A 57671-nucleotide genomic window follows, 5' to 3' on the forward strand; every position below is an offset into this window, starting at 1 on the left:
CTGTTGCGCGCGAGCGGCCACGCCTCCCTGTACGAGTACGAGAAGGCCAGGCTGGGCGGCGCCCCGCTGGCTCCGCTGCCCTCGCTGCTCGTCATCGTCGACGAGTTCTCCGAACTGCTCGCCGGAAAACCTGAGTTCACCGATCTCTTCGTGACCATCGGACGGGTCGGCCGCAGTCTCGGCGTCCACCTCCTGCTCGCATCCCAGCGGCTGGACGAGGGTCGCATCCACCGGGTCGAAGGACACCTCTCGTACCGGATCGCCCTGCGCACCTTCTCCTCCATGGAGTCGCGCAGTGTGATCGGTGTGGCCGGGGCCTACGAGCTCCCGTCCGTGCCGGGCAACGGTTTCCTCCGGGTGGACACCACCAACCTGGTGCGGTTCAAGGCCGCCTACGTCTCCGGCCCGTGCCCCCAGAGCCCCACCGGCGAGGACACCGAACGGCCGGACCCGGCGGCGGCCGGGGAGATCGTGCCCTTCGGACTCGACCAGCGGCCCGCCGCGGCGGGCCTGCCCGAGGAGCAGGAAGAGACCGCCCCGCGGCCCCCCGCCGAGCCCGACCGGCCGGCCGAGAGCGACGAGACACTGCTGGACGTCCTCATCGAACGGCTGGCGGAAGCCGGCCCGTCCGCCCGGCAGGTCTGGCTCCCGCCGCTCGCCGACCCGCCCAGCCTCGACCAGCTGCTGCCCGGCATCGTCCCCGACCCCGCCCGCGGCATGACCGCCGCCGAATCCTCGCTCCTGGGCCGCCTGCGCGTACCGCTCGGCATGGTCGACCGGCCCCACGAGCAGGTACGCGAACTGCTGGTGGCCGACCTCTCCGGCGCCGGCGGACACGTCGGCGTGGCCGGCGCCCCGCAGACCGGCAAGTCCGCGTTGCTGCGCACCCTGATGATGTCACTGGCCCTCACCCACACTCCGGAAGAAGTCCAGTTCTACTGCCTGGACTTCGGTGGCGGCGGCCTCGTCTCCATCGCCGGGCTTCCGCACGCCGGCGCCGTCGCCACCCGGCTGGAGCGCGACAAGGTACTGCGCACCGTCGAGGAGATCACCCAGCTTCTGGAGCGCCGCGAGCAGACCTTCACCACCCGCGGTGTGGAGTCCATGGCCGCCTACCGGCACCTGCGCCGCACCGGCGAGATCGACGACCCCTACGGCGACGTCTTCCTCGTGGTCGACGGGTGGGGGACCCTGCGCCAGGACTACGACGAGATCGACGACCGCATCACGACGCTCGCGGCACGCGGCCTGTCGTTCGGCATCCACCTGGCGGTCTCCGCCGTGCGCTGGTCGGAGATCCGGCCCCGCCTGCGCGACCTGCTCGGCACCCGGCTCGAACTGCGGCTCGGCGACTCGATGGAGTCCGAACTCGGCGCCCGCCAGGCGGCCGGCGTGCCTCAGCACCCCGGCCGCGGACTCACCAGCTCCGGACATCACTTCCTGTCGGCCCTGCCCCGCCTGGACAGCTCCTCCGCCACGGACGACCTCACCGCGGCCACCAAGATCGCCGCGGCCGAGATCGGAACCTTCTGGACCGGCCGCACCGCGCCCGGCGTCCGGCTGCTGCCCAGCAGGCTGCCCGTCGGCCGGCTGCCCGCCGCCGAGGGCGACCTGCGGGTCAGCATCGGCTGGGACGAACAGCGCCTGCAACCGGTGTGGCACGACTTCTCGGCCACCTCCCACCTGATGGTCTTCGGCGACGGCGAGACCGGCAAGACCAACCTGCTGCGGCTGATGGCCCGCGCCATCACTTCCCGGTTCCGGCCGGAGGAGGCGCGCATCCTGCTCGGCGACCCCGACCGGGGGCTCCTGTCGGCGGTCCCCGAGGAGTACCGCGTCGGCTATGCCGTCGACAGCCAGGGGCTGAGGGAACTCGCCGCCAGCACCGTGGTCTCGATGAGCAAACGGCTGCCCGGCAGCGACGTCACCCCGGAACAACTGGCCCGGCGGGACTGGTGGCAGGGGCCGCGGCTCTTCCTCCTCCTCGACGACTACGACATGTTCGTCAGCAGCTCCCTCGACAGCCCGACCGCACCCCTGGTACCCCTGCTCGCCCAGGGCGCCAACATCGGGATGCATCTGGTCCTCGCCAGGTCCACCAGCGGCGCGATGCGCGCCATGATGGACCCGGTTCTGCGCAGGCTGTGGGAGCTGGGCAACCCGGCGCTGCTGCTCTCCTACCCGAAGGAAGAGGGCAAGTTCATCGGCGAGGCCAAGCCCCGCTCCCTTGTCCCCGGCCGCGCCCAACTGGTCACCCGACGCGGTGTCCGGCTCGTCCAGACCGGACTGGTGGACCAGGAGTGAACGGGCTGGCGCCCCCGTCCCCCGCATCCCGGCCGTCCCACACAGGAGCGCCATGAGCACCTCCAGCATCATGTCCGACCCCGAATCCACCACCGTCTGCCGGATCACCGTCGACGGACCCGGGCGCAGCGCCGACCTCGGCGTCCCGTACACCGTCACGGTCGGCGCCCTGCTGCCCGTCCTGGTCGACCGGCTCCGCGCGGACGACGATCCCGACGGCGCGGGATACGTGCTGCAACGGCTGGGCGGCGAGCCGCTCGAACCGACCTCCACGGCCGGGTCGCTCGGTCTGCGCGACGGCGAGACCCTCTGTCTGCGCCGCGCCGACGACGTGCTCCCGCCGATGTTCTTCGACGACCTGGCCGACGGGGTGGCCGCGGTCGTCGGAGCACGGCCCGACCGCTGGCGGCCCGAGCTGACGCGGCGTCTGTTCGTCGGGCTCGGCTCCCTGACCCTGGCCCTGCTCGCCGCCTTCGTGCTCCCTGCCGGGCCGGGCAGGGAGAGCGCTGTCGAGTGCGGCGTGATCGCCGTGCTCCTGCTGGCGGGGTGCGCGGTCGTCAGCCGCTCCGCGGCGGCCGACCCGGCGACCGTCCTGGTCACCGGCGTGGCCGGCTGGATCTTCGCCGCCCTCGCCGGATGCGCGGCCCGAAACGGTACGCAGGTGCTGTCCGTGCCCGGCCGCCACGAACTGCTGCTCGGCGGGGCCTGCGCCGTCGCCGCGTCGCTCGTCCTGTTCTTCGCCGGACGGGTGCCGGTCAAGGTCTTCGGGGCCCTGCTCGTCGCCGCTCTCGGCGCCGAGATCGGCTCCTGCCTCTCGATCAGCCTCGACTGGGACGCCACCACCTCCGCCACGGTGGTCGCGGTCACCATGTTCGTGCTCAGCGCGATCGCCCCGCGCGTCGTGCTCCGCCTGGCCGGACTACGCGTACCGCAACTGCCCCGCAACGCGGAGGAGTTGCAGGACGACGTCGAGCCTCGCTCCCGGCAGGACGTCGAGCGGCGGGTCGCCGCCGCCGACACCTACCTCACCCTTTTCACCGTCGGAGCCTCGGTGGTCTACGCGGTGGACCTGGTCCTGCTGACCCGCCGCGACACCTGGTTCGAGTGGCTGCTCGGCCTCGCCCTGGCCGGCGCCGTGGCCCTGCGGTCCCGGGGCGTCACCGAGACCGGACAGCGGGTGGCGCTCGCCCTGGCCGGCACGCTGGGGCTGACCCTGGCCGTGATCCGGCTCCTCGACGACGGCGGGACCGGCGCGCGGGCGAGCCTCGGCGTCGTCCTGCTGGCCGCCGCGGCCCTGTTGCTCCTCGCCGCCCAACGGCTTCCCTCCGTCCGCCTGTTGCCCATCTGGGGCCACACCGCCGACATCCTGGAGATGGTCACCGCGATCGCCCTGGTGCCCCTGCTGCTCCAACACCTCCACGTCTACTGGTACTTCCGGTCCCTGGCCGGCTGAGAGGAACTCGTGCAAAGCCGCCGCGACCACGTCCACGCGTACCAGTTCGCCACCGGGCGGCTCGCCGCAGCCCTGGTGACCGGAGAACCCGCGACCGGCGAGCCACCGGCCCGGCGCAGCGTCGTCGGTACGGTCATCGGGATGGTCCTCGCCCTGCTCGCCTGCGCCGGGTTCGCCGTCTACGGCCTGATCAAACCGGGCGGGAACACCGCCTGGGCCCAGCCGAACGCCATCGTCGTGGAGAAGGAGACCGGCACCCGCTTCCTCTACCTGGACGGCGTCCTGCACCCGGTGGCCAACTACGCCTCCGCGCTGCTCGGCGCGTCCGGCTCCCGGGCCGGCACCGACGTGCGGACCGTCTCCCGCAACTCCCTGGGCGGGACGCCGCGCGGGAGCGAGGTCGGAATTCCGGGGGCGCCGGACTCCGTACCCGCCGGCCCGGCGCTCCTCACCGGAGCGTGGTCCCGGTGCCTGACCCCCGGCCGGGCCGGCGGCGAGGCACTCGACTTCGCTCCCTCCGACGGCGCCGCCCCCGCCCGCGCCGCGGCCGGGCGCCGCATCCTGCTGACCGACGGCGACGGCGCCTCGTACCTGCTCTGGAACGGCACCCGGTACGCACTCGGCGGCCGTTTCGCACTGGTGGCGATGGAACTCGACGGCCAGGACCCGCTCACCGTCCCCGGCTCCTGGCTGCCGGCCCTGCCGTCGGGCCCCGTCCTCGACGCCGCCTCCGTCCCGGACCGCGGCAAGCCGGGCCCCAGCATCGGCGGGCAGGCCACCACCGTCGGCCAGGTGTTCACCACCGGTGCCGACGGCACCACGCCCGCCCAGTACTACGTCCTGCGCGACGACGGACTGGCGCCGATGAACCGGACCGAATACCAGCTGATGGCCACCGGTTCCGGGCAGGGCTCACCCCGCCGGGTGAGCCGCGCCGATGTCGCCGCGGCCCCCGGCTCCCCGGACCGCACGCTGCTGCACCGGCTGCCCGACTTCCTCTCCGGCCCCCTCGCCCGGCCGGGCGAGGGCACCGTCTGCCTGCGCCAGCTGGCCGCCGACGGTACGGTGCACACCACGGTGACCTGGGAGCGGACACCCCCCGCCGGGGCCGGAGCGGTCACCGTCCCGGTCGGGGCAGGGCTGCTGGTGCAGGACCTCGCCGCCTCGTCCCGGACGGCCACGCCCCCGACCTACCTGGTGACCGACCTGGGCCTGAAGTACCCGATGACGGACCCGGCCACCCTGTCCGCCCTCGGGTACGGCAGCGGCCAGGCACGCCCCGTCCCCGGAGCCGTACTCGACCTGCTGCCCACCGGCCCGACGCTGTCCCGCGCAGCGGCCCTCACCGCCGTGACCACCGCGTCGCCACCCCCGGCACCCGCCCCCTCGAAGGGCCCCTGAGATGGCGCTCGGCCTGAAGAGCCGGCGGACCGCAGAGACACCGGACCTGGACAGCCACCGGACCGGCCACGTCCTGCTGGTCCACGCCCGGGGTGCCCTGGACGAGCAGGCGCTCGCCTTCGCCGGAGGCCTGCCCGAGGACCCCGAGCACCACCTCGTGGTCCTCGACCTGCCCGCCGGCTTCACCGACGCCGGGTGGCCGCGGCTCGCCCGCCTCCTCGGCCGTCGCACCGGCGACTACCGCCTCGTCTTCGGCCGCCGACCGACCGGCGGTGTGCTGCCGCTCGGGCAGTGGCTGGCCGACCGGCTCGACCGCACGGTGCTGGTCGCCGACGGCGCGGTGACCCCGGCCGCCGGAGGCGTTCTCTACGTCCCCGTCGACAGCGGCTCCGGCTGGGTACGGTTCCGCCCGGGCCGGCCCGGGCGGCCGGTGTCCCGCCGCTTCCCCAAACCCGTCTGGGAGTTCTCGGTCGCCGACCAGCCCTGGCACACCAGCGACCACGCGGTCGCCGACCCGCTGCCGAGCGGCGTGTGGCTGCACCCGGTGGAACCGGAGACCCGGATCCCCGCCCACCGCGCCAGGCTGGAAGCCCGGCTGGCGTGCCGGCGCGAACTGCTCACCGTCGTCCTGGGCTGCCCCGGAACACCGGCACTGGAACTCGACGACGTCTGCCGCTTCTGGGCATCGGTACTGCCCGGCGCCCGCCCCCAGGTGCGGTTCTTCCCGTACGGGCCGCTCGCCGCGCCGGGGGAGGGCACGTCCGGCCAGGCACTGGCCGACCGCCTCGACTCCCCGGTGGTGCTCTACAACGGGATGCCGGTCGGCCGCGCCCTCTGGGAGGCACCGCAGGTCCACGCCGTCGACACGGACGGGACACTCGGCTTCGCCGCCTTCGCGAAGGAACTGCGCTACCTCCCGGCACGGATGACCGGGGGACAGCCGGCCGCACCCGCCGTACTCAGCCACCGTCCGGTGGTGGACGGCATCCCGCAGGTCGCTCCCGGCGTCTACCGCTACGCCCCCGACGCGGTCCTGGAAGTGATACCCGGCGGCCTCTGGATGCGTCCCCCCGAGGAGCCGGACGAGGCCCCCGTCGTCCGCTCGGTCCCCGCCGACCCCCGTCACTTCCACCTCGTCCACGGCACCGTGGCACGGGCCGGCGGACGCATGCGGGAACTCGCGGAGAACCTGCTCGACCGGATGGACCCGGTCACCCGGCGGCTCGCCCGACTGGTGCCGGCGACCCGGATGGTCCAGGAGAGCAGCGCGTTCCGCCTGCCGACGGCGCTCACCGCCGCCCCGCCACCGGAGGCCCCGGCGCGGTTGCTCGCGCCGACGGAGCCGCCGGTCGTCCCGGCGCCGCCCGATGTCCCGGAGCCGTCGGTGACGCCCGTGACGTCGGAGTCCTACAGTGCGGTGGAGTTGTACGCGGCCGTCGTGCCGGGCCCCGGGACGCGCGTGGTCGTCCATGCCCCGGCCGCCACGCCGGAGGTGAAACCGCCCGTCTCGTCCGTACCCCTGGGTCCCGCCGCGACAGGCCGGGCCGCCCTTCGGGCCGGGACCGCCGTCGCCCCTGCGGCCGGGACCGCCGTGGCCCACGTACCGGCGCCGCCGGCTGCCACCCCCGGTGCGCTGTGGGAGATGCCCGCAGCCACCTCCGCGGGAGCTCCGGCGCCGGAAGCGTACGCCCCTGACGTCTACCCGCCGCCCGGGGCAGCGGCCGAGCCGGTCGCCCGCAGCGCGGCCCCGGCACCGGACACCACCGACGCACCGGACACCACCGACGCACCGGACGCCCCGGCCACGCCCCCGCCCGGCGGTCGGCCCCCCGCCCCGTTCGTGCCGTCGTTCAGGCTGGTCTCCGCTCCCGGCACCGCGTCGGCCCCCGTACCGACGAGCCCACCCGGACCCGCCGCCGACCGCACCACCGGACCCCCCGCCCCCCGGCCGGCCCCGCCCGCACCGGAGCCCGCGAGCCCCTCGGCGCCCGCCGGTCCCGTACCGGCGGCGGCGGTCGGCCCTCGTCCACAACCGGTGCCGTCCACGGCCGCCTGCGCACTGCCACCGACCAAGGGCATCGCCCGGGAACGTGAGTGGCTGCGCGGAGCCTTCCGACAGCAGTACAACGACATCGGTGGCGCGGTCGCCCGGGTCCTCTCCCAGTCGCCCGGTCTGCGGGGCACCGACCGGACCTCCACCGAGGACGTCCTCACCGACTTGGTGGCGGCCCGGCTCTACCTGCGCGGCGACGGGGCCCTGCTCGACGACGCCGTCCGCGGCGCCACCGTCGGGCCCCACGTACCCCTGGCCCGCTGCGTCACTTCGGGGCTGCGCCGACTGCCTTCCTACCGGGGCGCCACCCTGATGCGCGCCACCCTCGACGAGGCCGAGTGGACTTGGTACGCGGCACGGCGGCTGGTCACCGAGTGGGGCTTCGGCTGGGCCCTGACCTCGGCCGCCCCGGAACTGCCGGGCGACACCGACGTCCTGGTCTGGTCGACGACCGCGCGCCGCACCGCCCTGCTCGACCCGGAGCCCGCGGACCGGGTGCTCTTCCTTCCCGGCACCAGCTTCAAAGTCCTGACCGCCCGGGACGGGGAGCGCCGCACGGTGCTGCTGCGCGAACTCTCCGCCTCCGAGATCGACGCCGACGGCCGGGTCGACACCGGACACACCCCTCTGGACGAGATCGCCCTGTCCGGACTCGACCTGGCCGACCAGGCATGGCGGGCCAGGGCAGCGGACACCGTGCCGACGCTGCCGGACGCGGTCCGCGGCAGGTTCGGCGTCCCCCCGGGGCTCCTCGTCGGCTCCCGCCCCGCCGCACCGAACCCACTTCCGGAAAGAGGATGACGACATGAGCCGGCAGATCCTGCTGGTCTCCCAGGACGGGACCGCCCCCTACCGCACGATCGGCGCCGCCTTGGCCGCGGCCGCCGACGGCGCGCTGATCACCATCTCGGCGGGCACCTACCGGGAGTCCCTCGTCGTGAACCGGGTCGTCACCCTCGCCGCCGGAGCCGCCGGCGTCCGGATCGACGGGGGCGGCGCCGGCGCCGTGGTGATCGACGCGGAGGCGGCCCGGCTGTCCGGCCTCGTCCTGGAAGGCGGCAGCGAGCAGACCCCGGTCGTGGAGGTGCGCCGCGGCGAGGCCGCCCTGGAGGAGTGCACGGTCTCCGGCAACGCGTGGGCGGGAATCCTGGTCTGGCACCAGGGCACCCTCATCGCCCGTTCCTGCCGGGTGTCGGGCCCCGGCGGGGCTGGGATCGTGGTCACCTCGACCGGCGCCAACGTCATCGAGGGCACCATGGTCGGCCAGACGCTCTCGTCCGCGGTCGTGGTCGCCGAACGCGGCCGGCTGACCGTCCGTGACTGCCGGCTCGACCAGGCCGGAGGCAACGGCGTCTGCGTCAACGGGCAGGCCCACGGCATCGTCGAGGGCACCCGTATCACCGGCAGCGGCCAGCCGGCCGTGGTGGCCGAGCAGAACGGCCGTCTGGAACTCACCGGGGTCACCGTCTCCGGCAGCGCCGGTCTCGACGCCTATCTGACGAGCGGCGCCGAAACCACCCTGACCGACTGTTCCTTCACCGGCTCCGGCGGCGAGTCCGTGCTCGTCGCCGGAGGGGCGGCACCCACCTTGCGCGGCTGCTCCCTGTCCGGCGCCGCCCGCGACGGGCTGCGGATCACCGAGAAGTCGAGTCCGCTCCTGGAGGACTGCGAGATCTCCGCGACGCCGGTCGGCGTGCTGGTGGACGCGTCCAGCCGGCCGGTACTGCGCGGCCTGACGGTACGCGGAACCGACCGCGGCCTGCTGGCCGTCGACGGCGCCGTCGTCCAGGGCGAGCGGCTGACGGTGGCCGCGCGCTCCACCGGCGTTCTCGCCAAGGGCCGGGCGGAGCTCCACCTGCGCGAGTCGGAGGTGTCGACGGAAGGCCAGGGCGCCGCCGTCGAGCTGGCCGAAGGCGCCACGGGCCGCTTCCACGAGGTGCGGGTGCGCGCCGCGGGCGGCCCGGGTCTCACGCTCACCGGGGCTTCCGCCGTCGTCGAGTCCTGCGTGGTGGTGGACTCCGGGATGTCCGTAGGCGCCGACGCGCACCTCGAACTGAAGGACACCGAGGCCGGCGGTTCGGACACGGACGGCATCCGGGTGGCCGGCGGAGGCAGCCTCACCGCCGTGGGCTGCCGGGTGCACGGGTCCCGCGGACACGGGGTGCACCTCCAGTCCACCTCCCGCGCGGAGTTGGACCACTGCGTCGTGTTCGACAACGCGGGGGACGGCGTCCGCGTCAACACCGAGGAGCCGGTACGCGTCCAGAGCTGCGAGATCCGGGACAACGGGGGTCAGGCGCTGCACCGGATGAGGTCCGACGCGCGGCTCACCGTCGTCGACGTGACCGGTACGGAGGACTTCTCCGGTCCCGGCCCGGGGGACGCGGACGACACCGGGGCGCGGCCCGCGTGGGAACCGCGGGCGCCGGACGAAGGCGGCACCGGTGCGCAGCCGCGCGCCCGGCACACCGGAACGGGACCACTGGCCGAGATGGACGCGCTGGTCGGACTGGAGAGCGTCAAACAGGAGGTCACCGGACTCATCAACCTGAACAAGATGACCCGGCGCCGCGAGGAGATGGGCCTGCCCATGCCTCCGATGAGCCGCCACCTGGTGTTCGCCGGCCCCCCCGGCACCGGCAAGACGACCGTCGCCCGGCTGTACGGCGCGGTCCTCGCGGAGCTCGGCATCCTCAGCAAGGGCCACATCGTTGAGGTGTCCCGCGCCGACCTGGTCGCGCAGATCATCGGCGGCACGGCCATCAAGACCACCGAAGTCGTCAACCGGGCGCTCGGCGGCGTGCTGTTCATCGACGAGGCGTACACCCTGACCAACCAGTCCAGGGGCACCGGCCCGGACTTCGGGCAGGAGGCCGTCGAAACCCTGATGAAGCTGATGGAGGACCACCGGGACGAGATCGTCGTCATCGTCGCGGGCTACTCCGCGCAGATGGACCAGTTTTTGGCCTCCAACCCCGGCATGGCGTCCCGCTTCTCCCGGACGGTGGAGTTCCCCAACTACACGGTGGACGAACTGGTCACCATCGTCCGCGGGTTGTGCGGCAAGCACTACTACGAGCTGACGGACGACGCACTGGCGGCGGTGGCCGGCTACTTCGAACGCACCCCCAAGGGGCCGACCTTCGGCAACGGGCGGGTCGCCCGCCAGCTCTTCGAGACGATGATCAGCAAACAGGCGTCGCGCCTGGCCATGTCTCCGCCCGGCAGGGACTCCGAGCTGAGCCGGCTCACCGGGGCGGATGTCGAGACGGTGCCCGAAGCGGACCCGCCGGTCCAGGAGGAGGCCGACGCGGTCGCCCTTGAGCAGGGCCCGGCGGGCGGGGCGGCGACAAGCACCGCGCTCACGAGGATCTCCGCATTGATCGGTCTCGACGAGGTACGCCGGGCACTGGAGCCCGGTCTCGCCGCCCTGGCCACCGCGCACCGGGCCGGCACGATGCCGGCCGAGGCGGCCAACCTGGTCCTCGCGGGAGCGGAGGGCAGCGGACGCGACGCCGTCGCGGTGCTCTACGCCAAGGCCCTCGCCGAACTCGGTGTCCTCCCGGCCGGCACCGTGCACCGGGCCCAGCTGTCCGCCATGCCGGCCCGCTGGCCCGGACAGGCCCAGGCGTACGTTTCGGGGCTGTTCGAGGAGGCGGCCGGCGGACTGCTGCTGCTGGAGCTCGACCGGGACTTCTCCGGGCGGCCGGCCGAGGAACGCACCGCCCTCGTCACGGCGCTCGCCGCCACGATTCCGGACCGTGCCGGCACGGCGGTCTCCCTGTCCGCCGATCCGGAACAGCTCGGTGGCCTGCTGTCCGGTCCGGAGGGGCGCCGGCTCGCGGCCTGTTTCGCGGGACGGCTCGATTTCACGCCGTATACGGCCGAGGAGCTGGCGCGGCTGGCGGCACGGCGCCTGACAGCGCTCGGCTTCGACGTGGCGGACGAGGTGGTAGGTGCCCTGGCCGAACGATTCTCCCGAACGCCGCCGACGGGCGGGGCGTTCGGCGCCCACCTGAGCGCCGAACAGGTGGCCGACGCCGCCATGTCCCGGACGATCGGCCCCGCGAGTCTCCCCGGCCCGCCAGGAGGCCTGCCGCCGACCCCGGAGACGGACGGGCTGGACGGGGCGGTCGCGGTGGCTGTGGCGTAACCGGGTGTTCGCCCCCGGGTCACAGGGGCAGGGGGTGTGTCACACCGGGCAGGGCGGGGCGGTTGAGCTGTCACCACCTCAGAGGTGCGGGCAGGATAACCACCACGGAGTGAAAGCTCCATCAATCACACCAAATCGTGCGGAGGTTCCGTAATGGCCACAGGTTCCGGACTTGAGGCTTTTGACAGCGAGGGCATGCAGAAGTCGGGCCAGGTTCACCTGTCGACTCTGGAGAGCCACCGCGCGTCGTCCGACAGGATGCAGGCCCTGACGGCGGAGGCGGAGGCCGGCTGGACGGGAGAGGCCGGCGCCAACTTCGCCAACGCGATGACCGCCTGGCTGGCGAACTACAAGATCGTGGGCAGCGTGCTCGACCAGATGCACGAACGCATCGTGGCGAACCACTCGGCCCTGGCGAGCACGCACGAGACGACCACCCAGGCCACCGCACGCGTCGGCGCGACCATGGCGGAGCCCATCGGGCTCACCGGCTTCTAGGAGATCGCTGAAGAGCTTGCTCCGGTCGACCGGAGCGCGCCGATGTGCCCGCGATGCCGGCGCACGCCGGCTTGATCGCAAGGTCTCCAGGCTTTCCCGGGCGGTGTTCCAAGAGTCCCGCCTGCCCGGCGATGTCTGGCACGCGCGCTCGCCGCGCTGTCGGGACCGCCCCGGTACATCCGGTGTCGGGGCGACCCTCCGCCTTGCGACCGCACGCCCCCGACGCCGTCGGACCCCGTTCGGGACGGACGGCGCTACGTGCGAAACGCGCCCTGCGCGCAGGCCGCACCTCACCACGCACTCACTCGAAAATGGAGGAAAAGCATGTCGACTTACATGATCAACTGGGCTGCCGTCAACGAGGTGCTCGACCAGCTGACGACCGTCCAGACGGAGATCGAAACCCTGAACGAGCAGTTCGCCTCGGGCAACACCGCGGCCCTCGCCGGCTGGGACAGCTCCGTCAAGGAGCTGTTCGACGCGAACAAGGCCCAGTGGAACCAGGCCACCGCGAACATGGGGGCGCTGGCCCAGCAGGCCCAGAGCGCGGCCGCCTCCTGCCGTGACGACTACGTCTCCGCCGTCAACTACGGCACCCAGCTCTGGAGCAAGTAGCCATGCCTCCCGAACCGGCTTCGACGGATCCCCAGGCATGGGACCCCACGAGCGTGCACAGCCCGGCCACCGTCTCCGGGCCGACGACGGGCGGCACGCCGGACCCGCCGCACGTGCCCAAGGGCGGCGGAAACTCGGGCCCTGAGGTCGTGAACACCGCCTCTCTTGACCTGTTCGCGAAGAACATCGAGCTCCTCGTGCCGATGGTCATCGCGGCACGTGACCGCGTCCAGGCGATGGCCACGGTGCAGCCGGGCGCCTTCTTCGACGCCTACCAGCTGCGGACCGCGACCTCGGGGGCCAACGGCGGCGAGGGCCTGCAGGGGCGCTACTACAAGATCCTGTACGACCTGGCCGAGGGACTCGCTGACATCGCCAACGGCGCCAAGCTGATGAGCAAGAAATACACCTCCACCGAGGAACTCAACAAGGTGAAGACGAAAGAGCTCAACGAGCTCTTCTCCGACGCGTCGTCGGACTTCAAGCAGCTGGCGGCCGACAGCGGTCTCACCGTCAACCAGCCCGATACGACGAAGACCCCGACCACCACCACGTAGGACCTGTCGGGCGGTTCTCCGCCGGGCGGGCAGCACCCACCGGCCACCCCTGAACAACAGCGGCATCACCGGAAGTCCGGTCGTGGACCGCACGGACGCCGGCTCCACCGGACACCCCGGCGGAGCCGGCGGTCGTGCGCACTCCGCGGGTCCGGCGTCCGGTACCCCAGCAACCGTCGAAGCGACGTCCCGGCGGTCGAGGCTTCGGACGAGAGCGCAGGCACATGCCCGACGACTACAACACCACCGGATTCCAGCAGGACGACAGCGGGATCTACGGCGACACCAAGAACCAGGGCTCCAGGTCCGACTACGACAGCTGGGACTGGAAGCAGATCATGGCCGCCGTCACAGGCGGCTCGAACATGACCCCGGGCGCCGGCGGGGAAGCCCGGGCGTCCTCGGTGTCCAACCCGCAGACCCTGATGACGGCGGCGAACGAATTCCAGTACGTGCAGGAAGTCATGGAGATGGTCGGCAAGAGCCTCGCCGACCAGGCCAAGGCGCTGGCGGGAGGGAAGGGCGCGCCGTGGCAGGGCGCCGCGGCGGACGCCTTCGCGGACACCATGACGACCTTCTCCAAGGAGGTCCTCTCCAACGCGGCCGCCCTCGCCGGCGGTTCCACCGGCACTCCGGTCGGGCAGAGTCTCGTCGCAGGTTCCAACTCCCTGACCTTCGCCCAGGCCCAGATCCACGCCATCGACACCTGGTACGCCAACGAGGCGATCAGGGTCGGCGTCGTCCCCATGGCCAACGGCCTCATCCCGGTCAGTCAGCGTCCGGACATCGTCGAGATGATGACCAACGACATGCGGTCCGTGCTGAAGTCCCTCGCGAACAACTACTCGACCGTCACCCAGTCCCTGAACAACGTGAAGCCCAAGGCCGTCACACCGCCCACCAGCGACCCCGCGAGCACGGGCGACGGCAAGAACGACGACAAGGACCTCGACCAGCTCAAGGGGGCCGGCGGAGGCCAGAACGGCATCAAATCCCCCGATCTGAACACCGGCACCGGAGGCGGTTCCGGGGGAGGCACCGGCGGCGGCATCAACACTCCCGATCTCTCGACCCTCGGCGGCGGCGGCGGCGGTGGCGGTACGGGCGGCACCGCGAACCCGTACACCGGAGGTACCGCCTCCCCGGACCTGGCCACCGGTTCGGGGAGCGGGATCAGCACCCCGGACCTGGCGACGCTGGGGACGGGCGACGGTTCGGGTATCGGCGGCACCGCGAACCCGTACACGGGCGGCCTGACCTCCCCGGACCTGGCCACCGGCGGGAACGGGATCGGTTCGCCGGACCTGGCGACGCCGGGCACCGGGGACGGTACGGGTATCGGCGGTACCACGAACCCGTTTTCGGGCGGCACCGCGACCCCGTACACGGGGGGCAGCGGACTGCCGGCGCTGGGCGCCGGATCGACCGTCGCCCCCTACACCGGGACGTTGAACCCCGCCCTGGACGACGTACTCAACCCGTCGACCGGCACGGCGGGCACCGGCACCCCGGCCGCCTTCCCCCTCGGCGGACTGGGCGGTATACCGTCGGCGTCCACCGGCACCCTGAACTCCTCCGGCTCCGGCCAGAACCTGAGCGAGCTGCCGGACGCCTGGACGGGTTCTTCCACCACACCCGACCTGCCCGGAGTCACTCCCGCGAGTTTCCCGGGCACCGGCACAGCCGTGGCTGGACTGCCGGAAGGCTTCTCCCCCTCCGCGATGCCCACCTCCGGCCTCGTCTCCGCACCCGGTCTGTCGGGGGATGGTGTGGGTGGTTCGGGTATGCCGATGATGCCGATGTCTCCGGGTGTGGGGGCGGGTGCGGCTGGTGCGGGTTCTGGTGCGGAGCGTCCGGACGCGGCGGGTCTGCTGGGTGGTGCGGGTGTGGTGCCGTGGGCGTCTGCGGGTGGGTTGGACGATGTCGTGCCGGTGGCGGGTGCTGTTGCGGGTGGTGCGGAGTTGGGTGGTGTTCCGGCGGCGTTCGAGGGTGTTCCGGGGGCGGGTGTTCCGGTGGCGGGCGCGTCCGGTCTGTCGGGGGATGGTGTGGGTGGGTCGGGTATGCCGATGATGCCGATGTCTCCGGGTGTGGGGGCGGGTGCGGCTGGTGCGGCTTCTGGTGCGGAGCGTCCGGACGCGGCGGGTCTGCTGGGCGGCGAGGGCGTGGTGCCGTGGGCGGAGCAAGGCGCTCAGGGGACGACGGAAGACCTCCCCGTCGCAGGCGCGCCGTCCGGCGGCGCGGGCCTCACCGGGCCCGGCGTCTCCGCGTCCGCCACGGAGGGCGCGTCCACCGCGGCGGCAACCGGGGTACCCATGATGCCGATGATGCCCGGCGCGAGCTCCGCCGGCGCCGCGACGAGGGGCAACGCGGAAAGCGAACGGCCCGACAGTGCCGGGCTGTTGGGTGGCCCGGCCACCTCGTGGCTGCCCCACCCCTCGGAACGGACCGACGAGGCGGCCTCCGCGGGCGCTGCGGCCGGCGGGGCCGTACTGCACGGGCTGACGGAGCCGGGCACCCGCGTGCCCACCGCCGCGACGGCCGACGACGGCTCCGCGGCCGGGGCGCCCGCTCCGGCACCGGGTGCGCCCACGGGCGCGGCGGACGGCGGGCCCGAGGCGTGGGGACCAGCAGGCGGCATGCCCATGATCGCCGGCGTGCCGCTGGGCGCCCCGGGGATCAACAGCGGCTCCGCCAGTACATCCGCAACGCCGGGTGCGGGACGCGGGGGCCAGGGCCGACCGGCCTCCGCCGGAGCCGCGGCGACCGCGGTAACGGCCACCGGCATCAGCGGCGAAGAGCCCGTGGCGCCCGCCCACCTGCCGGACGACCTCCTGGCACCCGCCCCCTTGCCGGACGACCGGATCGCCGTCGTCACACCCGAGGGGGACACCGACGACGTCTCTGCCTGGGACGTGGCCGCCGCCGGCTTCAGCCCTCTGCTGCTCGCGCTCGCAGGCCGCGGAGCGGCGGCCGACGCCGGTGACGAAGTCGGCGCCTCCCGTTACACCGTCGCCGATCCGGCGATGTGGGACGCCGAGGGAAGCGCCGCACAACTGGCCGAGCACGCTGTCGCACCCGCCCCGGACGCCTCCGCCACCGGGGACGACGGCCCGGAACTCACCACGTGGCGGCCGTCCCAGCGGCCCGCCCCCGCGTCGGGGACCGTCCAGCTCGCGGGGGCGGGAGAACCACCGCGGTCCGGAGACGGCGGCGACCCGGGGGACCGGCCCGCCGAACCCGACAAGGGCCCCGAAGGTTCCGGCGAAGACCCGGAGGAAGAGGAGAACGAGGAGACCGGCGCCGTCCAACTGCTGCGCCAGGACGCCTCCACCTGGGGGAACCGCCCCCAGGTGATCCCGGACTCCCTCGGCTGACGGGAAGGAGCACCGCGGATCAAGCGCCCTTTGCCCGGACTTTCGTGGGGCGGCCGGACCGCCGCGGCCCGCCCGCCACGGGGGTCTCCGGGGCAGGGCCTCTGGTTGGGACCGCGCCGGGTTCGCGTGCCCGGACCCGCCCCGACCCCGACGAAAGACCCTGGGAGGCATCGCGGGGGCAGGGTCCCCGGACGGAGGGGCAGAGATCGGGCGGGAACCGTTTCCGGACGGTGCGGCGGATGTGGAATGGCCACGCACGCGGACGACGGCCGGTGGCGAGAGCCGGTGACCACGAGGTTCGTCTCTCGGGACCACTTCTCCCGGCGCTCACAGGAACGACCGGCCGGTCCGCGGACGCAGCGTTCCCACTTCTCCGATGTACAGGAGCATTAGGTGCCCTCGCTCTTCCTCAGACGTTCCCGCAGCGCTGCCGCCGTTCTCGGGCTGGCCGTCGCGCTGCCCCTGTGCGGTGCCGGGTCCGCGCACGCGCACGACGCGCGCTCCTGCGACCGTATCGGCGTCGAATACACCTCCGACCGTGGACAGCACTGGTTCAACGGCGGTGTCATCGCGGGGGAAGCCCCTGCGACCAGGGTCGACGTGCGGCTCAAGGGCGAGCCGGCGGAGGGATGCCAGTACGTCGTCTCGCTCGCCTCGTACAGCACCGAGGGCCCGGACTGGGCGTCCTCGGGCACCCAGAAGTTCCTCGGCTGGGACAGCGTGGTCCTCACCAAGGACCTGGCGCAGACGGTCCTGGACGTCTCCGCGTTCACCCCCGAGTGCTTCGGGCAGATCGACCTCTACAGCGGCGACCGCAAGTACGACGGCACGGAAGCGCCGGTGCCGCACTACCCGGACTCCCAGATAGGTTCCCACCTCATCGCGCACTGGAACGGAGGCGCCGCCTGCACCCCCGCGCCCCCCGTCACTCCCACACCGGAGGCTCCGACGACGCCGCCCGCCACCACCCCGCCTCCCGGCACACCGACTCCGTCCGCCGGGACGCCGTCGCCGAGCGGGACGCCCACTTCCCCCTCCCCGGTCCCCACGCCGAGCGAGACCCCCGCCGGGAGCACCCCGACGCCTTCCGCCTCCACGACGCCCCCCGCGGCGGCCACCCGGGACGAGCCCCCCACCGACTCGACGGTCCCCGGCACTCTGGCGAGCACCGGCAGCGACAGCACCACCACCCTTGTGACGACCCTCGCGGCGATCGTCCTCGTGGCCGTGGGCGTCGGTCTGTACGTGTTCACCCGTCGCCGTCGCCAGGGGCTCGCCAACTGACCTTCGCCGAGGCGAAGCCGTTCCGACGTGCCGACGGCTGACCACGGGACGGACCGGGGCCCGACGCCACCAGGCGTCGGGCCCCAGTCTCTCCGTGCTGGCCGGTCAGCCGTGCGAGACGTCCAGCGCGTAGAACGCGACCTTGGCACCCTCCGTGCTGCTGTCCGACGCGGACTGGTTGTAGGCCCCCGCCTTGAAGTACTGCTGGTAGGACTTGAAGGAGTCGGCGATGGGGTAGTGGGTGGTGCTCCCGTCGACCGTGAGGTCGATGGTGTCGCCGCCCGACACGCCGATGGTGTAGCTCCACTTCTCGCCGACCGCCACATGCCCCACCGTGTGGGTGGTCTGGCCGCCCGAGGGCGAGTTCTCGGTGCCCAGGACGATGTCGCCGTTGGCGTGGTAGTACAGCTCCAGAAGCGGCTTGGTGGACGAGCCCCCTTCACCCAGGTGGATCTGCCCCACGCACACGTTGGACGACACGGACACCACGCGCAGGGTCGCGCTCATCCGGTGAGTGCCGTCGAGCGACCAGTTCGCACTGCCTCCGCCCGGGTTCATCTCCCGCAACTCCGACCGAGGCGACTTGGAGTTGGGCGTAGTGACGCCCTTCTCCGGTGACCAGAACGTCATGGCGCCGTCGTCGTCGGTGAAGAAGTACGCGTCCCGGTAACCGCTCTGGAGCTGCGACGAGGAGATGGTGGTCGGAGACCCGGGAGAGCCCACCGGTTCCTGGAGCTGCCAGATCGACAGGTCGATGCCGCCGCCGGTGCCGGCCTTCGGAGCCGCGTTGGTACCGCCCTCGTCGAGCCGGCTGCCGTCGTCCGGGAGTTCCGCCGTGGCGGAGGCGGAGGGCGTCGGCGTGCCGCTGCCCGCCACCGCCTGGCCGGTGACCGGCTTCGCGGCAGGCTCCACGCCAGGGCTGGTCGTGGTGACGGTCTCGAAAGTCTTCAAGAACTGGTAGTCGCTCTGCTCGGTGCCACTGCACGAATCGGAGAGCGTCCCGGCCTCCGGACAGGCTTGGTCGCGTCCCACCGCCCAGAACGCCAGCTGCCGGATGCCCTTGTCCACGGCGAAGGCGGCCAGCCGCTCGGCGTCGTCCGTGGTGAACGTCTCGCCAGGAGTGTCGTTCACCCCGATCATCGGCGTGTTGCCCTCCATCGCCCACAGTTCCTCGGACGACTTCGACGTCCAGATGCTGCCGAGCTGGTCGTGCAGTGCGGTGGCGGCGTCGATGGCCGTCTGCCCCATGTCACCCACCGCGGACCCGTAATCCATCGTCATGATGTTCACGAGCGACACCCGCAGGCCCGTACTCTCGGCGTCCTGCAGCATGGCCACACCGTCCGCCTCCAGGCCCTGCAACCCCGAAGGCAGCGTGAACTGCACGTCCAGCGGGTGACCCGCGGCCTCGGACTGCTCCTGCAACGCCGCCAGTGCCTGGTTACGACGGTGGTTCGCGGCGCTGTCGGCCAGCGCGGCGCCCTCGATGTCGAAGTCCAGCCGCGACAGGTCCAGCGCGTCCACGACGGTGCGGTACTGCTCCTGCAGGGCCGTCACGGAGTCGCACCCCTGCCCGAGCTCGGTCCCCGAGGCGCCGCCGAAGGACGCGATCACGTCGCCGCCCGCACCACGCAGCCCCTGCACGGCCGACAACCAGCCCGCGTCCGTGACCGGGGTGTTCCCGTTGAAGGTGGCCTTGCAGCCCCCGCCGTCCAGGACGAAGGCGAGCGTGGCGTGGCGGAGACCCGCCTGCCGCGCCCGGTCCAGGTCGGAGGGCGACCCCCACGTCTCCACGTACGGGGCCGCGTACCGGGAGGGCCAGCCCGCCCCGCCGGACGCCGGCGCGGCACTCGACTCCGGTTCGCCGGACGAGGAGGGGAGCGCGATGGCCTTACCGCCGTCGGTGACGAACTTCCAGGAAACGCCCTTGACGAGGCCCTTCTCCAGCGGGGCGAGCTTCTCGAACGCGGTCTGGCTGAGGTCGAGATGGCCGGCGTCGCACGAGGGACACATGTCTTTGACCGGCACCGTGATCGTCTTGCCGTCGTAGGTCACCTCGACGTCCACGCCGTCGCAGAGCCGGTCCTCGTTGGGGTTGGCGGACGTCCACCACGCGTGGGACACGGCGACGAGGTCCTCGGTGGCCGCGTCGACCTGGCTCCCGCACGCGCCGTATCCGCTGTCGTTGTAGTACGTCATCTGCCCGGAGACGGTCCGGGTACTGATCGGATCGTCGGCCAGTGCCAACGACACGCTTCCCAAGGTGACCGTCACCAGGGCGACAGCACCGCCCGCGATGATCCGATTCCGGATGGACACGCAATCTCCTGGTCACTCTGTTGGGGTGCGGATCGGCCTTCGGCTGAGCGCGCGACCGCCCCGGTACACCTGGTCCGGGCAGCACCGAGCCCGAACGGCCCGGGAAGGCTGCCGCGTCGACCGATCATCGGAGATGCGTGCGGGTATCACAGCGGTCCGCCGGGCCGTCTGCCCGGCGGGCCACTCACTCCGCCTCTTCGGCCACTCGGGGCGGCGGCGGGCCGGCCCCCAGCGGTCCGGCTTCGGCCCCGTCGAAGTAGGTCGCCGAGTCGCAGCGCAGGCGGGCGGAGGCACGTCCACAGTGGCGTGGGGCGACGTGGTTTCCCGGAGGCGGCGCGGTGAACCCGGCTTCGGCACGTGGAGAGTCATCGGGTGGCCAGTGACCGGGTGTCTGCGGCTGGAGGCCGGCACCGCCGCAGTCGTCGGCCGATGCCGAACTGACCAGAGAGCGCCGCGCTCTGCACGCTGCCGGACGGAGAAGCCGGCCTGACACAGGCCGGACGGAACGAGTCGAGCGCCTCCCGCGCTTGTCCCGCCCGCGGCAGAGTGTCGGCGGCAGAATGTTGGCGGCTGCCCATCGCACCGGCCCCAGACCAGGTTGGTGTCCCGGGAGCCTGCGCGCGCCGAGTGTCCTCGTCGGGGAGGAGGCCGCGCAAGTGATCAGGGCCGGCCGGTGACCGGACCGGTCGGGGGTTGCGGGCGGCCGCCACCGGAAGACCGGCGGCGGCCGCCCGGACCGAGGGTGCTCAGTAGATGTTGGCCTCGACCTGCGAGCCTTCATCGCGCCCGGCGTTGATCTGCGCGCGCAGTGAGATCTCGTCGTAGACACGGACCTCCTTGACGATGCGGCCCTCCTGGATCAGGAACTGCGAGACGCCGAGCACCGTGACCGGCTTGCCGGTGATCGGGCCGAAGGACGGGTTGCCGCGGTAGGTGCCGTGCATGGTCCACAGGACTGCCACGCGCAGGCCCGCGTAGCGCGGGGAGAAGTTGGTCTGGATGTCCCGGACCGCGAATCGTGCGTCGGGGAACGGGCCGACCATGGCAAGCAGATCGGCCTGGTAGCGCTCGGGCCGGATGACCGTCCGGTCGCCGATCGTATGGAGGAACAGGTCACGGTCCATGTAGTCGTGGACCTTGTTCAGCTGACGCTGCGTCCACACCTCGTCGATGAACCGGAGCACCATCTCGCACTCGGGACGGAACTCGTCCGGACGCTCACCGCTGACCCCGTTGACCAGCACGTCCTGTGGCGGCTCGTCGAGCATTGAGCCGCTGTACCCCTGGAAGGTCAGCTCGCGGGCCGCCTCGGCCGGGTCCTGGCCGCGCTGCAGACAGTCGGCGAGGTCGTCGCGCACGACCCACTCCTCCACCATCCGGCCACGCCGGTAGAGGCAGTTGGCCACGGTGCGCTTGCGGATGCGGATGTTGTGGCCGTCCACGAGGTGTTCGTCAGCGGAGAAGACCAGGTGCGAGCTGAGGAATGCGTCGTCGCCGCGCGCCTCCCACACCACGTCCTCGGCCTGGCCGATGTGGCCCGGCGTGCTGCCCATACGGATCGTGCTGCCCTCGATGACGCCGTCACGTCCGACGACGGTGCCGAGGCTGGCGTGCACGATCGAGTCGGGCTCGTAATTGTCGACGATGTGGGCGATGTCGCGGTCGACCCAGATGCGGTCGGTCACCTCGCGGATGAAGTCGTCCGGGTCCTTGTAGGGGAGGTACGCGACGGGGTCCAGGGTCATGGTGCTTTCCGTTCAGTGGTGTGCGTGAGCTGTGTGAATGCGTATGTATGCGGCTGGTCACGAGGGTAGCCGGGGACCATGCGGCCCGTTGGGGACCTGGGCCCACCAAGGTCACCGGTATGGGGCCTAGCGGGCGAACTTGTCCGCGCCGAGCTGACTCCGGTACGTCTCGGTCATGAAGGCGCTCACGACGGCCAGCGCCAGGAGCGCGCCCACCGCCAGATAGGCCCAGACGGCGAAAATGGTGCCGAAGGTGCTGACCAGCAGGGTCGCGACGAACGGCGTGGTGCCCATGAAGATGGAGAACGAGCTGTTGTACGCGATGGCGCTGGCGCTGAACCGGGTGCGGGTGGTGAACAGTTCGGCCGCGCAGACGGTCACGATGCCCGTGAGGAAGAACTCCGGCACGAGGTAGATGAGCTGGCTGGCCACGGCCGTTTTGAAGGTGCCGTGCTCGCCGACCATGAAGGCGATCGGGACCAGCACGATGCACGCGACGGCGCCGGTGATCAGCATCGGTTTGCGCCCGATGCGGTCCGACAGCATGCCGGCCAGCGGCAGCATCGGGATGAGGACGGCGATGGAGATGGCGTTCGAGGTGAGGGCCATCCACCGCGGCAGGCCGAGGGTGTCGGTCAGGTACTGGGGATAGAACGTGACCCAGGTGTAGGACAGGATCGCGAGCATGATCGAGATCCCGCAGAAGACCAGGATCGGCCGCCACTGCGAGCGCAGCGCCTCACGGATGGGGGCCTTGACGACATCCGTCCCCTCGTTGGTCGCGCGGACGAACTCCGGGGTCTCCTCGATATGCCGGCGCAGCCACACGCCGACCAGGCTGAGCGGGATCGCCAGCAGGAAGGGGAGCCGCCAGCCGTACGAGTCGAGGGCCTCGCCCTCGAACACCCAGCTGGTGAGGGCCGCCGTACCGGCGCCGGCGAGGGTGCCGACGAAGCAGCTGTTGGAGGCGTACGACGTGTAGTAGGCCCGCCGGTTCGGCTCCGCCCACTCCACGATGAACGCGACGGCTCCGACGTACTCGCCGCCGGAGACGGAGCCCTGGACGACGCGCAGCAGCAGGAGCAGCGCCGGGGCGCCGATGCCGATCTGCTGGTACGTCGGCAGTGCCGCGATCAGGGCGGTGGCCACGCCCATGGCGACGATGGTCCACAGCAGGGTCTTCTTACGGCCCACCCGGTCGCCCCAGCGGCCCACGAGGGTGCCGCCGAGCGGGCGGAACAGACAGGCGACGGCGATGATCGCGTATGTGCTGAGGACCGCCACGGTCCTGTCGCTCTCGGGGAAGAACGCCGGGGCCATGATCGGCGCCATGTAGCCGTACAGGCCGTAGTCGAACTGTTCGACGAAATTGCCTATGCTTCCCGCGCCGATCGCTCGGCGCACCGCCTTCCGCTTCTGCGGGTCGGCTCGGGGGGAGCTGACGGCTGGGGCGGGTGGCGCTGTGGCGGACATGGCTGCTCCGATCACGCGGGGACGAGGTGTGCATACGTATGGATTGAGGGGGCTGGTCGAGAACACTATGGACCCGGCTCCGGGGCGTCAAGGGTGGGCTGGGAGTGGTCCGGCGGGCCCCTGAGTGCGGCAGCCGGGAGCCCGGCGGGGCGGCGCGTGCGGGGGGACGCGCCGCCCCGCCGCGGGTTCCCGCAGGCGCGGTCCTCGGCCGTCCCGAAGCGCTCAGGCAGGGGGGACGGCCGCGTCCGTCGTGCCCGGCCCGGCCAACGCGCGCATGGTGTCCATGAGGACATGGGCCATGTTGTAGAGGACGAGCTGCGCCCCCTGGCGCTCGGCGGTCCGGCCGGCGTCGGCACTCGGCACGATCGTCATCACCGCGCGCTTGTGTGCCCGCGCCGCGCCGTGTGCCCGCGCGGTCAGCCCGTCGACGACGCCCGGCTCCGGGAAGCCGCAGTCCACGGCCAGGTCCGCGGGACCCACCAGGACCGCGTCCACCCCCTCGGTGCCGAGGATCGTCCCGGCGTCCTCGCAGGCGCGCCGGGTCTCGATCATCACCACGACCAGGGTCTGGCGGGACGAGGCCACATGATCGGCCGCCGTGACCGTGCCGAACCGGCCCGCTCTGCTGTAGGTGGCGAAGCCTCGCTCACCCCACGGGGGGTAGTGGCTGGCCGCCACCGCCCGCGCCGCGTCCTCGCGGCTGTCCACGTGCGGGAAGACCAGCCCGGCCGCACCCAGGTCGAGGCAGCGCAGCGCGAGCGTCGGCTCGGCCGAGCCGACGCGGACCAGGACGTCGATTCCCTGCGCCGCGGCTGCCGTCAGGTGCTGCTGGAGCAGCGCCGTGTCGGCAGGGCCGTGCTCGCAGTCGATGACGACGTAGTCGAATCCCGCGACCCCGGCCATCTCCACCAGTGTCTCCGCGGGGAGCCGCAGCAGGGCGCCCCGCAACTGCTCGCCGTCCGTCAGCCTCTGCTTGAGACTGCGGCGCGGAGTGCTGTGCGCGGTCACCTGGCCACCATCCCCGCGGAGAGGTCGATGTCGGCCCCGCACAGTCCGCGCATGCTCAGCATCGCGACGACGGCCTCGCCCACCTCGTCCTCCGTGACCATCCGTCCCAGGGCGGAGCGTCCGACGAACTCCTGCTCGGCGCGCGCACGGGTGCTCCCGGTGCGCTCCGCCTCCAGACGGAAGTTGCGTTCCATACGAGGACCCGAGACAGGCCCGGGGGACAGCGAGTTGACCGTGACACCGAGCGGTCCGACCTCACCGGCCAGCGTGGTCGTGAGGCCGATGACCGCCATCTTCGACGCGCAGTACGGGGTACGCCGCAGCAGGGGGCGCTTGCCCGACACCGAGGCGATGTTGACGACGTCACCCGTGCCCCGCCCGGTCATGGCGGGCAGGAAGGCCCGGCACATCAGGAACACCCCGCGCACGTTCACGTCGAAGACCTCGTCCCACTCCTGCGGGGTGACCTCGGTCAGCGGGGCGACCGGGCCGGCGATCCCGGCGTTGTTGACCAGGATCGATATCTCCTCACCGGCCAGCCCCCGGGCGAGCTCCTCGACGTCGTCGGGGCGGGAGACGTCGCAGACGCGGTAGGAGACCTGCGGGCCGAAGTGTGCCGCGGTCTCCTTGAGCGCGGCCTCGTTGCGGCCCGTGATCACCACCCGGGCGCCATCGGCGTGCAGCGACCGGGTGACGGCCCGGCCGAGCCCGCTGCCGCCCCCGGTGACCAGCGCGACGCGGCCGGCCAACGCTGCGGCGCGCCCGCTCATGCGGCGCCCTCCTCGTTCCACGGCAGGGTGCCCTTGCCGTACTTGGCGGCGCGGACGTCTCCGGAGCGGGCGTGGCCCTCGAAGAGCTCGACGCGCGAGGCCCGGCCGCACACCTCGCCGAGCAGCGCGGAGGACGCGGTGTCGGTGACCTCCTGGTACGTCACCGTCTTGAGGTACTTGCCGACCCACAGGCCCCCCGTGTAGCGGGCGGCGCCACGGGTGGGCAGGACGTGGTTGGTGCCGATGACCTTGTCGCCGTAGGAGACGCAGGTACCTTCGCCGAGGAAGAGCGCACCGTAGTCGCGCATCTTTTCCAGCGCCTGACGAGGGTTCACGGTCAGGACCTCGACGTGCTCGCTGGCGTAGGAGTCGGCGATCCGGAAGGCCTCGTCGAGGGTGTCGGCCACCACGATCTCGCCGTGGTCGCGCCAGGCGGGTCCGGCGAAGTCCTTGGTGGGCATGCCCGGCAGCAGGCGCTCGATGTGCCGCTCGACCTCGCGGCCCAGCTGTTCGGACGTCGTGACCAGCACGGCGGGGGAGTCCGGGCCGTGCTCCGCCTGCGACAGCAGGTCGACGGCCACGACGAACGGGTCCGCGTTCTCGTCGGCGATCACCAGGATCTCGGTCGGTCCGGCGAACAGGTCGATGCCGACCTCGCCGAACAGCTGCCTCTTGGCCTCCGCCACGTACGCGTTGCCCGGTCCCGCGAGCATCGGGACGCGGCCGATGGTCTCGGTGCCCACGGCCAGCGCCGCGACGGCCTGGACGCCGCCCAGCAGGTAGATCTCGTCGGCGCCCGCGAGGTGCATCGCCGCGACCGTCGCGGCGGGGATCTCGCCCCGGATGGGCGGTGTGCAGGCGGCGACGCGGGGAACGCCGGCCACCTTGGCGGTCACGATCGTCATGTGGGCCGACGCCGTCAGGGGGTAGCGGCCGCCGGGCACGTACGCCCCGGCGGCGGCCACGGGGACGTGCCGGTGCCCGAGGCGGACGCCGGGCAGCGTCTCGATCTCGACGTCGGCCAGCGAGTCACGCTGGGCCTGCGCGAACGTACGGACCTGCTGCTGTACGAAGCGGATGTCGTCCAAGACCGTGCCGGGCACCCGCGACACGATCCGGCGGACCTCGTCGGCGCTGAGGCGGAACGAGTCGGGGCTCCACTTGTCGAACTTCTCGGAGTAATCGCGGACCGCGTCGTCACCGCGCCGGCGGATGTCGCCGAGGATGGCGTGGACGCGCTCGGCGACATCGGCCCGGGCCGCGCTCACCTGCGCGGCGGGGAGGGGGGACTTGAGGTGTCGGGGCATGACGGCTCTCTTCCGGTGAGGTTGAAAGGGGCGGGGGTGGTGCGTTCATGGAGCGGCGGGCGCCGGTCTCGTACCGCCGGTGGCCGCGACGAGTTCGCGCAGTGCGGCCGAGACCGCCTCCGGCCGCTGCCACGGCAGCAGGTGTCCTGCGTCGGGCAGCAGGGTCAGGGCGGCTCCGGGGACCAGGTCCGCGATAGCCCGGTGGTAGGAGGGCGGGCACAGGGTGTCCCGCTCCCCGGCCAGTACGACGGTGGGGCAGCGGGCCATCCGCAGCGCGGGGGCCGCGTCGGTGCGGGTCGCCTGCGCGGCGAGCTGGGCGCGGGCGGCGGTGGCGCCCACCGCGTGCGCCATGGCCCGGTAGCGCCCAGCGGCCTCGGGCGTGGGGCTGCGGTCGGGGAACATGTCCGGCAGTGTCTGCTCGACGACGTGCGAGAACCGGCCGGCCGTGATCAGCTCGTCCATCGCCCGCCAGGCCGCGTACTGCCCGGGATGCGGCGGGCCCCCGTTGGTCGCCATCACGCACAGTCCCGCGATGCGCCCGGGCGCCCGGCGCAGTGCTTCAAAGCCGACGATGGCTCCCAAACTGAGCCCGACGAGCACGAACGGTCCCGCCACCGCGGCGAGCACGTCCTCGGCGAGCGCCCCGATGTCCCCCCGTCGCAGGGCGACGTGGTGGACGTCGTGGCCCTCGGGGAAGTCCACGTCGCGCCACAGGTTCGCGTCGCAGAACATCCCGGGCACGACGACGAGCGGCAGCGGACGGCCCGTGTCCCCGTGATCCACGTCGGTCACCGCAAGCGCGCGGAGCGGGGCAGCAGGGCGTACGGGGCGACGTAGCCGTTGTGGTCGATGCCGAGGCCCGCGTCCGCCGCACTCCTGCGCACCTCCTCGTCCCACTCCAGACGGACGCGTCCGTCACCGGAGTTGACCACGAGGAGGTCGCCCTGTTCGTCGCCGACATTGCGTACGGTGCGCCAGGCATCCTGCGGGACGGAGAGCATGTCGCGGGGGCCGAGACGGACGGGGAGGGGGTCGGTGCGGTTGAGGGTGACCTCCCACAGGCCGTCCTTCACGATCAGTGTCTGGGTCTCGTGCTGGCGGTGCGCCGAGACACCCTGCCCGGGGTCGGCGCGGAGCCAGGCGACGTTGTGCCCGTGCGGATTGAACACGCGGGGCTCCTGATGCGGGTCCTCCGTCATGCCGTACCCGATGACGCAGCTCAGCCGGGCACCGCCGCCGGGCAGGGTGCTGTCGAGGAAGGGGTGCTCGGAGAAGACCAGCTCGTCCGCGGCGGCGATCCGGCGCTTCATCTCGTCGGCGGTGTAGTGGCGCAGCCGGTCGATGTGATCCTGCGTCATCGGGCTGACCAGCTCGGACTCCGGCGGGAGGGCGTCGCCGGCGACGGTGTCGACCAGCTGGTTGTCCGCGGTGAGGTACAGGCCGTGCTTCCCTGCCTCCCGCAGGACCGATGGGCCCCAGATGATGCCGCCGGTGTGGTCCATTCCCAGCACGGTGAACATCCAGCCGTCGTCCGGACCGGTGTTGGTGAAGCCGCGGAAGATCCAGGTGGGGATGGAGGCGATGTCGCCGGCCCTGAGGGTGAGTTCACCCTCGGTGCCGTCGGCGCCCCAGCGCAGCAGGTACTCGCCCTCGGTGCAGACGAACACCTCGGCGGTGTAGTGCAGATGGAGGTTGTTGGTGATGCCGTTCGGCATCGCGGCGGCACCGATGTTGTAGCCGTGCGGCAGCCGGAGGTTGACGTGCTGACCGGCGGCCTGCGAGACGCCCGGCCCGATCATCGCGTAGTTCTCCTTGCGATCCGACCCGGGCGTACGGCAGTCGATGAAAGCCTGGTTGCAGGAGACGAAGTCGCTGCGCCGGACCGTGCGGCGGGCCAGCTCGCTGGGTGATACGACGACATCAGGCATGACTGCTCCTTGCGTGTGAATACGTATGTATCTCATGACAGGTGCCGCTGCGTCGGATGTCAAGGGGGCTGGGTGCGTCAATTGGCCATGCGGGCTTTGCGCGTGTGCCACGACGCCCTGGGCGGAACAGGGCGACGTGTGCGTACGGCATACGTATACTGGTCCGGAGGCGCGGTCGGGCGGCTCCGATGGCGACGAGGAGAGAGCCGATGGGGATCACCAGTCACGACGTGGCCAGGCTGGCAGGTGTCTCGCAGCCCACCGTCTCGCGCGCGCTGCGTGACGACCCCCGCGTCTCCCAGGCCACCCGCGAGAAGGTCAGGCGGGCGGCCCAAGCGCTGAACTACGTGCCGAGCGAGGCCGGGCGCACGCTGTCGACGAGCGCCACCCGGCGGGTGGGCGTCATCGTCACTGATCTGACGAACCCCTTCTATCCGCATGTCATCGCCCCGCTCCACGACGAACTGAGCAGTCTCGGCTACCGGATGATGCTGATCACCGAGCGGTCCGACGAGGCGGTCGCCGAGGAGAAGCTGCTCGACCAGTCGATGGACGGGGTCGTCCTCGCCACCGCCACCACGGACTCCCGCCTGCCGGCCCAGCTGGAGCGGCGTGGCATGCCTTACGTCTTCCTCAACCGCGACACCGGACGCAGCGACGACTTCGCCTCCGTCGTCGACAACGAGGGCGGCGGACGGCTCGTCGCGCGGGAGCTCGTGAACCTGGGGCACCGGCGTGTAGCCGGGATCTTCGGTTCCGCCAACACCACGACCGGCCGCGAGCGCGAGTTGGGCTTCCGGCTGGCCCTCGCCGAGGTGGGCGTAGGGCTCCCGGAGAGCCGGGTGGTGCGTGGGGCCTTCGAGTACGACACCGGCTACCGCGCGCTGCCCGCCCTCCTCGACGCGGACGAGCCGCCCACGGCGGTGTTCTGCGGCAACGACGTCGTCGCCATCGGCGTCCTGAACGCGGCGCTCGCGGCGGGTGTCAGGGTCCCCGAGGACCTCACCGTCATCGGCTTCGACGACCTCCCGATGGCGGCCTGGGAGGTGTTCCGGCTCACCACCGTCCGGCACGACCTGCGGGAGCTGTCGCGTCAGGCGGCGCGCCTGCTGGTGCGGCGGATCGCCAAGGAGGTCGACCCGGCCGGTGAGCGCCTGGTCCTGCCGACGGAGTTCGTCCCCCGCGCCACGCACGCCCGCGCCCACTGAGCCGCCCCGGCCTCATCGTGCCGCCTGCTCCGCAATCCGCTCCGTGTCCAAGGGGCGCGCCGCCGGACCGTCGCCCCTGGCACCCGCCCGGCGCTGCCGCGCCGCTCCCACCGCGACGAGCACGGCGGCGAGCCCCAGGGAGAGCCACAGCTCCAGCCGGTGGCCCGGCAGCACGGCCATGAGCACGAGCACCCCGGCGATGAAGGCGACCGTGGCGAGGGTGAGGTAGGGGAACGCCCACATCCGGACCTCGGCCGGCCGGCCCCCCTTGCGGCGGGTCGCGTACTGCGTGAGCGCGATGACCATGTACATCATCAGGGCGATCGCCCCGCTGGAGGCGATGAGGTACGAGAAGACCTCCGGCAGCAGATAGTTGGCGATGACCGCGGCGATCCCGATGACCGTGGAGGCCACGACCGCGTTGGCGGGCACTCCGCGCCGCGAGGTACGCGCGAAGGCGGCGGGGGCGTCACCTCGGCCGGACAGCGAGAACATCATGCGGGACGCCGTGTAGACAGCGGAGTTCAGGCAGCTGCTCACGGCGACGACGAGGACGATGTCCATGATCCACGCGGCGCCCGGGATGTTCATCCGGTCGAGGGCGGCCTGGTACGAGCCGGCCGCCAGGTCGTCGGCGTTCCACGGCACGAGGCAGACGACGATGAGGATCGAGCCGATGTAGAAGAGGCCCAGCCGCCAGACGACGGCGCGGACGGCCTTCTTGATGTTCTTGCGCGGCTCCTCGGACTCGGCGGCTGCGATGGTGACGATCTCGCTGCCCTGAAAGCTGAACATCGCGGTGAGCAGGCCGGCGATGACGGCCATGGAGCCTTGCGGGGCGAAACCGCCGTGGCTCCAGAGGTTCGACACGCCGTGGGTGTCCGAGCCCGGCAGTACACCGAGCACGGCCAGCGCACCCAGGACCAGGAACGCCACGATCGCGACGACCTTCAGGAGGGCGAACCAGTACTCGAACTCTCCGTAGTTGCGCACCGCGAGCAGATTGCTGCCCGCCAGTGCGGCGATCACCAGGAGCGCCGGGATCCAGCTGGGGACCGAGGTCGGACCGGCGATCACCTCGCCCGCCGCGATGGCCTCGATGGGAATGACGAGGATGTAGAACCACCAGTACAGCCAGCCGATCGAGAAGCCCGCCCAGCGGCCCAGCGCGCGGTCGGCGTAGGTGGAGAAGGAGCCCGTGTCCGGCTGGGCGACGGCCATCTCGCCCAGCATCTGCATGACCAGCACCACGAGCGCGGCCGCCAGCAGGAACGAGATCAGGACGGCCGGCCCCGCGGCGGCCACGGAGGTGGACGAACCGACGAAGAGGCCGGCGCCGATCACTCCGCCGATGGAGATCATGGTGATCTGGCGGCCCTTGAGGCCCTGGGTGAGAGCGGTGCCGCTCCCGCTCCCGCTTCCGGGAGGCGAGGACGGCGCGGACGGGCGGTGTCGCATGGGGGACCTCGGGTGTGGGCGGTGTCGGGGGGAGCCGGTGCGGCCCGGGACGCGACCGACAGGGCTCGCTCGTAGGGAGGCACGCACCGGCGTTCCCGTGCCGCCGCACGCGGAGCGGCGGCACGGGAGAGCGGTCAGAGCTGGTCGCGCAGAGCGGCCGGGACCTCGTCGAATGCGTCGGACGTCCGCCCGATCCGGTCGATGCGGAGCGTCGCCGTGGCACCGTGGGCGGCCAGCCCCTCGAACGCCGAGATGCGCTCGACGGCGGGAGCGAGGGAAGCGGTCCCCTCCTTCGAGGCGCGCTGATACGTCAGCGGCTTGAGGAAGCGGGAGACGGAGAGCCCCGCGTTGTAGCGGGCCGTCTTGCCCGTGGGCAGCACGTGGTTGGTGCCGGCGATCCCCTTGTCGGAGTACGCGACCGTCGACCACGCCCCGATGAACAGCGAGCCGTAGTTGGTGAGGTTCTCCAGGTAGTAGTCGTCGTCCTCGGTCTGGATCTCCAGGTGCTCGGGGGCGATGACGTCGGCGACGGCGACGGCGTCGGCTTGGTCGTCCACCACGATGACGGACCCGAAGTCACGCCACGCCGGGCCGGCGATGTCCCGGGTGACCAGGGACTCCAGCTGACGGTCCATCTCCGCGATCACCGCGCGTCCCAGTTTCTCGGACGTGGTGATCAACGCGGCGGGCGAGTTGGGGCCGTGCTCTGCCTGGCCCAGCAGATCCGCCGCGACCCACTCGGGGTCGGCGCTGTCGTCTGCGATGACGGCGACCTCGGAGGGGCCGGCCAGCAGGTCGATGCCGACCCGGCCGAACAGCTGCCGCTTGGCCTCGGTGACGAACGCGTTGCCCGCGCCGACCAGCATGTCGACCGGGGCCTCGCCGAGCAGACCGAAGGCCATCGCGCCGAGTGCTTGGACACCGCCGAGCGCGAACACCCGGTCGGCGCGCGACAGATGGGCGCCGTAGAGGACGGCGGGGTGAGCGCCGTGCTCACCCGACGGGGGAGTGCACGCCAGCACCGTGGGTACACCGGCGGTCTTCGCCACGTTCACCGTCATGAAGGCGCTGGCGAGCAGCGGGAAACGGCCGGCCGGCAGATACGCGCCGACCCGGGAGACGGGAACGTATCGCTGGCCGCCGACGACACCCGGAGCGACCTCGACCTCGAAGTCCGTCAGGTGCTCCCGCTGCGCGGAGGCGAACCGGTGGGTGCGCTCGTAGCCCATCTCCAGGGCGGTACGGACGTCCGGGGGCAGGGCGTCCCCCGACTTCTTGAGCTCGGTGGCCCCGATCTCCACGTCGCCGGACCAGCCGTCCAGCTCCTGGGCGTAGGCGCGCACCGCGTCCATACCCTTGTGCTCGATCTCCTTCAGCATCTGAGAGACCCGCTCGACCACCTTGGGGTCGCGCTGGGCCGGGGGGCCGTCCACGGACGGCTTCTTGAGCCACTGGAACGGGGGGAGGGACTGTGCTTCGTCGTGCGTGATCTGCATGGCAGGGACGCTAGACGTCTCGCTGCCACAGGACCAGAGGGGCGAGTCCTGTCCGAACCACAGGGTTTCCCTGATCCATGGATTGACGCTGCGGCTCAGAGACCGAGGTCGGTACGGATCTCGCGCAGGGTGTCCTCGGCCAGTCGGGCGAGCTCCCTCGTGGCCCGCGACAGCGGATGTCCCCGCCGCTTGACGAGGGCGATCGTGTCGTAGAGGGGGTCGGCGAACGAGGCAGTGCGCAGCCCGGGCGGGAACGACGGGCCGGCGACCACCGCCCGGCTGGCGATCGTGTCGCCCACCCCGGCCGCCACCAGGCCCAGCGCGGCCTCCACGCGCTCCAGCTCGATGAGCGGGTCGATGGCGACCCCGGCGAGCTGGGCCCGCTCCGCGATCTGCCGCCGGGTGGGGTCCTGCCAGCCGTAATGGGCGTCGTAGAGAACCAGTGGCGCTCGGGCGAACGCCTCCATCGTCACCGGGACGCGGGTCCGTTCCTCGCTCGCGCTGATGTAGAAGACCTCGTCGCGCAGGAGCGGGGTCACCACCAGCCCCTCGTCGTCGATCGGCAGGACGACCAGGCCCGCCTCGATCCGGCCCGCGGCCACGGCGGCCGCGGTCTCCGACGAGTTCTGCCCCACGAGCCTGACCCTGACGGACGGATACCGGGCATGGAACATCTGCACGAGGTTGGACAGCAGGTAGTAGTCCGCGTTGCGCAGAACACCGAAGGTCGCCGTTCCTCCGCCCAGGGAGCCCAGCGAGCGCACCGCCCGCGTCCCGCTCGCGGCGGCCTCCAGGGCCTGCTGGGCGTACGGCAGCAGTTCCTGCCCGGCCGAGGTCAGGGTCAGGGTGCGGCTGCCCCGTACGAACAGCTCGGCGTCAAGTTCCGCCTCCAGGCGCCGCACCAGTTCGGAGGCAGATGCCTGGGCGATGTCCATGGCCTGCGCCGCCGCGGTGAACGACCCCAGTCGCCCCGCCTCGACGAAGGCCCTCAGCTGGGTGAGGGTCATGCGTGTTCCTCTGTCCTGTCGGATCGGTGAGGCACGTCCGGGGCGGTCGTGCGCAGCGCGGACGCGGTGGCTCTCGTTCTACCACGGAGCCACTGGTTCTCCCTGTGGATGGTGCTGGGTGAGGGGATCTTGCCCTGAGGCAGACGCGATGATTGGCTCGTCAGCGCTCCGGGACCAGCGCCCGCAGACCCCACCGGACAGCCACGGGACACCCCCCTGCACGGAAAGTTGCTCGACATGACGGTCCCCCTGACGATCGGCCTCGTCCAGGCGGCGGCGCTCCACCACGCCGCCGACGATCCGGACGCGTTCGCCGCAGACGTACGCCGTGTCGTCGAAGCGCATCCCGGCGTACGCCTGCTCGCCTACCCGGAGCTGCATCTGTGTGGCCACGAGCCCGGCGAGGACCCCGGGACGGTCATGACCGAGGCGGCCGAGCCGTTGGACGGCCCCCGCGGCACCCGGCTGGCGGTCCTCGCCCGCGAACTGGGCATCTGGCTCGTGCCCGGCAGCGTCTACGAAAAAGGCTCGGACGGTAAGGTCTACAACACCGCCCCCGTCTACTCGCCCACCGGCGAACGGGTCGCCGAGTACCGCAAGATCTTCCCGTGGCGGCCGTACGAGACCACGGCGTCCGGCAGCAGTTTCGTGGTCTTCGACATCGAGGGCCACGGACGCGTGGGCCTGACGATCTGCTACGACGCCTGGTTTCCGGAGACCACCCGCCACCTGGCCTGGCAGGGCGCCGACCTCGTGCTCAACCTGGTGCGCACACCGACCGTCGACCGCGCCCAGGAGGTCGTGCTGGCCCAGGCCAACGCGATCGTGAACCAGGTCTTCATGGCCAGCCTCAACGCCGCTTCGCCCGACGGCATCGGACGCAGCGTCGTCGTGGACCCCGAGGGGCATACGCGCGCCGAAGCCGGGCCCGGCCCCGAGGAGGTCCTGACCGACGTGCTGGACCTCGCCGAGGCACGGAGGGTGCGCGCGCGGGGGACGGCGGGCCTCACCCGGGTGTGGGACCCGTTCGCGGACGACCAACTCCCGATCGAACTCCCCCTGTACGCGGGCAGGATCGACCCGGGCCGCTGGCGCGGCGGATCCCGGCCGTGAGCCGGCCCCTCCGTTCACGGCGCGAGGGGCCGGACCCGTGCCTCAGCGGCCGGACCGGGAGACGGACGCGGTCCCGGTCCTCAGCCAGACGGTGGTCCACGGTGGGAGCGTGTCATCGGTCAGCGGCGCGGAGGCGAGCAGGACCTCCCCCCGGGGCAGCCGCCCGGGCTCGTCGGACAGGTTGCTGACGGTCTGCCAGCCGCCGGCGCGCTCGAAGTGCAGCAGTCCCTGATGTGCCGGTTCCTGCGGGCCGGTCCACGCCAGCGTCTCGTCCGCGACCAGCGTGCGACGCAGTCGCAGGGCCTCGCGGTACAGCTGCAGGAAGGATCCCGCGTCCCCGCTCTGTGCCTCCGCCGCGTACCGGCCCCAGCCGGAGGGCTGCGGAAGCCACGAGCCCCCGGAGCCGAACCCGAAGCTGGTGCCCTCAGTGGTCCACGGCAGCGGTACGCGGCAGCCGTCGCGTCCCTTGACGCGTCCGCCGCTGCGTACCCACATCGGGTCCTGGAGGTCCGCGCGGTCGAGGTCCGCGACCTCGGGAAGGCCCAGTTCCTCGCCCTGGTAGACATACGCGGAACCGGGCAGCGCCAGCATCAGCAGGGCAGCGGCCCGCGCCTTGCGTTCACCCGCCGCCAGGTCCGGGGCCGGTTCCCGGCCGTCGGTGAGCAGCCACGCCTCGATGTCGCGCTTGCGGTGGTCGCCGGGCAGGGCATAGCGCGAGACATGACGTACGACGTCGTGGTTGGAGAGCACCCAGGTGCTCGTCGCACCGGCGTGGCGGGCGTCGGCGAGCGCCGTGTCGATGGTGGCGCGCATCTCGCCGGCGTCGAGCCTCGCGCCGAGGAAGTCGAAGTTGAACGCCTGGCCCAGCCCGTCGGCGGAGGCGTACGCCATGCGCCGTGAGGTGCCCACCCAGGCCTCGGCGACGGCGAAGCGCGGCGGGTCGTACGCGTTGAACACCTGCCGCCAGCCGCGGTAGATCTCGTGCACCGCGTCACGGTCCCACAGCGGATGACTGCCGTCGACCGGCAGGGCGTCGGGCTGGTAGCTCTGCTGGTCACCGAGGTCGCGCAGCGGTGCGCGCAGGTCCTTGGCGAGGCCGTGGGCGACATCGACGCGGAAACCGGCGACACCCCGGTCGGACCAGAACCGCAGGGTGTCGTGGAAGTCCTCACGGACCTCGGGGTTGTCCCAGTTGAAGTCGGGCTGCTGGGGCGCGTACAGATGCAGATACCACTGGCCGTCCGCCACCCGGGTCCAGGCGGGGCCTCCGAAGCTGGACGGCCAGTCGGTGGGCGGCAGTTCACCGTCGTCACCCCGCCCGTCGCGGAAGACGTAGCGCTCGCGGGCGGCCGATCCGGGGGCGGCCCGGAGTGCCTCCTGGAACCAGACGTGCTGGTCGGAGGAGTGGTTGGGAACGATGTCGACCATGATTCTCAGGCCGAGCCGGCGGGCCGTGGCGACCATCTCGTCGAAGTCGTCGAGGGTGCCGAGCCGCGGGTCCACATCGCGGTAGTCGGCGACGTCGTAGCCGCCGTCGGCGAGCTGTGAAGGGTAGAACGGGCTCAGCCAGACGGCGTCCACGCCGAGGTCGGCGAGGTAGTCCAGCCGGGAGGTGACGCCGGGGATGTCGCCGAGGCCGTCGCCGTCGGAGTCGGCGAAACTACGGGGGTATATCTGGTAGATGACCGCCTGCCGCCACCAGTCCGCGTCGCGGGGGGAGGACGGGAAGGAGGCGGGGGATTCGTGGTGGAACATGTGTCTACCTCTCGGGCGTGCACCCGGGACGGGGCGCGGATGTGCGGAAGTCAGGAGCGTGACGGCTGGACCGGCCCTCACGCTGTACGGGGCCCGCCCGCTCAGCCCTTCACCGCGCCGGTGGTCATGCCGGAGACGACGGACCGGCGGAAGATCAGCACCAGGACCGCGATCGGCACGGTGGCGACCATCGCACCGGCGAAGATCACCCCGTACGGCACCTGGTACTGGCTGGTGAACAGGGCTATGCCGACGGAGACGGTGCGGCGGGCGTCGGAGCCGTTGAAGGTGAGCGCGAGCAGGAATTCCGACCAGGTCGCGGTGAAGGAGAAGACCCCCGCCGTGAACATCCCCGGCCGGGCCAGCGGCAGGATCACCGTCACGGCGGTGCGCAGCGGGCCGGCACCGTCGATGGCCGCGGCCTCCTCCAGCTCCCCCGGGATACCGCTGAGGTAGTTGCGCATGATCCAGATCGCGAACGGCAGATTCAGTGCCACGTACGGGATGATGAGTCCCGGGTAGCTGTTGAGCAGACCTGCCTGACGCTCCATGAGGAACAGTGGCACGAGCAGGGCGATCGGCGGGAAGACCGACAGCATCAGCAGCGCTGTCATGACGGCTCCGCGGCCGCGCAACGGCAGCCGGGCGAGGGCGTAGCCGGCGAAGAATGCCAGGGACAGGATCAGCACCGTTGAGCAACAGGCCACGACGACGCTGTTGAGGAAGTAGTGGCCGATGCCGTTCCGGGAGAACGCCGTCTCGTAGTTGCCGAGGGTGGGATGGGCCGGCAGCAGCGAGGGCGGCGTCGTGCTGATCTCGCCGGGCCCCTTGAGGGAGGCGGACGCCATCCAGATCAGGGGCAGCGTGGCGCACATCGCGATCACCAGCCCGCCGAGGTTGACGGCATTGACGTAACGGCGCACGCCTGTGCGCGGGACGTGGCGGCTCATGCCCGCCCCTCCTCGTCGACTTGGGCGCGGAAGACGCGCAGGAACAACAGGCAGCAGGCCAGGACGATGGCGGCAGTGGTGACCGCGACGGCGGCACCGCCCCCGAAGTCGAGGTTCTGGAAGAGGATCCGGTACCCCAGCATCGCCACCGACTGAGTGGCCGTCCCCGGGCCGCCCTGGGTGAGGACGAACGGCAGGTCGAAGATTCCGAACGCCTGGAGAATGCGGAAGAGGACCGCGATGGCGACGATGGGCCGCAGTTGCGGCAGCGTGACTTTCCAGAACGTCGTCCAGGCGCTCGCCCCGTCGATTTCGGCGGCCTCGTAGACGTCGCCCGGGATCAGCATCAGACCGGCGAGCACGACGATCGCGACGAACGGCGTCGTCTTCCACACGTCGACGGCGACCATCGCCGCCATCGCGGGCACCGGCTCGCCGAGGATGTCGGGCCGGTAGCCGAGCAGTTGCTCGCAGAGCCAGGTCACCGCGCCGTAGGTGCCGTTGAACAGATACGACCACAGCTGCGCCGCGACCACGTTGATCAGCGCCCAGGGCAGCAGGAGCAGGGCGAGGATCCACCCGCGGGCAGCCCCGAGCCGTTCCAGGACGAGTGCTGTGAGCGTCCCGAGGACCAGCTCGATGAAGACCGAGACGACGGTGAAGCCCAGCGTGAACGCGAGTGCCCTGTACCACTCGGAGTGCGTCAGGAGCGTTTCGTAGTGCGTGAGGGTGGGAGAACCGATCCGCAGGCCGCCGTACTCCAGCCGGACCTCGCAGAACGACAGCACCAGCGAGAAGGCGACGGGGAAGACCGTCACCGCCGCGATGATCAGGAGAGCGGGGGAGGCGAACAGCCACCCGGTGCGGGCGCGACGTCGGGCGGCGAAGCCTGGGGGCGCGCTTTTCGGGGACCGCCGGGACTGGGGCGGTGCGTCGCCGGTGCGGCCGGTCGTCACCGTCCCCCCTGTCCTCGTCGCTGCCCTCGCATGCTGCACTGAACTCACAGCGCTTTTCCTTCCAGGGCCGTACGCAGCCCTTCACGTGCGGCGCGGACACCGGCCGCGGGGGAGAGGCTGCCGCGTACGACCGCGTTCGCCGGGGTGTACAGCGCCTTGCTGACCTGCGGGTAGTAGGGGGTCTGCACGGGCCGGGCGACGAGTCGCAGGTCGGCGGCGCGCAGGACTGTGGGGTCGCCCGCCGCACGCGCCTGAGGGCCGCTCAACACGGAGGTCATGGCGGGGATGACGCCGGCCTCCTGGGCGAGGAGGCGCTGCACCTCGCTCCCGGCGCAGAACCGGGCGAACTCCATGGCGGCGCCCAGCTGCTGGGAGCTGGGATTGACGAAGTTGCTCCAGCCGCCGGCGCAGGAGACACCGGAGCGGCCGGTTCCCTCGAAGCCGGGACGCAGGGTGGCCGCGATTTTGCCGGCTACACGGGAGACCTTCGGATTGCTCGCGTTGACCCAGGCGTACGACCAGTTGCGCAGGAACAGCCCGCGTCCGTTGGCGAAGGCGTCCTGCGAGTCCGACTCCTTGTACGTGGCCACGGTGCGGGGCGAGACTCCCTGTGCGGTGAAGTCGGCCATGAGCGAGAAGGCCCGCTCCGCCTCGGCCCCGCCCAGCACCGCCCTGCCCCGGGAGTCCAAAATCTCGGCGCCCGCGTCGGCGAGGAATTCGGTGACGTTGGCCGTCAGCGACTCGGACACCCCGGCCTGCCACAGGAATCCGGTCTCCACGTCGCCGGCGCTCTGCACCGTGCGGGAGGTGTGCAGCAACTCCTCCCAGCTGCGCGGGGTGCGCAGCCCGTGCTTGGCGAGGAGGTCCTTGCGGTAGAAGAGATAGGTGCTGTCGGTGAAGAACGGCACCGCGTAGGCGCTGCCGCGGAACGTGGAGCTGTCACGCAGGGCGGCCGGAAAGGCGTCCCAGAAGCCACTGGGAAGCAGCGTCTCCACCGGCAGTGCGAGCGAGGCGTGGCCGAACTGCGCGGGCCATGTCGTGTCGCCCAGATACACGTCGGGCTGGGGGGAGCCGCCGGCGAGCTGTGTGGCGATGGCGCTGCGGTTGCCGTCCGACGTGGACAGGGCGTTGATCTTCGAGATGCGGACGAGAGGATGCCGCCGCTCGAAGGCACGGATGATCAGATCCGCGACGACGGCGCCCCGCCGGGAGGGGATTTCGGAGACCCACCAGGTCAGCCGGGCCGGCTCTCGGGGCGCGGTTGCGGCCTGCGTGAGCAGGTCGCTGAGGTTCTTCCCTCCGCATCCGGCCAGCAGACCCGCTGCGGCGACGCCTGCGGCGCTCGTCAGCAGTGCTCTGCGGTTCAGGGTCATGGCGCACTCCCTCCCTCTTGCGCTGTCCGATGACAGCGCTGTCACGCTAGGGAGGCCAGTGAGTCGTGTCAATGGTTGCAGTCGCCCGAGTAATGCGTGAATGCCCTATGACAGCGCTGCCACACCGCTGACCGTGCGGCATGATTGTTGTGTTAACGTCCACCGCATGGTCGCTGAATCCGCGGTGAGGGGCGCCACGCTGGCGGATGTCGCCCAGAGGGCCGGAGTCTCGCCCTCGACCGTCTCGCGTGCGCTGCGTGGTCTGTCAACGGTGTCCCCGGAGACCCGGGCACGCGTCGAAATGGCGGCTCGCGAGCTGTCGTTCGCGATCTCGCGCAGCGCGTCCAGCCTGGTCACGGGGCGCACGGGGCGGGTCGCCGTGCTCGTGCCCAACCTCGACTCCTGGTTCCTGGGCGCGGCGCTGGCCGGTATGGCGCCCGCGCTGAACGCGGCCGGCCTGGACATGCTGGTCTACAGCGTCACCACCGCCAGGCAGCGCGCACAGTTCTTCGACCGTCTGCCGGCCCGTCGCAACGCCGATGCCCTGCTCGTCGTCAGCTTCGCGCTCTCTCCCGAGGAGCGCGCGCGCCTCGATGACCTGGGCATGCCCCTGGTCTTCGTCAGTCAGCACGAACCGGGCAGAGCCGGCGTCTACGTGGACGACGTGGAGGCCGCCCAGCGCGGCACCCGCTATCTGCTCAACCTGGGCCACCGGCGCATCGCCTACCTGGAGCCCGCGGACGCCTCGGGATTCGCCTGGAGCAGCAGGGCCCGCCTCGACGGCTATCGCACCGCCCTCGCGGAGGCGGGTATCGAGCGGGACGACGACCTCGTCCGCCATGTCGCCGAGTGGCAGGGACCGAGTCTCGAGGCGGCGGTGGGGCGGCTGCTCAGTCTCGCGGAGCCTCCCACGGCGATCTTCGCCGAGACGGACGACATCGCCTTCAGGCTCCTCACGGTGCTGCGCGGGGTCAACGTCCCGGTGCCGCAGCGGATGTCGATCCTCGGCTTCGACGGTCACACGATGTCCGAGCCGTGGGACCTTTCCACGATGGCGCAGCCCGCCCGCCGGCTGGGCGAGGCGGCGGCGGAGCTGGTTCACCGCGTGATCCACGACCCCGAGGCGTACCGGGAGCGCCACGTAGTCCTGCCGGTGGAGCTCGTTCCCAGAGGCAGTACGGGCCCCGCGCCGGCCCCGCCGTCCGGTGACGCGGCCGAAGGCGTGTGACGACGGGAACGAGGCACGCCCGGGCCGTTTCCCCTGTCGCGTCGCCTGCCGGCCGTCAGCCGTGCCGGAACAGGGTGGCCTGGGAGGAGTCCGGGCGGTCAGCCGGAAGACGGGTCGTCCACGACGTGGCCTCAGCCGCCGACTGGATGGCTTACGCGCCGACCTGCGAGGGTGCGTACCAACGTCCGATCCGCTTGCTAACCCCATGAGGGACAAAAGACGGATTACCGCATCATCGGCTCCTGGCGGACGGTGTTGAGCGCCTCCACCGCACGGTTACCGAAGGGCGGTTGGTCGGGGCATACGGGTGGGCGGCGCGGGCGGGAGCAGTGCCGGCCTATCCGGTGGCCGGGGCCGGGAACCGTTGCCGACCGCACAACCCACGCCGTGGTGCGCGCAGGCACCGGCCGACGCCGCTGGGCGGGCTCACGGGGCGCGGTTGGGCACCCCGTCGAGTCGGCACCTCGGGCAGGGGGGCGGTGTCGAGACGGGCGAGGGCGGTGCGGGCCTTTTCGGGTCCCCCTGCACAGCCCCGGAGCGAGGAGGCCGCCTACCGCGGCGCTGCCGAGTCGGGGAGAGAAACGGCCCGTCGACGTACTGAAGGTGCCCTTTCTCGTCGCACCGGCCGAGGAGCAGAGTGCGGGGCGCCGCGAGAGGGCCGGTGGCGTCAGCGTCGGTGGTCGACGGGCACGGCGTCCACGGCCCGTCAGCCGCCGCTCCGCGAACAGCTCCTCCAGTGGAACCCGCGGTGGCGGGGGGCATCGTCTCTGCCGGGCGGGCCCGGACACGTGAGGGCGAGTAGGCGTCCATCTCGGCCTCGTGGACTTCTACCACCAGCCCGGGCCCAGCCACCGCGTTGTCAGCCCTCCCCGCAGCCAGGGAATCAGGGCGGTCCGCTGTCACGGAGCCGGCCCAGCACGCTTACGGGCTGCCCTTGTCATGTGGGGCTGTCGACTGTGGGCTGCCGGAGTCCGGCTCGGTACGTGGGCGACGGAGCATGATCATCAGGAAGGCGGCTGCGGCGAGGACGGCCCCGAGCGCGACGGACACCGTCGCCGCGTCCGAGATGGCCCGCCACGTGGCGCTGGTCGCGGGCCGGCACATCGGATCGCATTCCCACGCGATCGCCCGATGCCTTCGGGCGGACCAGCCCGCGGCCAGTCCGAGGCCGAGAAGCAGGACTCCGGTCCAGAACATTCTGCGGACCATGAGCAGGTACCTACGCGAATGGGTATCGAGCATCCCACCAAAGTCCCAGACAGCGGAGCTCTCGGGCAATACGGCGAAACCGGTCATCACGGGCAGCATCCCTTGGCCGTCGGCCAGAAGGCGCCTTTCCACGTGGACTTCCTCAAGGGCCTGGAACGCGCTGTGCGCCCGTGTGGCGAGGTGGGGGGCGCGATTGGTCACGACCGTCGGCCACCCGGCCGCGGTCCCTCAACGCGTCATGCACCCGGTTCCAGGTCCCGTCGGCCGCCCATGACCTGAACCACCGGTAGGCGACGTCCCACGGCGCACGATCATACGGAACCATCCGCCAGGCACACCCGGTGCCCAGCACGTACAGCACCGTGTCCAGGACCAGCCGACGCGAGAACTTCAGCGGACGGCCACCACGCCGCAGGTCACGCATGGGCAGAAGCGACTCGATCACCGCCCACTGAGCATCCGTCAACGACGTCTCATAGCAGGGCTTACAGAAACAGACGCACATGTAGATGATCTTTGCTGGCGCCCGACCCGCGAAGATCACCACCCGCTGGCAACACAACACTTTCTTAGGGCCCGGAAGGCCGAGGACCCGCCCCGACGCCGTGCCGGCGGACCGCGCGTACTCATCCCGCACGATCCGAAATCACCTCCGCCGACGCGGAATCCGCGCCGTCATCCCCCAGCCATCCGACCGGATCGGCCACCGTCTGCGGCGAGGAGGTGGGCAACGACGCCTTCGCCCGCTTCCAGATCGCGCAATACCGGGATGAGCGCCCGGTGGGCGGCATAGCGGTGATCGTACGAGGACACTGAGCGCTCCGGTTCGCGAGTCGAAGCCGTGGTGAGCGCACGAGGCGTACGTGACCGGAAGCGCCGATGCGGGGCCGTTCCCCATGTCCCGGTCAAACAGACCTGGTCGGCCCGCCCGGTCGCCCAAGCAGCATCGGAGGAGTGGACGGCCAAGGCCACCCCCTTGTCGAAGTCGTGCATGCGCCGGCCCGTCAGGGCCCGCTGCTGCCCGGTTGTCGGGCGCGTGGTGATGGCAGGTCGCAGTAATCGCCACCCCCGTCACGGTGCGGGCTCCCGGGCCGCAGCCCTGGACGCGGCTGTCTTATCCTTTTGATTGCGCCGGTGGGTCTTCGGGTGGTGGTGAACGCCTTCGACGGTTTCTGCGGAGTACCGGATCCGGGTTGTTCGCTCTTCGGAGATGCTCTGGAGCGGTCTCGGGCGGTGCTTCGTACATAAGGGGCTGAGGCAAGTGGAAGGGTGTCTGCTGTGACGCGCTCGGAGGACGGTGAGTTCACCACCTCGTCAGCGGCCATGGACGAGGTGTTCACCGCTGACAGGAAGATCGGGCAGGAGCTGGCCCGCGTGGAGTGGTCGGCGACGCCGCTGGGAGAGCCGCAGGATTGGCCGCAGAGTCTGCGGACCGCCGTGAGCATCCTGCTGTCGTCGAAGTTCGCCATGTGGATGGCCTGGGGGCCGGAGCTGACGTTCTTCTGTAACGAGGCGTACCGGCGCGACACGCTGGGGCAGAAGTACCCCTGGGCGCTGGGCCGGCCCTCCAGCGTGGTCTGGTCGGAGATCTGGGGCGACATCGGACCGCGCATCGACACCGTTCTGACCAGTGGCGAGGCGACCTGGGACGAAGGTCTGCTGCTGTTCCTGCAGCGCTCGGGCTACCCTGAAGAGAGCTACCACACCTTCTCCTACAGTCCCCTGCGCGATGACGACGGCGTCGTGGTGGGCATGCTGTGTGTGGTCAGCGAGGACACGGAGCGGGTCATCGGCGAGCGCCGAATGGCGACTCTGCGGGACCTGGGCTCCGATCCCAGTGTGGTGCGTACCGAGCAGGAGATGCTCGACTTCGCCGCCGAGCAGCTCAACCGCAACCCGTACGACCTCCCCTTCACCCTGACCTACCTCTTCCAGGACGACGGTAACGCTCGTCTCGCCTCGGCCACCGGGCTCGTGTCCACTCATCCGGCGGCAGCGGAGATCATTCCCGCTGGCTCCACCTCTCCCTGGCCGACCGATGTCCTGGTCCGCAGCCAGGCCGTGCTGGTGTCTCTCGAGGGCGAGCCGTTCACCGGCCTGTCCTCCGGGGCATGGGAAGAGGCGCCCACCCAGGCACTTGCCGTCCCCCTGCTCCAGCAGGGCGGGACACCGTACGGGTTCATGGTGGCGGGCCTGAACCGCTACCGCGACCTGGACGAGGGCTACCGCGGCTTCGTCGAGCTGGTCGCTGGTCACGTGGCTACCGGCGTCGCCAGCGCCCGCAGCTACCAGGCGCAGCAGCGCCGCGCCGAGGAACTCGCGGAACTGGACCGGGCCAAGACGACGTTCTTCTCCAACATCAGCCACGAATTCCGCACCCCCCTGACGCTGATCATGGGGCCGGTCCAGGAACTGCGGCAGCAGCTCGCCGACGCAGAGCCGCGCCTGCGCGAGGAACTGGAAGCCGTCCACCGCAACGGGCTGCGACTGGGCAAGCTGGTCAACATGCTCCTGGACTTCTCCCGCATTGAGGCGGGCCGGATGCAGGCGAGCTATGAACCGGTAGACCTGGCCACGGTGACCGGTGCGCTGGCGAGTGTGTTCCGCTCAGCCGTCGAACACGCCGGTCTGGACTTCTACGTTGAGTGCGAACCCCTGCCCGAGGCGGTGTATGTGGACCGCAGCATGTGGGAGAAGGTGGTCCTCAATCTGCTCAGCAACGCGTTGAAGTTCACCTTCGACGGCGCGATCCGCATAAGTGTGGGCGTCCAGGACGGTGAGGCCGTGGTGACGGTCGCGGACACCGGGATCGGCGTGGCGGCCGAGGAGATGCCGCGCCTGTTCGAACGGTTCCACCGCATCGAGAACGCCCGGTCCCGCTCCAACGAGGGCAGCGGTATCGGCCTGGCCCTGGTGAATGAACTGGTCGGCCTGCACGGCGGCACCATCACCGCCTCCTCCACCGCGGGGGAAGGCACCCGCTTCACCATCCGGCTGCCCTTCGGCTCCGCCCACCTGCCCGCCGAGGCCATCCGCACGGAGACGGCCACCAAGGCGTCACCCGCCACCGCCGACCCCTTCGTCCAGGAAGCCCTGCGCTGGCTCCCGGGCGAGGAGACCGGCATGTCGGCCGACGAACCCCGCAGCGTCTCTCAGGCCGACGACAAGGCGCAGGCGAACCGTCTGCCGGCCCCGGCGCGGGTACTGATCGCCGACGACAACGCCGACATGCGGGAGTACCTGACCCGGCTCCTGCGCGGCGCCGGCTACCAGGTCCGCGCGGTCAGCGACGGGCAGCAGGCCCTCGACACCATCCGGACCGACGTTCCCGACCTCGTGGTCAGTGACGTGATGATGCCCCGCCTGAACGGACTGGCCCTGGTCAGCGCGCTGCGCGCCGACCAGAGCACCGCTTCGGTACCGGTGATCCTGCTGTCCGCCCGCGCCGGACAGGAGGCGTCCATCGAGGGCCTGCGGGCAGGCGCGGACGACTACCTCGTCAAGCCGTTCGCCGCGGCCGAACTCCTCGCCCGTGTCGAGGCCAACGTGAAGCTGGCTCGGCTGCGCAACCACCACGCCCGTTGGCGCACCGCCCTGATCGACTCGCTCCAGGAAGCCTTCTTCCTCTGCGACGAGGACGGCGCGGTCATCGAGATCAACACCTCCTTCACCACCATCCTCGGTTACGGCCCCGAAGACCTGCCCTACCAGCCGATCCACCCCTGGTGGCCGGACGAGGCCACTGACCCCGAAGCCCACCGCCAGGTCGCCGAGGCCTTCGCGACACTGACCGGCCAGGAGCGTGGCAGCTACACCATCCCCGTTACCCACCGCGCCGGGCACCGCCTGTGGGTGACGGCCACGTTCAACCAGGTCCAGGACCCCGATACCGACCGCACCGTGATCGTCGGAACCTTCCGTGACGTGAGCGCCGAGCACTTCGCCATCCAGCGCGAAACCGCGCTGGCCGCCCTGAGCACACGCCTGTCCCAGGCCCCCAGCTTGCCCGACGCCATCGAAGGCTCCCTTGAGGAACTGAAGAAACTGTGGCGTGCCCGGCAGGTGACGGCCGTGGTCTTCGGCGCCGGTGACGAGCCTGCACTCACCTGCACCGACGCCTCCCTCACCTGGCAGCAACTACCCGCTGAACGCCGTCAGATCCTCTCTGGCCTGCGTGAACACCCGACGCTCAGCGCAGTTCCGGGCCAGGGCGAGGCCACTGTTGTCCTGGAACACCCGGAAGGCGTCCTGGTGTTGTGGGTCGACCTGGGCGAGCAGCGCCCCTTTACCGGCGAGGACCAGCTCCTGCTGTCTCTCCTGGCCGGCCACATCGCCCAGAGCCTGGTCCGCGCGCATCAGATCGACCAGCAGCGCGAGACCGCCATCGCCCTGCAGCGCGCCATCCTCGGCCCCGCCCGTCTGCCCGACGGCTTCGCCGTCCGCTACGAGCCGGCCACCCGGCCCCTGGAGGTCGGCGGCGACTGGTACGACACCATCGCCCTGCCCGACGGCCGCATCGGCATCGTCGTCGGCGACTGCGTCGGCCGCGGCCTGGAAGCCGCCAGCGTCATGGGCCAGTTGCGCAGCGCCTGTCGTGCGCTGCTGCTCCAGGACGTCGGCCCGGCCCAGACGCTTATGGCCCTGGACCAGTTCGCCGCCGGCGTCCCCGGCGCGGTGTGCACCACTGTCTTTTGCGGGGTCCTCGACACCGAAACCGGTCAGCTCATCTACTCGAGCGCCGGACACCCGCCCGGCATCCTCGTCCAGCCCAACGGCTCCATCCAGCTCCTGGAGGGCGGGCGTTCGCTGCCGCTCGCTGTCCGTCCGGGCAACCCGCGCCCCGAAGGAAGCTGTACCATCTCGGCTCGCTCCACCCTGCTGCTGTACACCGACGGACTCGTCGAGCGTCGCCGCCGCCCGCTCAGCGCGGGCATCGACCAGGCGGGCAAGGCACTCCAGGCCGGACGGGACACCGCGATCGACGACCTCGCCACCGACGTCATGTCACGCCTGGCGCCCGCCGGCGGCTACGACGACGACGTTGCCCTGCTGCTCTACCGGCACCCGGCCCCGCTGGAGATGTCCTTCCCAGCGGAGTCGGGTCAGCTCGCTCCCGTTCGCAGGGCCCTGCGCGGCTGGCTCGACCAGTGCGACCTGCCGTCGGGCACCGTGCAGAACATCCTCGTGGCGGCGGGTGAAGCCTGCGCCAATGCCATCGAGCACGGGCACCGTGACGCTCCGGGCGACACCGTCTACATCCGTGCCGAGGCGTCCGTCGGCAACCTGCGCCTGACCATTGCGGACACCGGGCAGTGGAAAGTGCCGCAGCCCGAGCGCAACGCGCACCGCGGCCGAGGCATGGGGCTGATGCGGGCCCTGATGCAGCAGGTCACTGTCACTCAAAGCCCGACCGGGACCACCGTCGACATGCATACGAGGATCGCCTGATGACTACGCCCCTGACCCTGACGCCCGGCCGGCGGCCGGACGGAACGGCCGTGCTGACCGTGGTCGGCGAGATCGACATGAGCAACACGGGGAGCCTGGCAGCCGCGCTCGACGGCGCACCCGGCCCCCTCGTCCTGGACCTGACCGAAGTCGAGTACCTCGACAGCGCCGGCCTGAGCGTCTTGTTTCCCCATGCCGACCGCCTCGAACTCATCGCAGGCCCGCTTCTGGCCCCGGTCCTGACCATCTCCGGACTGACCGACCTCACCACGCGCCACTGAAGATTTTCCTACGCGGAAGCCTGCCTCGCCTCACGACATGATTGTTCCTACGCGAGCGGGACAGGATCCTCACGGCACTGGGGTAAATGGCGCATCCGTGACAGCCGTTCCTGCACAAGGAAACGGGAAACGCCCGCCCACGAGGTACCGAAGCAGCTCTGGCCCGATTTCACCTTGTTCGGTGGGGGTTGGGTCAGTGAAGTCACCCGAGCCGGGGGAAAGCTGACCAGTCCGCATTCCACGCGGTGAAAGCTGCTCTTTATGATGAGCATCACTGAGAATCCTAAGGTGGAGGAAACCGAAAGTGTTCGCGGTAGACGTCAGGCGGGACACGCAGGCAGTCGTATTCGCTCTGCGCGGAGATCTCGACTTCCACAGCGTGGTGCAGCTGTACGAGGCCGAGGCCACGGAACTGGCCGCAGGACGGGAAGCAGGGACGGTTGTGGTCGACTGCTCCCACCTCACGTACTGCGACTCCACCGGTATCAGCGCACTGGTGAAGCTGCACCACCAGCTGGCCGCGCAAGGCAGGGTCCTGTGCGTGGCGGGCGTGCCCGCTTTTTTTGACCGCCTGTTTGTGCTGACCGGGTTGAACCAGGTCTTCTGCCTGCATACCGACACCGAGGAGGCCCTCAACACGCACAGGGGTGCTCTTGGTACCGCCGGGGCCGGCGCCGACCCCGGAGCACGGACCGGCGGGGAGCATGACGTATGACGGGCGTGCCGGACCAGCAGGCTTACCCGCCCGCCCAGGCACCAGTGGTACGTACCGCTGCCACGGACACGGACCGTGATCTGCGGGCTCTGTTCGGGCAGTCGATGGCGGTTTTCGCCTCGATGGCGGGCCCGGCACACATGCTGGAGGCGGCGAACCCTGCGTTCTTCACCGCGATCGGCGGGCTCGAGCGCACCCGCACCGGCGTACCGCTGGGACAGCTGATGCCGGAGCTCGTCGAACAGGGTTTCATCACCTTGCTGGACCGGGTCTACCGCACGGCTGAGGCCTACACCGGCCGCGACGCCCGTGTCGTACTGGGCGAAGGCGCGAAGGCCCGTGAGGCGTTCTTCGACTTCACCTACGAACCCCGCATGGACGTCGGCGGCAACGTCATGGGCGTACGCATGATCGGGGTGGAGACCACCCAGGTCAAGCACGCGCAGCGGCTGACGGCCGAGCACCGGGCGATGCTGGAGCAGATCGCCCGCCAGGCCCCCCTCTCCGAAGTGCTCGACGGCATGGCCCGCGCGATCCAGGACCTGACACCTGAGGAAGTGCTGGTGTCCGTCCTGCTCGCCGACGCCGACGGCCGGCATCTGCGCCACGGCGCCGCACCGAGCCTGCCCGACTTCTACAACCAGGCCATCGACGGCATCGCCACCGGCGAAGGCGTGGGCTCCTGCGGCACCGCCGCACACCGCCGTAGACCGGTGGCCGTCACCGACATCGCCACGGACCCCTTCTGGGACGACTACCGCGACCTGGCCGACAAGGCAGGCCTGGCCGCCTGCTGGTCCACCCCGATCCTGGCGAGCGACGGCTCACTGCTGGGCACCTTCGCGATGTACCACCGCGTCCCGCGCTCGCCGCAGGACGCCGACCTCGCGCTCGCCCAGATCTTCGCCGACACCGCCGCCCTGGCCATCGAACGCCACCAGGCCGAACAGGCGTACTGGGCGGCCGAGGTCCGTGAGAAGGCCGCCCGCGACGACCTGGCTTTCCTCCTGCACGCCAGCACCACCCTGAGCGCCGACCTCGACGCCGTCCACACCCTCAGACGCCTGGCCGACGCTTGCACCCCGCGTCTGGCACCCCTGTGCGCGGTCGACGTCATCGAGGGCGGCCGGGTGCACCGCGTGGCCACCACCGCCCCCACCCAGAGGCAGCAGGACCTGCTCGCCTCCCACACTCCCGCTCACGACACCGACGACACCATCACCCGTGTCCTGGCCTCCGGCGTGACCGAGGTCGCGCGCCGCGCCCCCACCGGCCCGGCCCCCTGGCGGGAGCTCGGCGTCACCGGCTACCTGTGCATCCCTCTGCTCGACCGCGGCAACGCGTTCGGTACCGTGACACTGCTGTCCACCGGCGACCACGTCTTCGACGGGCACACCATCGTCCTGGCCGAAGAGCTTGTTGCCCGTGCTGCCCTGGCTGCGCGTAACGCCCGCCAGTACACCCACCGCGCCGCTCTCGCCCGCGACCTGCAAGCTGGGCTTCTCCTGCCCGACCTGCCCCGGGTCTCCGGCGCGGAAGTGGCCACCTACTACCACCCCGCCGGTGAGGGACTCGACATCGGCGGAGACTTCTATGACGTCTTTCCCCTGGAAGGAGACCGGTGGGCGTTCATGCTCGGTGACGTCTGCGGGCGTGGCGCCATCGCCGCCACCACCACCGCCCTGGTCCGTCATACTGCCCGCGCCGTCGCCCCCCTCGTCCCGGGCCCCGAGGCCGTCGTCAAAGCGGTCAACCAAGCCCTGATCAATCGGCCCGCCGGACACGGCACCGGCTTCGTCACCCTCGTCTACGGGCAGCTCACCCCCACCTCCACGGGCCTGGACATCGAATTCGTCCGCGCCGGCCACACCCTCCCCCTCCACCTGGATAACCACCACACGGTTCGCACCGTCGACGCACCCGGCATCCTGCTGGGCATCGGACCCGACATTCACATCGAACCTCGCAGCCTGCATCTGCGCCCGAATGAGAGCCTGGTGCTCTACACCGACGGCATCACCGAAGCACGCCGCCACGACGACGAACTCTTCGGTGACCAACGCCTCGCCGATGCCTTGACCGGCACACCGCACAGGCCCACCCCGCAACGCCTGATCAACGCCGTCACCGAAGCCGTGCACGCCTTTACCGGCGACCACGGCATCGACGACGACCAGGCCATCCTTGTCCTCACCGCCACCGAACCCGGCTGAGGGCGGTGTCACGTTGTTGGGTGTGTGACTGTCTGATGGTGTGAGTCGGCGATTCGGTGCTCGCCGAGCGTGGTCATGTGCCGGGGGCTGTCGGCCATGCACTCCATGCGGAAGTCCCGCCGCACCGCCTCGGCTTCCAGCCAGCCTGCTTCCGTCCCGAGCTCGGTGAATCCGGCGGGGCTGATGAGTCCGGGCAGGGCGAGGCAGCCGTCACAGGCGAACCGTCGGCGCAACGATTCGCGGAGGGAGGGCAAAGGCATCGACAACACGGAGCATGCATCCCTCACGCCCCTGCCGGACAAACCCGCCTCCGGTGAACACCCCCCAGCACACCGCCGTCCTCGGCGGACTCATCGCCCTCGCTGGCCTCCTGCTCCTCAACAGGCGGCCTCGGCCCCCGCAGCCCGCAACGCCGGAGCCCGCGCCGCGACCGGGAGAGACCGTCTTCCCACGCCGCCACTCTGACCCCGGCCGGCATCCCGGTCACGCGGTGCGCCCGCCCCCGGCGCCCTGAGGTCTCGAGTCCGTCGGGCGCACATCATCAGCGGCAGAAGGGTGGTTCGCAGGCGGTGGACATCATCATGTTGTGCTGGTCATGTCGGCGAGCCGGGACAGCTTCCGTGCGGAGGATGTGCCCGGGTCTGCGTGGTGGATGACCAGGAGCTGGCCGTCGGTGCCGGTGAGCAGGAGTCGCTCATAGCGCAGTTCGAGTCGCCCTTCCTGCGGGTGGTTCATCTCTGACAGCCCCGTGCCCCGGGGGCTGACATCGTGGCGCGCCCACAGTCGGCGGAAGGACTCGCTTCCGACGGAGAGGTCGTTCACCAGTTCCACGACGCGTGGATCTTCGCCGTGCGGCCCGATGAGGGCTCGCAGGCCGGCGACCGCGCGCTGGGCCATCTCGTCCCAGTTGACGTAGAGGTCGCGCAGGCGCGGGTCGAGGAACGCGGCCCGGATGGCGTTGGTGCCCACGTGGCCGGCGGGCGAGAGAGCAGTGGCCAGGGGGTTGGCCGCCAGGACGTCCATGTACCGGTTCAGTACGAGTGCGGGTGTGCGGGCCCACGATGTCATGATCAATTGTTGGATTCCGGGCGGGACGTGCTTGTCCTGGTCATGGGCGGGCTGCGGCTGGTGGCGCGGGGTGGGAGCGGCGAGCGCGTGCAGGTGACGCGTCGCGTCGGAGTCGAGGCGAAGGACCCGGGCCAGCGCGTCGAGGACCGGCGGCGAGGGGTTGCGGTCGCGTCCTTGCTCCAGGCGCAGGTAGTAGTCGGTGCTGATGCCGGCGAGCAGAGCGAGTTCCTCGCGGCGCAGGCCGGGGACCCGGCGGCGGCCCCCGCCGGGCAGGCCGACGTCCTCGGGCGTGACGAGGTCTCGGCGGGCTCGGAGGTAATCGCCGAGGTGGTTGGCGCTCATGACCTCCACCGTACGAGGCGGCCCGCGCTGAGCCGGGGAGCCCACGGGGGCTGATGGGGGCCCGGTTTCCTGGTCCTGGCACTCCCAGGGCTGATGGGGCACTGGCTGAGGTGTCCGCGCGGCGCAACGATGGTAGGCAAGAACGCGCGGAAGACCCGCTTTACACGCCTGACCTGCACGGCAAGGTGAGCGCTGGCAACATCCTCGACCAGCACCCCCACCGGCAGCCCGTGATGCGTAAAGATGACAAACGCTTCGCAGACGCAGTCCGCGCCCGAGGGGCCCGATCCCGAGGAACTGCGCGGCCAAAGAGCCGGCACCGACGGACTCGTCGATGCGGTCGCCCTGACGGCTGCTCCCGTCCGTCCCGCCTGAGCGCACCCGCCCCGACGACACGAGGGAAAAACCGATCATGAACCGCATCACGACCCCCTTCGGCTTCTCCTCCACCGCCGCCGAGGTGGCCCACGGCATCGACCTGTCCGGCCGGCGCGCGATCGTCACCGGCGCCGCCTCCGGTATCGGGATCGAGACCGCGCGCATCCTGGCCTCCGCCGGCGCCCAGGTGACGCTCGCCGTCCGTAACACCGCCGCCGGGCAGGAGGTGGCGGCGGACATCACCGAAACCACCGGCAACAAGGACATCCACGTCGCCCGGCTCGACGTGTCCGACCCGACCTCCGTACACGCCTTTGTCCAGGCATGGGAAGGCCCGCTCCATCTCCTGGTCAACAACGCCGGAATCATGGCCACACCGGACCTGGAACGCACCCCTGAGGGCTGGGAATTGCAGTTCGCCACCAACCACCTCGGCCACTTCGCCCTGGCCATCGGTCTGCACAACGTACTGGCCGCCGCCGACGACGCCCGCATCGTGGTCGTCAGCTCCAGCGGACACCTGATCTCACCGGTCGTCTTCGACGACATCCACTTCCACTACCGGCCCTACGACCCGCTGGTGGCCTACGGGCAGTCCAAGACCGCCACCGTGCTCTTCGCGGTCGAAGCCACCCGCCGCTGGGCCACCGACGGCATCACCGCCAACGCGCTGATGCCGGGCGCCATCGCCACCAACCTCCAGCGCCACACCGGCGGCCTGCAGACCCCGCACGAGCGCCGCAAAACCCCACAGCAAGGCGCCGCCACCTCTATCCTCCTGGCCACTTCTCCCCAGCTCGAAGGCATCGGCGGACGCTACTTCGAAGACTGCAACGAAGCCGTCCCCGTCCCCAACGGCAACGGCTGGTCCAGCGGCGTCGCCCCCTACGCCCTCGACCCCACAAACGCCGAACGCCTGTGGGAGGAATCCCTCAGCCTCCTGGCCTGACCCACCCGACCGTCCTCCCAGCACCGGCACGCCCAGACCCCTCGCCCCGATCGATGCCCTGGGCGAACTCCCGTCACACCCGCGGAGTAAGCCCGGACATGGCGTGGTGCAATTCGAGAGTCGTTGGGGTGGAGATGGCACGATGCGACGGTGCTTGGTTGGACCCGCGATCCCCTCGGCAGGCCCCAGCCCCTGTTCCTGGCCGCCGCAGCTGCCAGCGAGTGGAGCAGAGCTGGCAGCAGCTCGCCCCGATAGCCTGTCCCACCCCGAAGAGCAGCGCCCGCCCGGGCCACGCCCACGTCATCCAGGACGGCACTGCCCACCCGACGCGGATCCTGCTCATGACCGACGCCGAAGCCGCCGACTGGCTCACCGCCGCAGCGGCGAGCAGGGACTGACCGGCCCGGAGCCGGACACACAGGGTCCCGGGGGGATCAGTCACTCCGGGGCCCGGTACGGGGCAACCGCCGCACAGACCAGACACCGGTCGTCGGGCCGCAGTGCCGTCGGATCGGTCCACGACGCACCGCCGGAGCAGGTGCTCGTGCGTTGTCCGGTCGAGCGGGAGGTGGGCGCCCATGAGGCCGTCGGGGTCGTAGAGCACGGTGTGCCCGTTCATGACGCGGCTTTCGCGCGAGAGGGTGAGGTGAGTTGCCGAAACTGGTCGGCGAACGGGGCGGCTGGGACGAGCGCCGGTGGGGTGCTGGTGTCCGGGTGGCTGATCCAATTGGCGGCGGCCGTGCCGTCCTGCGGCGTGATGGGGGCGAGGAGCTGGTGCCCCATGGACAGCACCCGGGCCTCGGGGATGTCCGCGAAGACGCCGCCGGAGCCCGTTGGCAGGCCGGCAGGATCAGTCGGCCGACGCGGTGACGCTCGACGTCGACCGACACGCCACGGTGAGGCGTACCCAGCGCCGACACGGCGTTGCATCGGCCGGGGCCGCAGCCTTCCGGTGTCGGTTGCGGTGGCTGGTTCATCCCACGGGGCGCCCTGCTTGCGCTTGTACCACCCTCCAAAGGCGCAAAACGCGCCCCTCCGGACGGGCTATATGCATGCATCTGCGCCGGTTAGAGGGTGGAACCACCGTCAGGCCCCGGAACGACCCCTTCCTTCTGGTCATCCTCGGGCCCCTTGGCCGGAGCGGTCTTTGCTGCCGCCCCCGGCCTGCTGCCTCGGCCGCCGTGCGCCGGTGCCACCGGGCATCCGCTGACCACCGACGTCACCGCCTGATCCGACCGGACGGCACCGCTATCGGGCCGTCGCACCGCCGAACACCCGTGGGGCCCGGCACCGAGCTGCGTCTCACCGCGCGCCAGGCACGCGCCACCACGTCCTGCGGCCCGGAGCCCAGGGCATCCCTCACCACTGGTTCCGACCGGACCCTCACCTCAAGGAGCACTTCCATGCCTCTCTTCATCCGCAGAGTGGTCGCGGCGTTGGCCGCGGTCCTGCTCACCGTCACGGGCCTGACCGTGACGGCCGGCTCCGCATCGGCCGCCGATCCCGTCACCTCCAGCCGCACGTTCCCCAACGGGACCATCACCGCCGCGTTCTCCGACACCACATTCCGGGCCGGCGACCCGTTCACGGTGACCGTGACGGTCACCAACACCGGCACCACGACACAGGGCGTCGGCTACTCCTTCCGAGGCAACGACTTCGGCACCCCGGCGTTGTTCACCCTGGACTCATGCGACCTTCCCAGCTCGCCGTCCGGCTCCTGCGACAACCCCGCACCGGATCTGCGGGTCCGCTTCTCCAGCCTCCCGGCCGGGCAGAGCGCCACCGCGACCTTCCACGCCCGCGTCGTCCCCGACGCCGCCCCCGGAAGCTACAACGCGTTCCAGACAGGAACGATCGGCCTCGTCACCAGCATGACCTTCAGCCCCGCCGTCACCTTCACCGTCCAGCCCCCGGCCGACGCCGACCTCGGCGTCACCCTGACAGCCACGGCCGGCCCCCTGCTGTCCTCGCAGATCAACTACGCCGCCACCGTCACCAACAACGGCCCCGGCACCGCCGGCGCCTCGACCACGACCGTGCTCCTGCCCACCCAGACCACATCCGTCACCGGCCTCCCCGCCGGCTGCACCTACACCACCGGCACCCGCACCGTGACGTGCGACACCGGCGCCCTCGCCAACGGCGCCTCCACCACTCGCTCCTTCACCGCCAACTTCGGCCTGCTCTCCCTCGGCACCCTCAGCGCCACCGCCGCCCGGGCCTCCTCCACCCCCACCGACCCCAACCCGGCCAACGACACCGCCACCCGGAACTGCACCGTCCTGACCAGCCTCATCATCACCTGCCCCTGACGGCCCGCGCCGACCGCGCCCGGCCGCAGGAACCGCCGGCCCGACAGGCGGCCCCGCCCCGAAGAGCAGCAGGCATCTGGCCCGTGCCCACGTCGTCCAGGAGGGCACCGCCCACCCGACGCAGGTCCTGGTCATGACCGACGCCGAAGCCGCCGACTGGCTCTCCGCCACGGCGGCCGGGGAGAACTGACCGGCCCGGAGCCGGACACACAGGCCCCGGGGGGATCAACATCCTCCCGGGGCCCGTTCATGAAGTTGCCGGGCTGCACGCGTGGCGGTGGCCGGTGCCGGTCAGGACAGGAAGTTCTTCTGCCACTGGAGCGAGTCCATGGACAGCGCGGCGTCCGCGAGGGCCTTCGCCGAGGGAGTCTTGAGGGCGGCGAGGCCGGTGTCGATCCAGTTCTGCGTGAGGCTGTAGCCCTGCTCCCGGTACTCGACCGCCTGGACGAGGCATTCGAGCTTGTCGGCGTCGCGGGTGACGATCGCCCCCGGGGTCTCGGCGGCCTCGTACTCGGCGACCGCGTCCTGGACGCCGGTGCGTACGGCCGGGTGGGCATTGGCGACCTGGTCGGCACCTTCCATCATGACGAGGACCGAACCGATCACCCCGACACGGAAGGAGTGCTCGGCCAGGACTCCGGCTGCTTGTTGCCGGTGAATCACCAGCCGGTCCGTGCGACGCGCTTGAGCACGCCTATCTCGGAGATGAAGCTCGCGGTACCCCTGGTGGTGTCATCGGCCATGCGGTCCTCCGGTGTCAGCGGTCGTGATCGAAAACGTAATGGACGTGGGCGAGCTCGCGCCGGGATCTCCCCGATAACGCTGCCCGTGCAGGAGTTGACCAGCCTGCTCGCGCAGCACGTCGGCGAGCGGCCCGGCGGCCTGCGCCAGCCACGGGTAGGCCGTCAGCAGCGCCCACAGCGAGTGCGCGTAGGTCGACGAAGCCGGGTGCGAGGTGCAGCCCGCCCGCCAGGCCCCGCAGCAGGGTCACCGGGTCCCAGCCCGACAGTTCCGGTCCCGCATGAAGGCGTCGTCCGGCTGCGGCAACGCCAGAGCCCCGAGCCGCAGCGCCCAGTAGTTCAGGTTTGCGGCCTCGGCGTCGTCGTCGGCCAGGGGGCGGTCGATGAAGTCCAGCGGCGGCTGCGGGTTCCCGAGGTGGCGAGCGCGGCGGAGGTGGGCCCAGCGCCGGAGTGTGTGGCCGAGCCCTCTTTCCGCGTCGGAGGCCCAAATCTGACCAGGGAGACGCGACCTGGGAAGGCCGCTGCCACGGGGGCGACTTGGGCGGGTGGGAGTCCGCACCGGGTTCCTCGTCATACGTGACAGGCCGTCATGTCAGCGTTCGGGTTTTTTGCAGGGAAGCCGCCATCTCGTCGTGTTTCTCCCCCTACATATAGGGCGTCTGACCTTCATTTGTATGATCAGTATCAATGTCCGGGATCTGCCACCGATAGGTGCAGAAACGGGCTACATCATCTTGAAGGAGTATTTTTCGTATATCGAAGATTGCGTGTCGGTGCTGTGGGCATCGCGGCGTTGACGGCTGGAGCTCTGCGCGCCTCGACGCCGTACGTGGCTGTTGCTGCGGACGCGGCACCTGACGTATCGCCCAGGCCCGCCGCCGTGAGGAAGTGCTCTTCCTCGGCCTCGCCGGAGTCGTGCTGCCCACCATCAGCGCACAGGCACTCGGAGCCCTGATGCGAACAAGCAGCACCGGCACCCCGGCGAGATGGGCACCTGCCCTCCTGGCCTTCGTCGCCGGCCTCGTCGCAGGGCTCACACCCGTGGGCTGATCCCATCACTCGCATGCTCGACCAGGTCTGCCCCGCAGTACGCTGCGGGGCAGACCTGCATGCCCTTGCGGCGTCATCTGCTGCCCGAGCCGCGCTTGAAGGTTTCGGCGGTTCGCCGTGGAGATTCGCTCCACCGGCGAGCTGGCCGGGTTCACCGGGGGTCAGGGGGTGACGATG

At 71.2% G+C, this 57671-nt stretch carries 40 protein-coding genes and 4 pseudogenes (2 of these 44 cut by a window edge); 22 read left to right on the forward strand and 22 right to left on the reverse strand.

From position 1 onward, the window contains the following. From eccCa to ACFZAX_RS11485, 10 genes are all read left to right on the forward strand, one after another. On the forward strand, positions 1–2304 hold the 3' portion of the coding sequence (gene eccCa, locus ACFZAX_RS11440) for a type VII secretion protein EccCa (protein ID WP_390960870.1). The gene continues 1623 nt to the left of window position 1, outside the view; 2304 of the gene's 3927 nt are visible here — the last part of the coding sequence; the start codon falls outside the window, past its left edge; its stop codon occupies positions 2302–2304. 52 nt (positions 2305–2356) lie between these two features. Further along, positions 2357–3757 carry a type VII secretion integral membrane protein EccD gene (gene eccD, locus ACFZAX_RS11445; RefSeq protein WP_390960872.1) on the forward strand — a complete coding sequence of 467 codons (1401 nt, stop codon included), beginning with the start codon at positions 2357–2359 and terminating at the stop codon, positions 3755–3757. A gap of 9 nt (positions 3758–3766) precedes the next feature. Further along, positions 3767–5158 carry a type VII secretion protein EccB gene (eccB, locus tag ACFZAX_RS11450; RefSeq protein ID WP_390960874.1) on the forward strand — a complete coding sequence of 464 codons (1392 nt, stop codon included), beginning with the start codon at positions 3767–3769 and terminating at the stop codon, positions 5156–5158. A gap of 1 nt (position 5159) precedes the next feature. Then, complete coding sequence (locus ACFZAX_RS11455) at positions 5160–8012, forward strand: hypothetical protein (RefSeq protein WP_390960875.1); 2853 nt, start codon at positions 5160–5162, stop codon at positions 8010–8012. 4 nt (positions 8013–8016) lie between these two features. Then, on the forward strand, positions 8017–11364 hold the full coding sequence (locus ACFZAX_RS11460) for a right-handed parallel beta-helix repeat-containing protein (protein ID WP_390960876.1): 3348 nt from the start codon (positions 8017–8019) through the stop codon (positions 11362–11364). A 153-nt stretch (positions 11365–11517) separates the two neighbouring features. After that, on the forward strand, positions 11518–11862 hold the full coding sequence (locus tag ACFZAX_RS11465) for a hypothetical protein (RefSeq protein ID WP_266712263.1): 345 nt from the start codon (positions 11518–11520) through the stop codon (positions 11860–11862). A gap of 324 nt (positions 11863–12186) precedes the next feature. Next, positions 12187–12477, forward strand: a complete 291-nt coding sequence (locus tag ACFZAX_RS11470; RefSeq protein ID WP_390960878.1) for a hypothetical protein — start codon at positions 12187–12189, stop codon at positions 12475–12477. A gap of 2 nt (positions 12478–12479) precedes the next feature. After that, positions 12480–13034, forward strand: a complete 555-nt coding sequence (locus tag ACFZAX_RS11475; protein ID WP_390960879.1) for a hypothetical protein — start codon at positions 12480–12482, stop codon at positions 13032–13034. A gap of 224 nt (positions 13035–13258) precedes the next feature. Next, the gene (locus ACFZAX_RS11480; protein ID WP_390960881.1) at positions 13259–16408 is read left to right on the forward strand and encodes a hypothetical protein; all 3150 of its coding nucleotides are present in this window, start codon (positions 13259–13261) and stop codon (positions 16406–16408) included. Positions 16409–16801: 393 nt separating this feature from the next. Then, entirely contained in the window at positions 16802–17692 is an 891-nt protein-coding gene (locus tag ACFZAX_RS11485) for an LPXTG cell wall anchor domain-containing protein (protein ID WP_390960882.1), read from the forward strand. A gap of 105 nt (positions 17693–17797) precedes the next feature. Here ACFZAX_RS11485 and ACFZAX_RS11490 read toward each other — a convergent pair whose 3' ends face one another. The 9 genes and pseudogenes from ACFZAX_RS11490 to ACFZAX_RS11530 all read right to left on the reverse strand — a co-directional run bounded on the left by ACFZAX_RS11490 (position 17798) and on the right by ACFZAX_RS11530 (position 28242). Next, positions 17798–18568, reverse strand: a complete 771-nt coding sequence (locus ACFZAX_RS11490; protein WP_390961014.1) for a polysaccharide lyase family 7 protein — start codon at positions 18566–18568, stop codon at positions 17798–17800. Between the two features lie 1062 nt (positions 18569–19630). Further along, positions 19631–20011: pseudogene (locus ACFZAX_RS11495) on the reverse strand (cysteine/serine endopeptidase inhibitor); the annotation flags it as partial. Between the two features lie 746 nt (positions 20012–20757). Then, on the reverse strand, positions 20758–21756 hold the full coding sequence (locus ACFZAX_RS11500) for an ester cyclase (RefSeq protein ID WP_390960883.1): 999 nt from the start codon (positions 21754–21756) through the stop codon (positions 20758–20760). A 126-nt stretch (positions 21757–21882) separates the two neighbouring features. After that, positions 21883–23229, reverse strand: coding sequence for an MFS transporter (locus tag ACFZAX_RS11505; RefSeq protein WP_390960884.1), 1347 nt, complete (start codon positions 23227–23229; stop codon positions 21883–21885). Positions 23230–23451: 222 nt separating this feature from the next. Further along, complete coding sequence (locus tag ACFZAX_RS11510; RefSeq protein WP_390960885.1) at positions 23452–24237, reverse strand: aldolase/citrate lyase family protein; 786 nt, start codon at positions 24235–24237, stop codon at positions 23452–23454. Next, positions 24234–25007, reverse strand: coding sequence for an SDR family NAD(P)-dependent oxidoreductase (locus ACFZAX_RS11515; RefSeq protein WP_390960886.1), 774 nt, complete (start codon positions 25005–25007; stop codon positions 24234–24236). Before ACFZAX_RS11515 ends, ACFZAX_RS11510 begins: the two co-directional genes overlap by 4 nt. Further along, positions 25004–26314: a histidinol dehydrogenase gene (gene hisD, locus ACFZAX_RS11520; RefSeq protein WP_390960887.1), complete on the reverse strand. Its 1311-nt coding sequence runs from the start codon at positions 26312–26314 to the stop codon at positions 25004–25006. The genes ACFZAX_RS11515 and hisD (ACFZAX_RS11520) overlap by 4 nt, the downstream gene beginning before the upstream one ends. 45 nt (positions 26315–26359) lie before the next feature. Further along, positions 26360–27097, reverse strand: a complete 738-nt coding sequence (locus ACFZAX_RS11525) for an alpha/beta fold hydrolase (protein WP_390960888.1) — start codon at positions 27095–27097, stop codon at positions 26360–26362. Between the two features lie 5 nt (positions 27098–27102). Continuing rightward, complete coding sequence (locus tag ACFZAX_RS11530; RefSeq protein WP_390960889.1) at positions 27103–28242, reverse strand: cupin domain-containing protein; 1140 nt, start codon at positions 28240–28242, stop codon at positions 27103–27105. Positions 28243–28430: 188 nt separating this feature from the next. On the opposite strand from ACFZAX_RS11530, the gene ACFZAX_RS11535 reads away from it, so the two are divergent. Next, positions 28431–29450: a substrate-binding domain-containing protein gene (locus ACFZAX_RS11535; RefSeq protein ID WP_390960890.1), complete on the forward strand. Its 1020-nt coding sequence runs from the start codon at positions 28431–28433 to the stop codon at positions 29448–29450. Between the two features lie 12 nt (positions 29451–29462). Here ACFZAX_RS11535 and ACFZAX_RS11540 read toward each other — a convergent pair whose 3' ends face one another. From ACFZAX_RS11540 to ACFZAX_RS11550, 3 genes are all read right to left on the reverse strand, one after another. After that, positions 29463–30908: an amino acid permease gene (locus ACFZAX_RS11540; RefSeq protein WP_390960892.1), complete on the reverse strand. Its 1446-nt coding sequence runs from the start codon at positions 30906–30908 to the stop codon at positions 29463–29465. Between the two features lie 134 nt (positions 30909–31042). Further along, a complete protein-coding gene (hisD, locus tag ACFZAX_RS11545) occupies positions 31043–32404 on the reverse strand; it encodes a histidinol dehydrogenase (RefSeq protein WP_390960893.1) in 1362 nt (453 codons plus the stop codon). A gap of 95 nt (positions 32405–32499) precedes the next feature. After that, positions 32500–33411, reverse strand: coding sequence for a LysR substrate-binding domain-containing protein (locus ACFZAX_RS11550; protein WP_390960894.1), 912 nt, complete (start codon positions 33409–33411; stop codon positions 32500–32502). Positions 33412–33648: 237 nt separating this feature from the next. On the opposite strand from ACFZAX_RS11550, the gene ACFZAX_RS11555 reads away from it, so the two are divergent. Further along, on the forward strand, positions 33649–34524 hold the full coding sequence (locus tag ACFZAX_RS11555) for a nitrilase-related carbon-nitrogen hydrolase (RefSeq protein WP_390960895.1): 876 nt from the start codon (positions 33649–33651) through the stop codon (positions 34522–34524). Between the two features lie 42 nt (positions 34525–34566). Here the strand turns inward: ACFZAX_RS11555 and ACFZAX_RS11560 are convergent, their stop codons facing one another. The 4 genes from ACFZAX_RS11560 to ACFZAX_RS11575 all read right to left on the reverse strand — a co-directional run bounded on the left by ACFZAX_RS11560 (position 34567) and on the right by ACFZAX_RS11575 (position 39558). Beyond that, complete coding sequence (locus ACFZAX_RS11560; RefSeq protein ID WP_390960897.1) at positions 34567–36279, reverse strand: alpha-amylase family glycosyl hydrolase; 1713 nt, start codon at positions 36277–36279, stop codon at positions 34567–34569. 101 nt (positions 36280–36380) lie between these two features. Then, positions 36381–37229: an ABC transporter permease subunit gene (locus ACFZAX_RS11565; RefSeq protein WP_390960898.1), complete on the reverse strand. Its 849-nt coding sequence runs from the start codon at positions 37227–37229 to the stop codon at positions 36381–36383. After that, positions 37226–38185: an ABC transporter permease subunit gene (locus ACFZAX_RS11570; RefSeq protein ID WP_390960899.1), complete on the reverse strand. Its 960-nt coding sequence runs from the start codon at positions 38183–38185 to the stop codon at positions 37226–37228. Before ACFZAX_RS11570 ends, ACFZAX_RS11565 begins: the two co-directional genes overlap by 4 nt. A gap of 44 nt (positions 38186–38229) precedes the next feature. Beyond that, positions 38230–39558 (reverse strand): extracellular solute-binding protein, encoded by a 1329-nt coding sequence (locus ACFZAX_RS11575; RefSeq protein WP_390960900.1) that lies wholly within the window; start codon positions 39556–39558, stop codon positions 38230–38232. Positions 39559–39724: 166 nt separating this feature from the next. Here ACFZAX_RS11575 and ACFZAX_RS11580 point away from each other — a divergent pair, with 166 nt between their 5' ends. Beyond that, a complete protein-coding gene (locus ACFZAX_RS11580) occupies positions 39725–40786 on the forward strand; it encodes a substrate-binding domain-containing protein (RefSeq protein WP_390960901.1) in 1062 nt (353 codons plus the stop codon). Positions 40787–41707: 921 nt separating this feature from the next. Here the strand turns inward: ACFZAX_RS11580 and ACFZAX_RS11585 are convergent. After that, complete coding sequence (locus tag ACFZAX_RS11585) at positions 41708–41983, reverse strand: hypothetical protein (protein WP_390960903.1); 276 nt, start codon at positions 41981–41983, stop codon at positions 41708–41710. Positions 41984–42191: 208 nt separating this feature from the next. Further along, positions 42192–42500: pseudogene (locus ACFZAX_RS11590) on the reverse strand (transposase); the annotation flags it as partial. A gap of 67 nt (positions 42501–42567) precedes the next feature. Here ACFZAX_RS11590 and ACFZAX_RS11595 point away from each other — a divergent pair. From ACFZAX_RS11595 to ACFZAX_RS11615, 5 genes and pseudogenes are all read left to right on the forward strand, one after another. Continuing rightward, a pseudogene (locus ACFZAX_RS11595) lies at positions 42568–42717 on the forward strand (IS5/IS1182 family transposase); the annotation flags it as partial. A gap of 601 nt (positions 42718–43318) precedes the next feature. Then, complete coding sequence (locus ACFZAX_RS11600) at positions 43319–47443, forward strand: SpoIIE family protein phosphatase (protein WP_390961016.1); 4125 nt, start codon at positions 43319–43321, stop codon at positions 47441–47443. Beyond that, positions 47443–47724 carry an STAS domain-containing protein gene (locus ACFZAX_RS11605; RefSeq protein ID WP_390960904.1) on the forward strand — a complete coding sequence of 94 codons (282 nt, stop codon included), beginning with the start codon at positions 47443–47445 and terminating at the stop codon, positions 47722–47724. The genes ACFZAX_RS11600 and ACFZAX_RS11605 overlap by 1 nt, the downstream gene beginning before the upstream one ends. Before the next feature lie 304 nt (positions 47725–48028). Continuing rightward, a complete protein-coding gene (locus tag ACFZAX_RS11610; RefSeq protein ID WP_390960906.1) occupies positions 48029–48439 on the forward strand; it encodes an anti-sigma factor antagonist in 411 nt (136 codons plus the stop codon). Then, entirely contained in the window at positions 48436–50652 is a 2217-nt protein-coding gene (locus ACFZAX_RS11615; protein ID WP_390960907.1) for a SpoIIE family protein phosphatase, read from the forward strand. The genes ACFZAX_RS11610 and ACFZAX_RS11615 overlap by 4 nt, the downstream gene beginning before the upstream one ends. An 8-nt stretch (positions 50653–50660) precedes the next feature. Here the strand turns inward: ACFZAX_RS11615 and ACFZAX_RS11620 are convergent, their stop codons facing one another. Together ACFZAX_RS11620 and ACFZAX_RS11625 are read right to left on the reverse strand one after the other, a co-directional pair. Further along, a complete protein-coding gene (locus ACFZAX_RS11620; RefSeq protein ID WP_390960908.1) occupies positions 50661–50912 on the reverse strand; it encodes a hypothetical protein in 252 nt (83 codons plus the stop codon). A 319-nt stretch (positions 50913–51231) separates the two neighbouring features. Beyond that, the gene (locus tag ACFZAX_RS11625) at positions 51232–52062 is read right to left on the reverse strand and encodes a helix-turn-helix domain-containing protein (protein ID WP_390960909.1); all 831 of its coding nucleotides are present in this window, start codon (positions 52060–52062) and stop codon (positions 51232–51234) included. Between the two features lie 412 nt (positions 52063–52474). Here ACFZAX_RS11625 and ACFZAX_RS11630 point away from each other — a divergent pair, with 412 nt between their 5' ends. From ACFZAX_RS11630 to ACFZAX_RS11640, 3 genes are all read left to right on the forward strand, one after another. Then, a complete protein-coding gene (locus tag ACFZAX_RS11630; protein ID WP_390960910.1) occupies positions 52475–53389 on the forward strand; it encodes an SDR family NAD(P)-dependent oxidoreductase in 915 nt (304 codons plus the stop codon). A gap of 221 nt (positions 53390–53610) precedes the next feature. Beyond that, complete coding sequence (locus ACFZAX_RS11635; RefSeq protein ID WP_390960912.1) at positions 53611–53787, forward strand: hypothetical protein; 177 nt, start codon at positions 53611–53613, stop codon at positions 53785–53787. A gap of 1005 nt (positions 53788–54792) precedes the next feature. Continuing rightward, positions 54793–55704, forward strand: coding sequence for a hypothetical protein (locus ACFZAX_RS11640; protein ID WP_390960914.1), 912 nt, complete (start codon positions 54793–54795; stop codon positions 55702–55704). Positions 55705–55995: 291 nt separating this feature from the next. Here ACFZAX_RS11640 and ACFZAX_RS11645 read toward each other — a convergent pair. Further along, a pseudogene (locus tag ACFZAX_RS11645) lies at positions 55996–56447 on the reverse strand (HD domain-containing protein). 885 nt (positions 56448–57332) lie between these two features. On the opposite strand from ACFZAX_RS11645, the gene ACFZAX_RS11650 reads away from it, so the two are divergent. Then, positions 57333–57494: a hypothetical protein gene (locus ACFZAX_RS11650; protein WP_390960916.1), complete on the forward strand. Its 162-nt coding sequence runs from the start codon at positions 57333–57335 to the stop codon at positions 57492–57494. Between the two features lie 161 nt (positions 57495–57655). Here ACFZAX_RS11650 and ACFZAX_RS11655 read toward each other — a convergent pair whose 3' ends face one another. Further along, positions 57656–57671, reverse strand: partial view of an alkyl sulfatase dimerization domain-containing protein gene (locus ACFZAX_RS11655; RefSeq protein WP_390960918.1) — the 3' end only. It continues 1877 nt past the right edge of the window; only the last 16 of its 1893 coding nucleotides appear in the window; the start codon falls outside the window, past its right edge; its stop codon occupies positions 57656–57658.

The sequence above is a fragment of the Streptomyces sp. NPDC008125 genome, assembly GCF_042957125.1.
In the GTDB taxonomy this organism is placed as follows: Bacteria; Actinomycetota; Actinomycetes; order Streptomycetales; family Streptomycetaceae; genus Streptomyces.

What these genes read in the sequence shown, in the direction of transcription:
- eccD (WP_390960872.1), top strand. Translation starts at nt 2,357, where the DNA reads ATGAGCACCTCCAGCATCATGTCCGACCCCGAATCCACCACCGTCTGC.
- ACFZAX_RS11625 (WP_390960909.1), bottom strand. Translation starts at nt 52,062, where the DNA reads ATGAGCGCCAACCACCTCGGCGATTACCTCCGAGCCCGCCGAGACCTC.
- ACFZAX_RS11465 (WP_266712263.1), top strand. Translation starts at nt 11,518, where the DNA reads ATGGCCACAGGTTCCGGACTTGAGGCTTTTGACAGCGAGGGCATGCAG.
- ACFZAX_RS11460 (WP_390960876.1), top strand. Translation starts at nt 8,017, where the DNA reads ATGAGCCGGCAGATCCTGCTGGTCTCCCAGGACGGGACCGCCCCCTAC.
- ACFZAX_RS11515 (WP_390960886.1), bottom strand. Translation starts at nt 25,007, where the DNA reads ATGAGCGGGCGCGCCGCAGCGTTGGCCGGCCGCGTCGCGCTGGTCACC.
- ACFZAX_RS11605 (WP_390960904.1), top strand. Translation starts at nt 47,443, where the DNA reads ATGACTACGCCCCTGACCCTGACGCCCGGCCGGCGGCCGGACGGAACG.
- ACFZAX_RS11550 (WP_390960894.1), bottom strand. Translation starts at nt 33,411, where the DNA reads ATGACCCTCACCCAGCTGAGGGCCTTCGTCGAGGCGGGGCGACTGGGG.
- ACFZAX_RS11600 (WP_390961016.1), top strand. Translation starts at nt 43,319, where the DNA reads ATGGACGAGGTGTTCACCGCTGACAGGAAGATCGGGCAGGAGCTGGCC.
- hisD (WP_390960893.1), bottom strand. Translation starts at nt 32,404, where the DNA reads ATGCAGATCACGCACGACGAAGCACAGTCCCTCCCCCCGTTCCAGTGG.
- ACFZAX_RS11580 (WP_390960901.1), top strand. Translation starts at nt 39,725, where the DNA reads ATGGTCGCTGAATCCGCGGTGAGGGGCGCCACGCTGGCGGATGTCGCC.
- ACFZAX_RS11480 (WP_390960881.1), top strand. Translation starts at nt 13,259, where the DNA reads ATGCCCGACGACTACAACACCACCGGATTCCAGCAGGACGACAGCGGG.
- ACFZAX_RS11575 (WP_390960900.1), bottom strand. Translation starts at nt 39,558, where the DNA reads ATGACCCTGAACCGCAGAGCACTGCTGACGAGCGCCGCAGGCGTCGCC.
- ACFZAX_RS11455 (WP_390960875.1), top strand. Translation starts at nt 5,160, where the DNA reads ATGGCGCTCGGCCTGAAGAGCCGGCGGACCGCAGAGACACCGGACCTG.
- ACFZAX_RS11555 (WP_390960895.1), top strand. Translation starts at nt 33,649, where the DNA reads ATGACGGTCCCCCTGACGATCGGCCTCGTCCAGGCGGCGGCGCTCCAC.
- ACFZAX_RS11630 (WP_390960910.1), top strand. Translation starts at nt 52,475, where the DNA reads ATGAACCGCATCACGACCCCCTTCGGCTTCTCCTCCACCGCCGCCGAG.
- ACFZAX_RS11470 (WP_390960878.1), top strand. Translation starts at nt 12,187, where the DNA reads ATGTCGACTTACATGATCAACTGGGCTGCCGTCAACGAGGTGCTCGAC.
- hisD (WP_390960887.1), bottom strand. Translation starts at nt 26,314, where the DNA reads ATGCCCCGACACCTCAAGTCCCCCCTCCCCGCCGCGCAGGTGAGCGCG.
- ACFZAX_RS11505 (WP_390960884.1), bottom strand. Translation starts at nt 23,229, where the DNA reads ATGTCCGCCACAGCGCCACCCGCCCCAGCCGTCAGCTCCCCCCGAGCC.
- ACFZAX_RS11615 (WP_390960907.1), top strand. Translation starts at nt 48,436, where the DNA reads ATGACGGGCGTGCCGGACCAGCAGGCTTACCCGCCCGCCCAGGCACCA.
- ACFZAX_RS11535 (WP_390960890.1), top strand. Translation starts at nt 28,431, where the DNA reads ATGGCGACGAGGAGAGAGCCGATGGGGATCACCAGTCACGACGTGGCC.
- ACFZAX_RS11640 (WP_390960914.1), top strand. Translation starts at nt 54,793, where the DNA reads ATGCCTCTCTTCATCCGCAGAGTGGTCGCGGCGTTGGCCGCGGTCCTG.
- ACFZAX_RS11530 (WP_390960889.1), bottom strand. Translation starts at nt 28,242, where the DNA reads ATGCCTGATGTCGTCGTATCACCCAGCGAGCTGGCCCGCCGCACGGTC.
- ACFZAX_RS11475 (WP_390960879.1), top strand. Translation starts at nt 12,480, where the DNA reads ATGCCTCCCGAACCGGCTTCGACGGATCCCCAGGCATGGGACCCCACG.
- ACFZAX_RS11540 (WP_390960892.1), bottom strand. Translation starts at nt 30,908, where the DNA reads ATGCGACACCGCCCGTCCGCGCCGTCCTCGCCTCCCGGAAGCGGGAGC.
- ACFZAX_RS11565 (WP_390960898.1), bottom strand. Translation starts at nt 37,229, where the DNA reads ATGAGCCGCCACGTCCCGCGCACAGGCGTGCGCCGTTACGTCAATGCC.
- ACFZAX_RS11560 (WP_390960897.1), bottom strand. Translation starts at nt 36,279, where the DNA reads ATGTTCCACCACGAATCCCCCGCCTCCTTCCCGTCCTCCCCCCGCGAC.
- ACFZAX_RS11585 (WP_390960903.1), bottom strand. Translation starts at nt 41,983, where the DNA reads ATGTTCTGGACCGGAGTCCTGCTTCTCGGCCTCGGACTGGCCGCGGGC.
- ACFZAX_RS11620 (WP_390960908.1), bottom strand. Translation starts at nt 50,912, where the DNA reads ATGCCTTTGCCCTCCCTCCGCGAATCGTTGCGCCGACGGTTCGCCTGT.
- ACFZAX_RS11500 (WP_390960883.1), bottom strand. Translation starts at nt 21,756, where the DNA reads ATGACCCTGGACCCCGTCGCGTACCTCCCCTACAAGGACCCGGACGAC.